The 41595-nt window shown below is 70.0% G+C and carries 37 protein-coding genes and 1 pseudogene (1 of these 38 running past the window's edge); 25 read left to right on the forward strand and 13 right to left on the reverse strand.

The window, feature by feature from the left end:
- The 3 genes from VGU65_RS00505 to hda form a co-directional block, all read left to right on the forward strand.
- Positions 1-534, forward strand: the 3' portion of a protein-coding gene (locus VGU65_RS00505; protein WP_327472195.1) for a DUF8605 domain-containing protein. The gene continues 450 nt to the left of window position 1, outside the view; the window shows 534 of its 984 coding nt (coding positions 451-984); its start codon lies beyond the left edge, outside the window; the stop codon is at positions 532-534.
- 67 nt (positions 535-601) lie between these two features.
- Positions 602-1786, forward strand: a complete 1185-nt coding sequence (locus VGU65_RS00510) for an AI-2E family transporter (protein WP_327472196.1) — start codon at positions 602-604, stop codon at positions 1784-1786.
- Positions 1783-2478, forward strand: coding sequence for a DnaA regulatory inactivator Hda (gene hda, locus VGU65_RS00515; protein ID WP_327472197.1), 696 nt, complete (start codon positions 1783-1785; stop codon positions 2476-2478). The genes VGU65_RS00510 and hda overlap by 4 nt, the downstream gene beginning before the upstream one ends.
- Positions 2479-2762: 284 nt before the next feature.
- Here the strand turns inward: hda and VGU65_RS00520 are convergent, their stop codons facing one another.
- Positions 2763-2960, reverse strand: a complete 198-nt coding sequence (locus tag VGU65_RS00520) for a hypothetical protein (protein ID WP_327472198.1) — start codon at positions 2958-2960, stop codon at positions 2763-2765.
- Positions 2961-3378: 418 nt separating this feature from the next.
- Entirely contained in the window at positions 3379-4182 is an 804-nt protein-coding gene (locus VGU65_RS00525; RefSeq protein ID WP_327472199.1) for an inositol monophosphatase family protein, read from the reverse strand.
- A 158-nt stretch (positions 4183-4340) separates the two neighbouring features.
- On the opposite strand from VGU65_RS00525, the gene VGU65_RS00530 reads away from it, so the two are divergent.
- Positions 4341-5102 (forward strand): RNA methyltransferase, encoded by a 762-nt coding sequence (locus VGU65_RS00530; protein ID WP_327472200.1) that lies wholly within the window; start codon positions 4341-4343, stop codon positions 5100-5102.
- Positions 5103-5131: 29 nt separating this feature from the next.
- Here the strand turns inward: VGU65_RS00530 and VGU65_RS00535 are convergent, their stop codons facing one another.
- Together VGU65_RS00535 and oxyR are read right to left on the reverse strand one after the other, a co-directional pair.
- On the reverse strand, positions 5132-5731 hold the full coding sequence (locus tag VGU65_RS00535; protein WP_327472201.1) for a hypothetical protein: 600 nt from the start codon (positions 5729-5731) through the stop codon (positions 5132-5134).
- Positions 5732-5754: 23 nt separating this feature from the next.
- Entirely contained in the window at positions 5755-6702 is a 948-nt protein-coding gene (oxyR, locus tag VGU65_RS00540; protein ID WP_327472202.1) for a DNA-binding transcriptional regulator OxyR, read from the reverse strand.
- A 282-nt stretch (positions 6703-6984) separates the two neighbouring features.
- On the opposite strand from oxyR, the gene VGU65_RS00545 reads away from it, so the two are divergent.
- Complete coding sequence (locus tag VGU65_RS00545) at positions 6985-9666, forward strand: M1 family metallopeptidase (RefSeq protein ID WP_327472203.1); 2682 nt, start codon at positions 6985-6987, stop codon at positions 9664-9666.
- 132 nt (positions 9667-9798) lie between these two features.
- Complete coding sequence (gene prmC, locus VGU65_RS00550; protein ID WP_327472204.1) at positions 9799-10623, forward strand: peptide chain release factor N(5)-glutamine methyltransferase; 825 nt, start codon at positions 9799-9801, stop codon at positions 10621-10623.
- 7 nt (positions 10624-10630) lie between these two features.
- Here prmC and dxs read toward each other — a convergent pair whose 3' ends face one another.
- Positions 10631-12523 carry a 1-deoxy-D-xylulose-5-phosphate synthase gene (gene dxs / locus VGU65_RS00555; RefSeq protein ID WP_327472205.1) on the reverse strand — a complete coding sequence of 631 codons (1893 nt, stop codon included), beginning with the start codon at positions 12521-12523 and terminating at the stop codon, positions 10631-10633.
- A gap of 128 nt (positions 12524-12651) precedes the next feature.
- On the opposite strand from dxs, the gene VGU65_RS00560 reads away from it, so the two are divergent.
- The gene (locus VGU65_RS00560; protein ID WP_327472206.1) at positions 12652-13164 is read left to right on the forward strand and encodes a low affinity iron permease family protein; all 513 of its coding nucleotides are present in this window, start codon (positions 12652-12654) and stop codon (positions 13162-13164) included.
- Here the strand turns inward: VGU65_RS00560 and VGU65_RS00565 are convergent.
- Positions 13161-13760, reverse strand: coding sequence for an HNH endonuclease (locus VGU65_RS00565; RefSeq protein WP_327472234.1), 600 nt, complete (start codon positions 13758-13760; stop codon positions 13161-13163). The two genes, VGU65_RS00560 and VGU65_RS00565, sit on opposite strands and share 4 nt — an antisense overlap.
- Before the next feature lie 251 nt (positions 13761-14011).
- Here VGU65_RS00565 and VGU65_RS00570 point away from each other — a divergent pair, with 251 nt between their 5' ends.
- From VGU65_RS00570 to VGU65_RS00595, 6 genes are all read left to right on the forward strand, one after another.
- A complete protein-coding gene (locus VGU65_RS00570) occupies positions 14012-14755 on the forward strand; it encodes a SapC family protein (RefSeq protein ID WP_327472207.1) in 744 nt (247 codons plus the stop codon).
- A gap of 70 nt (positions 14756-14825) precedes the next feature.
- Positions 14826-16331: a TolC family protein gene (locus VGU65_RS00575; protein ID WP_327472208.1), complete on the forward strand. Its 1506-nt coding sequence runs from the start codon at positions 14826-14828 to the stop codon at positions 16329-16331.
- Positions 16328-17242, forward strand: coding sequence for an efflux RND transporter periplasmic adaptor subunit (locus VGU65_RS00580; protein ID WP_327472209.1), 915 nt, complete (start codon positions 16328-16330; stop codon positions 17240-17242). The genes VGU65_RS00575 and VGU65_RS00580 overlap by 4 nt, the downstream gene beginning before the upstream one ends.
- A 3-nt stretch (positions 17243-17245) precedes the next feature.
- Positions 17246-20332 carry an efflux RND transporter permease subunit gene (locus tag VGU65_RS00585; protein WP_327472210.1) on the forward strand — a complete coding sequence of 1029 codons (3087 nt, stop codon included), beginning with the start codon at positions 17246-17248 and terminating at the stop codon, positions 20330-20332.
- 68 nt (positions 20333-20400) lie between these two features.
- Positions 20401-20748 (forward strand): GFA family protein, encoded by a 348-nt coding sequence (locus VGU65_RS00590; RefSeq protein WP_327472211.1) that lies wholly within the window; start codon positions 20401-20403, stop codon positions 20746-20748.
- A 130-nt stretch (positions 20749-20878) separates the two neighbouring features.
- Positions 20879-22489, forward strand: coding sequence for an ArnT family glycosyltransferase (locus VGU65_RS00595; protein ID WP_327472212.1), 1611 nt, complete (start codon positions 20879-20881; stop codon positions 22487-22489).
- A 12-nt stretch (positions 22490-22501) separates the two neighbouring features.
- On the opposite strand, the gene VGU65_RS00600 is transcribed toward VGU65_RS00595, so the two are convergent.
- A complete protein-coding gene (locus VGU65_RS00600) occupies positions 22502-22975 on the reverse strand; it encodes a GNAT family N-acetyltransferase (protein WP_327472213.1) in 474 nt (157 codons plus the stop codon).
- A 221-nt stretch (positions 22976-23196) separates the two neighbouring features.
- On the opposite strand from VGU65_RS00600, the pseudogene VGU65_RS15610 reads away from it, so the two are divergent.
- From VGU65_RS15610 to VGU65_RS00625, 6 genes and pseudogenes are all read left to right on the forward strand, one after another.
- Positions 23197-23436: pseudogene (locus VGU65_RS15610) on the forward strand (Rid family hydrolase); the annotation flags it as partial.
- A 289-nt stretch (positions 23437-23725) separates the two neighbouring features.
- Positions 23726-25294: a GMC oxidoreductase gene (locus tag VGU65_RS00605; RefSeq protein ID WP_327472214.1), complete on the forward strand. Its 1569-nt coding sequence runs from the start codon at positions 23726-23728 to the stop codon at positions 25292-25294.
- Between the two features lie 163 nt (positions 25295-25457).
- Positions 25458-25952: a DoxX family protein gene (locus VGU65_RS00610; protein ID WP_327472215.1), complete on the forward strand. Its 495-nt coding sequence runs from the start codon at positions 25458-25460 to the stop codon at positions 25950-25952.
- Positions 25949-26419, forward strand: coding sequence for a cupin domain-containing protein (locus VGU65_RS00615; protein ID WP_327472216.1), 471 nt, complete (start codon positions 25949-25951; stop codon positions 26417-26419). The genes VGU65_RS00610 and VGU65_RS00615 overlap by 4 nt, the downstream gene beginning before the upstream one ends.
- Entirely contained in the window at positions 26412-27317 is a 906-nt protein-coding gene (locus tag VGU65_RS00620) for an SMP-30/gluconolactonase/LRE family protein (protein WP_327472217.1), read from the forward strand. Before VGU65_RS00615 ends, VGU65_RS00620 begins: the two co-directional genes overlap by 8 nt.
- Positions 27314-28234, forward strand: coding sequence for a VOC family protein (locus tag VGU65_RS00625; RefSeq protein ID WP_327472218.1), 921 nt, complete (start codon positions 27314-27316; stop codon positions 28232-28234). The genes VGU65_RS00620 and VGU65_RS00625 overlap by 4 nt, the downstream gene beginning before the upstream one ends.
- A 108-nt stretch (positions 28235-28342) precedes the next feature.
- On the opposite strand, the gene VGU65_RS00630 is transcribed toward VGU65_RS00625, so the two are convergent.
- The 4 genes from VGU65_RS00630 to VGU65_RS00645 form a co-directional block, all read right to left on the reverse strand.
- The gene (locus VGU65_RS00630) at positions 28343-30298 is read right to left on the reverse strand and encodes a CocE/NonD family hydrolase (protein WP_327472219.1); all 1956 of its coding nucleotides are present in this window, start codon (positions 30296-30298) and stop codon (positions 28343-28345) included.
- 131 nt (positions 30299-30429) lie between these two features.
- Positions 30430-31815 (reverse strand): alpha,alpha-trehalose-phosphate synthase (UDP-forming), encoded by a 1386-nt coding sequence (gene otsA / locus VGU65_RS00635; protein WP_327472220.1) that lies wholly within the window; start codon positions 31813-31815, stop codon positions 30430-30432.
- Positions 31816-31881: 66 nt separating this feature from the next.
- Positions 31882-32733: a trehalose-phosphatase gene (otsB, locus tag VGU65_RS00640; RefSeq protein WP_327472221.1), complete on the reverse strand. Its 852-nt coding sequence runs from the start codon at positions 32731-32733 to the stop codon at positions 31882-31884.
- A gap of 59 nt (positions 32734-32792) precedes the next feature.
- Positions 32793-34115, reverse strand: coding sequence for a hemolysin family protein (locus tag VGU65_RS00645; RefSeq protein WP_327472222.1), 1323 nt, complete (start codon positions 34113-34115; stop codon positions 32793-32795).
- Between the two features lie 174 nt (positions 34116-34289).
- Between VGU65_RS00645 and VGU65_RS00650 the strand changes: the two genes are divergently transcribed.
- Both VGU65_RS00650 and VGU65_RS00655 read left to right on the forward strand, forming a co-directional pair.
- A complete protein-coding gene (locus VGU65_RS00650; RefSeq protein ID WP_327472223.1) occupies positions 34290-34919 on the forward strand; it encodes a DUF47 domain-containing protein in 630 nt (209 codons plus the stop codon).
- Between the two features lie 14 nt (positions 34920-34933).
- The gene (locus tag VGU65_RS00655) at positions 34934-36052 is read left to right on the forward strand and encodes an inorganic phosphate transporter (protein WP_327472224.1); all 1119 of its coding nucleotides are present in this window, start codon (positions 34934-34936) and stop codon (positions 36050-36052) included.
- Between the two features lie 35 nt (positions 36053-36087).
- On the opposite strand, the gene VGU65_RS00660 is transcribed toward VGU65_RS00655, so the two are convergent.
- Positions 36088-36492: a hypothetical protein gene (locus VGU65_RS00660; protein WP_327472225.1), complete on the reverse strand. Its 405-nt coding sequence runs from the start codon at positions 36490-36492 to the stop codon at positions 36088-36090.
- A gap of 66 nt (positions 36493-36558) precedes the next feature.
- Here VGU65_RS00660 and VGU65_RS00665 point away from each other — a divergent pair, with 66 nt between their 5' ends.
- From VGU65_RS00665 to VGU65_RS00680, 4 genes are all read left to right on the forward strand, one after another.
- The gene (locus VGU65_RS00665; protein WP_327472226.1) at positions 36559-36897 is read left to right on the forward strand and encodes an MGMT family protein; all 339 of its coding nucleotides are present in this window, start codon (positions 36559-36561) and stop codon (positions 36895-36897) included.
- A 109-nt stretch (positions 36898-37006) separates the two neighbouring features.
- Complete coding sequence (gene recQ, locus VGU65_RS00670; protein WP_327472227.1) at positions 37007-38836, forward strand: DNA helicase RecQ; 1830 nt, start codon at positions 37007-37009, stop codon at positions 38834-38836.
- 296 nt (positions 38837-39132) lie between these two features.
- Entirely contained in the window at positions 39133-39654 is a 522-nt protein-coding gene (locus tag VGU65_RS00675; RefSeq protein WP_327472228.1) for an FHA domain-containing protein, read from the forward strand.
- On the forward strand, positions 39639-41369 hold the full coding sequence (locus VGU65_RS00680; protein WP_327472229.1) for a protein kinase domain-containing protein: 1731 nt from the start codon (positions 39639-39641) through the stop codon (positions 41367-41369). Before VGU65_RS00675 ends, VGU65_RS00680 begins: the two co-directional genes overlap by 16 nt.
- Here the strand turns inward: VGU65_RS00680 and VGU65_RS00685 are convergent.
- On the reverse strand, positions 41366-41595 hold a 230-nt coding region (locus VGU65_RS00685), incomplete at its 5' end, for an integrase core domain-containing protein (protein ID WP_327472230.1). The genes VGU65_RS00680 and VGU65_RS00685 overlap by 4 nt on opposite strands.

The raw sequence follows: 41595 nt of genomic DNA on the forward strand, positions 1-41595 counted from the left end.
CACGGCTACACGCTGGCCTATCCGGACCCGGCCAGCCCGCCGGATGCCTCGGCGCTGGCCGGCGCCGATCCGGCCGCGCTGGCGCAGGTCGCCCAGCGCTACCGTACCGGCCTGATCCTGGTCGGCAAGCTCAAGGGCGGCAGCGCCAGCTGGACGCTGGTGTCCGGCGGCAAGCCGCAGCCCTGGAGCGACCAGGCGGTCAGCGAAGACGCGCTGCTCGCCGACGCCGGCAACACGCTGGCCGACCGCCTGGGCAAGCAGCTCAACGTGATCGGCGCCAGCATCAGCAACGGCAAGATCTGGGTCGGCAAGGTCGATTCGGCGCAGGCGTACGCCAGCCTGCTCGCCCTGCTGCGTGCCGACCCGACGGTGCGCGAGGTGAGCACGCTCGGCGCGGACAACGAGGGCTTCCTGTTCGCGGTCAAGTCGAGCGTGCCGACGGCCGCGCTGGCCAGCAGCCTGGCGGCCGGCGGCCGGGTACTCCAGGGTGCGCCGCATGCGGGGGCCGACGCCAGCCTGCAGTGGCTGCACTGAGCGTCTTCACGGCGGAGCGGGCCGTCCGGCCGACGATGACAGATCTCCTACTTTCCGAGGCCTGCGTGTGACCCACGACCTCTCCCGCCGCTGGCAACTGCTCGCGATCGTGCTGGTGATCGGCTTCCTGGTCTGGCTGCTGGCGCCGGTGCTGATGCCTTTCGCCATCGCCGGCATGCTGGCCTACCTCGGCGACCCGCTGGCCGACCGGCTGGAGCGCCGGGGCATGAACCGCACGCTGGCGGTCAGCATCGTGTTCTTCGTGCTGGTGCTGCTGCTGATCGGCGCGCTGCTGCTCCTGGTGCCGTTGATCTACCACCAGGTGGAGAACCTGATACGCAACTTGCCGCACTACGTGGACTGGGCGCAGAACGTCGCGCTGCCCTGGCTGCAGCACAAGCTCAACCTCGATCCGGATGCCTTCGACACCGGCCGCCTGATGGCCGCGATCCGCGCGCACATCGGCTCGATCGGCGCGGTGGCGACCTCGGTGCTGGGCACGGTCTCGCGGTCCAGCCTGGGCGCGGTGATGTGGCTGACCAACCTGGTGCTGATTCCGGTGGTGAGCTTCTACCTGCTGCGCGACTGGGATCACCTGATCGCCTACATCGACCGCGTGCTGCCACGCTCGGTGCAACCGACGGTGGTCCATCTGGCGCGCGAGTCCGACGCGGTGCTGGGCGCCTTCGTGCGCGGCCAGCTGCTGGTGATGCTGGGGCTGGGCATCTACTACGGCGGCAGCCTGACCCTGGTCGGTCTGTCGGTGGGCCCGCTGATCGGCATGGTCGCCGGACTGCTGAGCTTCGTGCCCTACCTGGGCTTCATGGTCGGTTTCGGCGCGGCGATCATCGCTGCGCTGGTGCAATACGGCGACTGGACGCATCCGCTGGTCGTGTGCGGCGTGTTCGTGGTCGGCCAACTGCTGGAGGGGTACGTGCTGGTGCCCAAGCTGGTGGGCGACAAGATTGGCCTGCACCCGGTGGCGGTGATCTTCGCCGTGCTCGCCGGCGGCTACCTGTTCGGCTTCCTGGGCGTGCTGCTGGCGTTGCCGGCGGCCTCGGTGATCATGGTGCTGTTGCGCTACCTGCTGGAACGTTACCGGCTGAGCGACTTGTACACCGAGGCCGGGCCGGACGACCCGGTGATCGCCGAGGTCAATGTCACCCTGGACACTCCGGCCGGCGAGGGCAAGGGGCAGGCGAGCACGAGCGTCGCCGCGCCCCCCCATCCGGACGGCGGCGCGTCGCCATGATCCCCCAGCTGCCGCTCGCACTGCGCTGGCCGCGCAGGCAGCGCTTCGAACACTTCCACGCCGGCGCCAATGCCGCCGCGCTGGCCGCGGTGCGCATGCTGGTCGAGGCGCCGGGCGCGCCATGGGTCTATCTGCACGGCCCCTCCGGCAGCGGCCGCAGCCACCTGCTGCTGGCCGCCTGCCAGGCGGCCAGCGCGGCCGGCCGGCGCGTGCAGTACCTGCCGCTGACCGGCATGCACGAGCACATCGGCGCGCTGCGCGGCGTGGGCAGCAGCGAGTTGTTGGCGATCGACGACCTGGGCATGCTGGCCGGAGAGCGCGCCGCCGAGCACGCCTTGTTCGACCTCTACAACCAGGTGCGCGCCGAAGGCGGCGCCATGTTGTTCGCCGCCGATGCGCCCCCGGCGCAGCTGGGGATCGGCCTGCCCGACCTGCGTTCGCGCCTGGGCGCGTGCACGCAATTCGCGCTCAGGCCGTTGGACGATGCCGAGCGACGGGCGGTGCTCAGGGAACAGGCTGCCGCGCGCGGCATCGGTCTGGACGACGCCGTGCTGGACTGGCTGTTCGCCCGCTACGCACGCGACCTGGCCGCCCTGCTGAACCTGCTGGACAAGCTGGACCAGGCCTCGCTGGCGGCCAAGCGGCGCATCACGGTGCCGTTCCTGCGCGAGTTCCTGCGCGAGATGGGTTGAGGCGCCCCAGGCTCGCTCAAACAGCGGTCGGGGCGCCGGCCTGCCTGTTTCTCTCTCTCAACCTGCTTGCCCTCGTCGATCAGCTCGCGCACGCGCTGCCACCCTCGTGGCCGAGCTCCGATAGCCTTCCGGACCAAGCTGTTCCTTGCGGATCTCGCCGCCCTTGTGGCCGCCCTTCTGGCCCGCTTCGCGCACGGTCATGTCGCCCTTGTGCTGCTGCCGCCGGCGTGCTTGCCGGGCTGGCTTTTCTGCTGGGTCATCGCGGATTCCTGTGTGCTGCGTCGTCAGTGGGGGCGCTGTTCGCTCTGGCTTGCCTCGACCTGGCGGCCGCGGTTGATCAGTTCGCGCACGCGCAGGCCGCCCTTGCGGCCGGCCTCGCGCACGCTGAGCTTGCCGCGGGCGCCATCGACGCCGCCGTTGGATGCGTGGCTTGCGTACTTACCGTTGTCGGATCGACTGCCTGGGGACTGTTGCCGGTTCATGGGATATGTCTCCGTGGATAAGTCCAGTCTTGTTTGAAAGCCCGCTGGCTACCCTCCCGGCGTCCAGCGGAAAACGGTGGGTGCGCGGCGTCCGCACCCGCTTCCGTCCATCGGCACGCAGGTGCTGCGATGGCGGCGAACGCTCCCTCGCTCGCCAGGACGGCGCGAAGCTTCGTGGCGTCCTTCGGACGGCAAGGGCGTTGCAATGCGGATGCCAGCGCGAGGTGCGCCATGCAGCGGAGCGCGGCATCGGCGGCGCTGGAAAAAACCGCTCCGGCTGGAAAGATCTACAGCAGCGTCCGCCTGGTGGTCAGGCAGGCAGGGGTTCGGGCAGCCGCGGGAACGGATACCGCCGTGCAAGGAACGCGCAAGAGAAAAGGGCGCCCGCGGGCGCCCTGGTCGATCAGGCGGCGTGGGCTCAGGCCTTGAGCAGGGCCGGCGTGGCCTGGGCGCCGATCGCGTCGGTCATCGCCTTGGCCACGTTGAGGTTGCCGGCGATGATGTTGCCGCTGGCGGGCAGGCCATCGCGCCCCGCGAAGTCGCCGTAGCGGCCACCCGCCTCGTGCACCAGCAGCGCGCCGGCGGCCATGTCCCAGGGCTTGAGGCCGATCTCGAAATAGCCGTCGTAGCGCGCGGCGGCGGTGTAGGCCAGGTCCAGCGCGGCGGAGCCGGAACGGCGGATGTCCTCGGCCTGGCCGAGGATCGCGCGGGTCATCGCCAGCTGCGCGTCCAGGTGCTCGCGCTGGCGGTAGGGGAAGCCGGTGGCGATCATCGCGCCGCCCAGGTTCTCCCGCCGCGACACGCGGATGCGCCGGTCGTTGAGATAGGCGCCGTCGCCCTTGCTGGCGGTGAACAGCTCGTCGCGCAGCGGATCGAACACCACGCCGTAGATCGGCACGCCCTTCTCGACCAGCGCGATCGAGACGGAGAAGTGCGGAATGCCGCGCAGGTAGTTGTGCGTGCCGTCCAGCGGGTCGATCACCCAGGTCAGCGGGTTCTTGCCGCTGGCGCCGCCTTCCTCGGCGAGGATGGCGTGCTCGGGATAGGCGCGGCGCAGCTCCTTGACGATCTCGGCCTCGGCCAGGCGATCGACCTCGGAGGCGAAGTCCATGCGGTGCTTCTCGACCACGTGCAGGCCGTCGATGCGGTTCATGTAGCGCAGGATCACGTTGCCTGCGGCGCGCGCGGCACGTGCCGCGATGGTGACGGCGGGTCTGGGCATGGCTTCGGCTTGGGATAAAGAGCGGATTGCGGCCGGCGATTCTAGCAGAGCGGGCCGGCGGACCTGTAGGAGCGCTCCCGCAGGCGGTTGCCACCCGGAGAGGCCCCCGTGGCGAACGGGGGTTATCCTTGCCGGTCCCGTTGCCCCGATTGCCGCCCATGACCAGCCCCGCCGACCTCGCCACGCTGTTCCGCTTCGTGCTCGTGCGTACCTCGCATCCCGGCAACATCGGCAGCGCGGCGCGAGCGATCCGCACGATGGGCTTCACCCGGCTGGAACTGGTGGCGCCGGCCGATTTCCCCAGCCGCGAGGCCGATGCGCTGGCGGCCAATGCGGTCAGCGTGCTGGCCGAAGCGAAGGTGCATGGCACGCTGGTGGATGGCCTGGCGGGCGTCACCTTCGCGCTGGGTCTGTCGGCGCGAAGGCGCGGCGTGAACCTGGAGGAACTGACCCCGCGCGAAGGCGCGGCGCAGGCGCTGGCCGCCGCCGCGCGCGGCGAGCAGGTGGCGCTGGTGTTCGGCAACGAGCGCACCGGGCTGGAGAACGAGGAGCTGGCGCGCTGCCATGCGATGGTGCGCATCCCCAGCGTGGAGGACTACAGCTCGCTCAACCTGGCCCAGGCGGTGCAGGTAATGGCCTACGAACAACGCCTGGCGATGCTGGGCGAGGCGCCCCTGCCGGCGCCGCCGGAGCACGACGAGCCGCCCGCCGACGCATCGCGCATGGAGCGCTTCTTCGAGCACCTGGCGCAGACGCTGGAAGAGATCGAGTTCCACAAGGGCCGCGAGCCGGCCACGATCATGCTGCGGCTGCGCCGGTTGTTCCAGCGCGCGCAGCCGGACGAGCGCGAGCTGCGCATCCTGCACGGCGTGCTCGCCGACGCACAGCGCATGGCGATGCTGGCGCACCGCGCGAAGTAAGGCCTGCCGCAAGCGTGGCCGGCAGCGGCTCAGGGCGCGACCGGCTGCAAGGCCTCCACGTACACCAGCTCGCAGGCGCCGTCGCCGGTGTCCTCGCGGCTGAGCGAGGTGCGCCAGCGCCAGCCGTCCGGACGGCTGGCATCGACCAGGAAACCTTCGATGTGCACCAGCTCGCCCTGGCGCACGCGCTCCATGGCGCGACGCACGCCCTCGTCGGCGGGGATCAGGTGCATGTTAGCGCTGGAGGTCTCGATCTCGCGGCGAGGAATCGGGAACTCGTCCACGTGCCAGTAGTAGAAGCGGCCGGATTGGCGGATGTCGATGCGCGAGAGCACCGCGCTGTCGGACATGCGGCCCCAGCCGAGCGCCAGATCCACCGGCGCGAGCGAGGCGCCGGCGTCGAAACGGTAGTCCTCGCGCGAGAGCACGCGCGCGGTGAGCGCGAAGTGGGCGCGCGTGCGCAAGGTGACGTCGCCGCGCTGGAGCGTCGCGCCTTGGTCCAGGTCCACTTGCTCTGGCGCATCCGCAGCAAGCACGCCGGCAGGCGGATGCAGCGGGCGATGGGCCCACCAGCCGAGCGCGCCCCAGACGAGCGCCCCCAATAGCGCGAACCACAGCAGCCGCCGCATCGTTTATCCCCTGTGGAAGTCGGTCAGGCGCGCTTGCGCCGCGCGGCGCCGGCGGGTTCGGGAAGGGCCGGTTTGAGCAGGTCAGCCGGCAGGCTGCGCACGACGTCGGCGAAGCGCTTGAGGAACGGCCCGAGCGATGAGCTCTTGCGCCACACCAGCGCGATGCGCCGGCTCGGCGCGTGGCCGGCGAACTCCAGCAGCTGCACGTTGCCGGTGCGCGCCACCGGCGGCTTGATCGCCAGGGTCGGCAACAGCGTGATACCCACGTTGGCGGCCACCATCTGGCGCAGGGTTTCCAGGCTGGTCGCGCGGAAGCCGACCTTTTCGCCGGCTCCGGCGAGCTGGCACAGCTCCAGCGCCTGGTCGCGCAGGCAATGGCCATCCTCCAGCAGCAGCAGGCTTTCGTCCGAAAGGTCGGCCAGCTTCAGCCGCGCCTTGCGCTGGGCCAGCGGATGGTCGCCGGGCACCGCCAGCACGAACGGCTCCTCGAACAGGAATTCCGCATGCAGGCTTTCCTCGTGCAGGGGCAGGGCGAGGAGCCCGGTGTCCAGCGAGCCCTCACGCAGCATGCGAATGACCTGCTCGGTCTTTTCCTCGATCAGTAGCAGCTCCAGCCGCGGAAAGCGCCGGCGTACCAGCGGCACCAGGTGCGGCAGCAGGTAGGGCCCGAGCGTGGGAAACACGCCCAGGCGCAGCTTGCCGGCCTCCGGGTCGCGCGTACGCTGGGCGATCGCGCGGATCTCGTCGACCTCGGCCAACACCGCGCGCGCGCGGCTGGCGATCTCGCGCCCGGTCTCGGTGAGCAGCACCTTGCGCGGCGTGCGCTCGACCAGCGCAACGCCCAGCTCGTCCTCCAGTTTCTTGATCTGCGTCGATAGCGTGGGTTGGCTGACGAAGCTCGCCTCGGCGGCGCGGCCGAAATGGCGGTGCTCGGCCAGCGAGACAAGATAGGTGAGATCGCGCAGGTTCATGGCCGAATTCGATAGGTGGTGTCTATGATTGTGACGGCGGCGATCGATTCGGACAATCCTCGGCCGAGCCCTATCGACGGATCTTTCTCTTCCGTGCTCATACCGACAAGGCGGACGACCTCCGTTCCTCCGAGCGCAGCCGCGAGGGAAAGACGGAGGCCTTGACGGCCCGAGACACGCTTCACGCCACCGCCAGCCCGGCCATGCCTTTTGGCACTGTGTCACAAGTCATGCCCGGCCTAGCTTCCAAGGTCCGCCTTCACCGTCCCCTGGGGAACCACCATGCGTCGATTCGTCCGCCCGCTCGTGCTCACCGCGCTCGCCACCTGCTGCGCCGCCGCCTTCGCCGCTACCAACGACCCGGTGCCGCGCGGCAAGCTGCCGCGCTGGGCCGTGCCGCAGTCCTACGCGGTGTCCTTCAAGGTCGACCCGCGCCAGCAGGATTTCTCCGGCACCACGGTGATCAAGGTGGACCTCAAGCAGGCCTCCGACCACATCTGGCTGCACGGGCATGACCTGAAGGTCGCGAAGGTCAGCGTGACCGACGCGGCCGGCAAGACGCACGCGGCCAAGTACGTCGAGGCGGCGCCCAAGGAGGGTGTGGTCCGCGTCGACTTCGCCGGCACCCTCAAGCCGCAGCAGCTGACCCTTTCCTTCGACTACACCGCGCCGCTCAACCAACAGCTGCAGGGCCTGTACAAGGTCAGCCATGAAGGCGTGCCCTACGCGATGACGCAGATGGAGCCGATCAGCGCACGCTACGCATTCCCCGGCTTCGACGAGCCGGACTTCAAGACGCCGTTCGACATCAGCCTGACCATACCCAACGACGAGAAGGGCGTGGCCAATACCAGGCAGATCAAGGACACGCCCGCCGGCAACGGCTGGAAGACGCTGACCTTCTCGCAGACCAAGCCGCTGCCGACTTACCTGGTCGCCTTCGGCGTCGGCCCGTGGGACATAGTGGCGGGCCCCGACATCTCGCCGGATGCCTATCGCGCCACGCCGCTCAAGCTGCGCGGCATCGCCGCCAAGGGCGAGGGCCACCGCATGCGGCACGTGCTGTCCGAAACGCCGAGCATCATCCACGCGCTGGAGGAGTACTACGGCTTCGGCTATCCGTGGGACAAGCTGGATCTGCTCGCCGCCCCGGACTTCGCCGCCGGCGCCATGGAGAACGCAGGGTTGGTGACCTTCCGCGACTGGCTGTTGCTGCTCGATCCCGATTCCCCGGCGCAGTACGTGCGCGGCTCGTTCAACGTCAACGCGCACGAGCTGGCCCACCAGTGGACCGGCGACACGGTCACCACCGACTGGTGGAACGACATCTGGCTCAACGAGGCCTTTGCCACCTGGATGCAGCAGAAGGTGACGATGAAGGTGCACCCGGACTACCGCGCTGACCTGGACCGCGTGCGTGGCGCGCAGGGCGCGATGGCCAACGACAGCCTGGTCACCGCGCGCAAGATCCGCCAGCCGATCACCGGCAACGGCGACATCGAGACCGCGTTCGACTCGATCACCTACCAGAAGGGCGCCAGCGTGCTCGGCATGTTCGAGGGCTACGTCGGCGAGAAGACCTTCCAGAAGGGCATGCGCCAGTACATCCAGGACCACAAGTTCGGCAACGCCACCGCGGACGACCTGGTCGACTCGATCGCCAAGGCGGCCGACAAGGGCGAGGACTTCAGGCAGGCGTTCAAGAGCTTCCTCAACCAGCCCGGCGTGCCCTACGTGCAGACGAAGCTGAGCCAGAAGGGCGGCCAGACCGTGCTGGAGCTCAGCCAGAGCCGCTACCTGCCGGTCGGCAGCAAGGGAGATGCGAAGCACGTGTGGGGCGTGCCGGTGTGCGTGCGCTACGGCACCGCCGACGGCAGCAAGGTCGCCTGCGAGCTGCTGCAGAAGGCGCAGGGCAGCATGGTGCTGCCGGGCGCGGCGGCGAACACCTGGGTGATGCCCAACGCCAACGCCAGCGGCTACTACCGCTTCGGCATGGGCAAGGGCGAGCTGGCGCGGGCGGGCGGACAGGTCGGCAAGCTGACCGACGCCGAGCAGCTGGCCTACGCCGACGCGGCCGACGCCAGCTTCCAGCACGGCGACCTCGACGCCGGCAGCCTGCTGGCCGCGCTCAAGCCGTTGACCGCTTCGCGCGTGCGCGAGGTGGCCACCGCACCGCTGGGCAGCTTCGGCTGGATCAACCGTTACCTCGCGCGCACCGATGCGCCGCGCGCCGCGCTGCGTGCGTGGGCTTCGTCGGCCTACCTGCCGCGGATGGAACTGCTCGGCTACCACCGCAAGCCGGGCGAGGCGGACGGCGACTCGCTGCTGCGCAGCACGCTGGCCGGGTTCCTCGCGCTCGACGTCAAGCTGCCGCAGGTGCGCACCGAACTGCTCAAGCAGGGTGACGCCGCGCTCAAGCGCAAGGCCGACGGTCGCCTCGACCTGGGCGCGGCCGATCCGGACCTGCTGGACACGGCGCTCGGCGTGGCCGTGCAGGAGCATGGCAAGAGCGCGGTCGGCGCGCTGATCGCCGAGCTTCCCAAGACCTCCGACCCGGCCCTGCGCAATGCCATCCTGGCCGGCCTGAGCGCGGTCGAGGATCCGGCGCTGTCCGAGCAGGTGCGCAACTTTGCGCTGGACAAGCAGGTCAAGGTCGGCGAAATGGCGGCGCTGCTGCGCGGCGGCCGCGACACGCGCGCCCAGCGTGATGCAATGTGGAACTGGGCCGTGGGTCACTACGACCAGATCGTCGCCCGCACCGGCAGCTTCGCCGGCGGCCGCCTGCCCGCGCTGATGGGCGGTGGCGGCTGCTCGCAGGAAGAGGCCGACCGCCTGCAGTCGTTCTTCAAGACGCGCGCCAAGGACGTCACCGGCGCCGAGCGCGGCCTGGCACAGACCACCGAGCGCACCCTGCTGTGTGCCGCCCTGGCGGAAAAGCAGGATCCGGAGGCAATCCTGCACTGAGGACGGCGCCCGCCGTCGCTCCGAACGCCGGGCGGCAACGCCCGGCGTTTTTCTTTGGTCGGACCGGATAAGAAGGGGGCGGCAGCGTGCGGCGTGGCTACACTGGCATCCCGCTTGCAAAACCCCTTTCCGATGACGAAAGTCCGCTCACTCCTGTCCGATGCCGCCATCCTTCTTGGCGATCGTGCCGAGGCCGAAATCCTGCTGGCCCACGTGCTAGCCAAGCCGCGCAGCTGGCTGATCGCGCATGCCGACGATCCGCTGGCCGACGCCGAGGTTTCGGCCTTCACCGCGTTGGTCGCGCGCCGCAAGGCAGGCGAGCCGGTGGCCTACCTCACTGGCCGCCGCGGTTTCTGGACGCTGGAACTGGAAGTGGATCCGGCCACCCTGATCCCGCGGCCGGAAACCGAATTGCTGGTGGAGCTGGCGTTGGCACGGCTGCCGCCGGGTGGATCGCCGCGGGTGCTCGACCTGGGCACCGGCAGTGGCGCCATCGCGCTGGCGATCGCTCGCGAGTGTCCGCATGGCCGCGTCACAGCGACCGACGCGAGCGCCGACGCGCTGGCCGTGGCGCAGCGCAATGCCGGGCGCAACCGCATCGTCAACACAGCCTTCGTCCATGGCGACTGGTTCGCGCCGCTGGCCGGCACGTGTTTCGAAGTGATCGTCGCCAACCCGCCGTATATCGCCGCGCACGATCCGCATCTGGCCCAGGGCGACCTGCGCTTCGAGCCGGCCGGCGCGCTGGCCTCCGGCCCGGACGGCCTGGACGACATCCGGCGCATCGTCGCAGGTGCCCAGGCGCATCTCGCGCCGGGTGGCTGGCTGATGTTCGAGCACGGCTGGGACCAGGGCGCGGCGGTGCGCGGACTGCTCGAGGCGGCCGGCTATCGCGAGGTGTTCACCACGCAGGACCTGGAAGGGCGCGACCGGGTGAGCGGCGGCCGCGCGGCCTGAACGGCCTTTAGCCCACGCTGGCCGCCACTGCGGCGAACAGCTGCGGGAAGCGCGCGCGGATCGCGTTGCGGATGCCGGGCAGGTCCAGGCCCGCCATCGAGAGCACTTCCTCGCGGCTACCGTGCTCCAGATAGACGTCCGGAAGGCCCAGATGCAGGATCGGCTTGACGAGGCCGTGCGCGGCCAGGCATTCGGCTACGCCGGAGCCGGCGCCGCCGGCCACCGCGTTGTCCTCCAGCGAGACGAAGGCATCGTGCGTCCTGGCCAGCTCCAGGATCATCGCCTCGTCCAGCGGTTTGACGAAGCGCATGTTGACCAGCGTGGCGTCCAGTTCCGCCGCCACCACCGAGGCGGGGGCCAGCATCGCGCCGAAGGAGAGGATCGCCAGGCCGTGCCCGCGCCGGCGCAGCTCGGCCTTGCCGATCGGCAGGGTGTCCAGCTCCTTGCGCACGGCTGCGCCCGGGCCGGTGCCGCGCGGGTAGCGGATGGCTGCGGGGCCTTCGTATTCGAAGCCGGTGCTCAGCATCGTCCGGCACTCGTTTTCGTCGGCCGGCGCCATGATCAGCATGTTCGGCAGGCAGCGCAGGAACGACAGGTCGAAGCTGCCCGAGTGAGTGGCGCCGTCCGGGCCGACCACGCCGGCGCGGTCGATGGCGAAGGTGACGTCCAGGTTCTGCAGCGCCACGTCGTGGATCGCCTGGTCGTAGGCGCGCTGCAGGAAGGTCGAGTAGATCGCAACCACCGGCTTGGCGCCTTCGCAGGCCATGCCGGCGGCCAGCGTCACCGCGTGCTGCTCGGCGATCGCCACGTCGAAATAGCGCTTGGGGTATTCCTTGGAGAAACGCACCAGGCCCGAGCCTTCGCGCATCGCCGGCGTGATGCCGAGCAGGCGCTCGTCGGCTGCGGCCATGTCGCAAAGCCAGTCGCCGAAGATGTCGGTGTAGGTCGGCTTGGCCGGTGCTCCCTTCTTCACCACGCCGGCGACCGGGTCGAACGGGCCGACGGCGTGATACTCGATCTGTTCCTGTTCGGCCGGAGCGTAGCCCTTGCCCTTGGTGGTGACCACGTGCAGGAGCTGCGGGCCGGGCAGATTCTTGACCGTGCGCAGAGCGCGCAGCAGGGCCGGGATGTCGTGGCCGTCGATCGGGCCGGTGTAGTGGAAGCCCAGTTCCTCGAACAGCGTCGAAGGCAGGAACATGCCCTTGGCGTGCTCCTCCCAGTTCTTGAAGAAGCGGCCGAACAGCGACTGCCGCGGAATCGCCTTCTTGGCCCGCTCGCGCACGGCGTTGAGGCGGCGGCTGGCCATCGCGCGGGCCATCATCTTGGTCATCGCGCCGACGTTCTCGCTGATCGACATGCCGTTGTCGTTGAGCACGACCAGCATGTTGGGCTCGACGTCGCCACCGTGGTTGAGCGCCTCGAAGGCCATGCCGGCGGTCATCGCGCCGTCGCCGATCACGGCGACGAACTTGCGGTCGTCGCCGCGCCGCTGCGCGGCAATGGCCATGCCCAGCGCGGCCGAGATCGAGGTGGAGGAGTGGCCCACGCCGAAAGTGTCGTATGCGCTCTCCTCGCGGCGCGGGAACGGCGCGAGGCCATCCTTTTTCTTGATCGTGGTGATGCGGTCGCGCCGCCCGGTGAGGATCTTGTGCGGGTAGCACTGGTGGCCCACGTCCCACACCAGGCGGTCGCGCGGCGTGTCGAACACGTGGTGCAGCGCCACGGTCAGTTCGACCACGCCCAGGCCCGCGCCGAAATGGCCGCCGGAGCTGGCGACCGATTCGATCAGGTACTGGCGCAGTTCGGCCGCCACGGCGGGCAGCTCGGCGTCGGGCACGCGGCGCAGGTCGTCCGGCGTCTCGATCCGGGCCAGGTGGGGGTAGCGGGAGAGGTCGATCATCGGCGTATTGTTGGTCCAGCGGCAGGACGGGGCAAGGGCGGCAACGTGAACGCCTGCCGCCAGTCTGCACGCCGGGCATACAAATTGCTGCGCAAGCTTGCCGCGACGTCTCCTTGAGGACGCGAGCCATGAGCAAGCTTTCCCAGGCTTTCCGCAGTTTCGCCGAGGCGACCGCGCGCTATTCGGGCAGGCCGGCGGCCTTCCTGACCGCCGCCTTCATCGTCGTCGTGTGGGCCGCCTCCGGGCCGATGTTCCACTTCGGTGATACCTGGCAGCTGGTGATCAACACGGGCACGACCATCATCACGTTCCTGATGGTGTTCCTGATCCAGAACAGCCAGAACCGCGACAGCGCCGCATTGCAGATCAAGCTGGATGAGCTGATCCGAGCGACCGAGGCGCGCAATTCCCTGATCGACCTGGACGGCCTGGACGAGGACGCGCTGGAGCGCATCCGCGAGAACTACCGCAAGCTGGCCCATCGCAAGGAGGAAGAGGCCCGGCGCAGCCACAACGCCAGCCGCCGCGCGCGGTTCGAGGAAGAGGCGGAGGAGGCCTGCGAGGAGGTCAGGGAGATCGACCGCGAGCTTGCCCAGGCCAGCGCCGACCACGCGAAGGCGCACGCCGGGCCGGGAAGCTAGGCGGCCATCGCTCCGCGCCGGTCGCGCGGCAGGTGGCTGACCAGGAACTCCATCTGGTCGACGAGGATGTTGCGGTTGGACAGGATCAGGTGCTCCACCCAGCTGGGCCGGTAGGGCACCGCCAGCAGCGGCATGTGCGCCTGCTGCGGCGTGCGATTGGCCTTCTTCAGGTTGCAGGCGAGGCAGGCGCTGACCACGTTTTCCCATTCGTCCTTGCCGCCGCGCGAGACCGGCTCGACGTGGTCGCGGGTCAGTTCGCCGCGGGCGAACTGGTTGCCGCAGTAAAGGCAAAGGTGGCGGTCGCGGGCGAACAAGGCGGTGTTGGTCAGCGCCGGTGCCGGGTCGATCGCGTGGTCGCGGCAGTGGCCGGTGCTGGCGACGATCGGGTGCAGGTCCAGCCGGCTGCGCTCCCCGCGGGCGCGGTTGTGGCCGCCATGGACGGTCAGGCAGGGATCGCCCAGGGTCCAGGCCACGGCCTCGCGGACGTAGAGGCAGACGGCGTCCTGCCAGCTGATCCAGTCGAGGATGCGGCCGGCGGCGTCCAGCGAAAGCACCCGGGTGGAGTTGAGATCCCGGCGCGGCACTTCCATCAGCATGCGGTTTCCTTCAGCCAGTTCGTAGGTTCGGGCGTAGGTCGATGCAACGATGCGCTCGCGATCCAGCATAGCCCAACTCGATGACAGCGCGCGCATAAGCATTTGACGCGCTTGACAGATCTGCCGCGCGGAGCTGGATTCGCCCACGCGACTGGCCGCTGATATAGTGGCAAGTTCGCGACCCGACGCCGGGTTTGGGAGGGGTGGCCATCGGTGGCGGCCCCGGCACGGCGGGGCAGAGGTAACAAGACGTGGCTGAAGTACTTTTCTACGAGCGCCCGGTGCCGCTCAACCGCACCCAGCACAAGGACCTGCGCCTGAAGGGCATCCCGAGCCTGAAGTTCGCGGCTGCCGCCCACTCGGTGCCGCTGACCGGCGCGGAGTTCCCGATTGCCGCGCGCGACCTGCCGATCCTGTTCGCCGGCCAGAGCGTCGAGGATGCCGGCCCGATGGCGCTCCTCGGCCTGCGCCAGAACGAGAACCTGCTGGTCGACGAGAACGGCCAGTGGGCGACCAACATCTACGTGCCGGCCTTCGTGCGCCGCTACCCCTTCATCCTGGCCGAAAAGCCGGCCGGGACCGAGGGCGACGACTTCACCGTGTTCCTCGACGAGGCCTATGAAGGCTTCGGCAGCGACGAGGGCGACCGCCTGTTCAAGGAAGACGGCAGCGACAGCGAGATGCTGACCAACGCAGTGGGTTTCCTGGGCGAGTTCCAGCAGCACGTGACGCGTACCCACTGGTTCATGGACCAGCTGCGCAAGCACCAGCTGCTGGAGCCGCGCAACATCCGCCTGGAGAAGGACGGCAAGTCGATCAACCTGAACGGCCTGTTCGTCGTCAACGAGGAAAAGCTGCGCCAGCTCGACGAGAAGACCGCCTACGAGTTCCTCCGCGAGGGCGTGCTGGGCTGGATCTATGCGCACCTGCTGTCGCTGCCCAACATCGACCGCCTGGCCCAGCGCCTGGACCTGCGCGAGAGCGCCGGAGGTTGATGCCCGTGCGCCGCCGCGCCAGCCGCGGCGGCCTTAGACGGCGCTAAGCACGGCTTGCGAGGATGGCGCCATGCGCCATCCTTTTTTTTGCCTGGCCGCGTGTACTGCCGCGGCCCTGCTCGGCGGCTGCGCCACCTACCGCCCCGCGCCCGTCGATCCGGCCGCGACCCGGGCGCAGTGGCAGGCACGCCGGCTGGACGACCCGTCCCTTGCGGCGCGCCTGCGCCCGTGGCTGCCTGCTCGCGACCACGGGCAGTGGCCGCCCTCGAGCTATGGCCGTGCCGAGCTGGTGCTGGCGGCGCTGGCGCTCAACCCGGACCTGGACGAGGCCCGCAGCCACCTGGCCGAGGCCAGCGCCGCGGTGCGCACCGCCGGCGCGCTGCGCAACCCGACCCTGAGCCTGGCACTGGAGCGCTATACCCAGGCCCAGGTCGGCAGTGCGCCCTGGCTGTGGGGACTTAGCACCGACTTCCTGCTCGACGGCGGCCTGCGCCGCCGCCTGCGCGTGCAGCTGGCCGACCAGGGCGTGCGCGGCGCGCGGCTGGATTACGCCGAGAGCCTGTGGAAGGTGCGCAGCACCGTGCGCGACGCGCTGGTGCAGCAGCGCATCGCGCAGCGCCAGCAGGCGCTTGCCGCCCGCACGGTGGCCGCGGCCGGGGCGCTGGAGCAGGCCGCCCGCCAGCGCGTGGCGCTGGGCGAGGACGAGCCGCAGGTCGCCCTGCAGGCTGCACAGACGCTGGCGCAGGCGCGCAGCGACCAGGCTGCAGCAGCGCAGCGCATGGCCGGCGCTCGATCGCAGCTGGCCCGTGCCATCGGTCTGCCTTCCAGCGCGCTGGAAGGCCTGGACCTGCGCTGGGACGGTTTCGACCAGCCGACCGCGCCCACGCCGGCGCAATTGGACACGCTCGCCGACCAGGCCCTGCTCGCGCGCGCCGACCTGGAGCGTGCGCTGGACGACTACGCCAGCCGCGAGACCGAGCTGCGCCAGCAGGTGCACGACCAGTACCCACAGCTGTCGCTGGGGCCGGGCTACACCTATGACCACGGCATGCGCAAGCTCACCTTCAACGCCAGCCTGAGCCTGCCTGTGTTCAACCAGAACCAGGGGCCGATCGCCGAGGCGCGAGCACGCCGTGAGACGGCCGCTGCGCACGTGCGAGCGGTGCAGGCCGACATCGCCGGCGCCATCGAGGCCGCGCGCGCCCGGCTGGCCGCCGCGCTGCCGGCGCTGGCCGCGGCGCGCGCCGGGCGCCAGGCCGCCGAGAGCGCGCGCGCGCAGGCCGAGCATGCCTTCGCGCTGGGCGCCATCGACCGCCCCGCGCTGCTCGCCGCCCGTCTGTCCGCGCTCGCCGCCGAGCAGACCGCGCTCGCTGCGCTCGATGCCGCCTGGCAGGCCGAGGCCGCGCTGGAGGATGCGTTGCGCACGCCGCTGGATGCCGAGGAAGCCGCATTGTGGCAGCCAATGGAAACCCGCGATCCGCTCGCGCCGGCGGCCAAGAGCGAGGGCCCGCGGCCCGGCCCGCAAGCCGCTGCGATGAAAGATGGGAAGGCCGTTCCCGCAGGAGAATCCCCATGAAGCCATCCCTGTCGCTCGCCGTCCTGGCGCTGTTCGCTTCGCTTACCGGCACCGTCGGCGCCACCGAGCTGGATGCCGCCGCGCAGTCGCGCCTGGGCCTGCGCCTGGCCACGCTGGCCGATGGCGAGATGCCGATGACCACGCGGGCCGTCGCCGACGTGCTCGATCCGGTGCCGCTGGCCAAGGCGGTCGACGATGTCGCCGCCGCGCAGGCCGCCGCCGACGCCTCGCGTGCCGAGGCCGCGCGCACGCGTGTGCTGCTCGCGTCGCAGGGCAACGCCTCGCGCAAGGCGCTGGAGGCGGCGCAGGCACAGGCGGTCGCCGACCAGGCGCGGCTGCGCGAGGCGCGCATCGCCTTACGCAGCGTCTGGGGCGACGACCTGGAGGAGATGGATGCGAAGCGCCGCGATCGGCTGATCGACGCACTGGTCGCCGGCCAGCAGGTGCTGCTCAAGGCCGAACCGCTCGGCCGCCCGGACGCACCCATGCTGGTGCGCGCGGCGACCTTGCAGATGCCGCACGGCGTGGACGCCCCCGCGCAGGTGCTCGGCAGGCTGCCGCGCAGCACATCGGGCCTGGCCGCCGGCTGGCTGCTGCAAGCGGACGCCGGTCAGCTGGTCCCGGGCATGGTGCTGACCGCGCAGTTGCAGTCCGACGGCCCGCCGGTACGCGGCGTGTTGTTGCCGCGCGCGGCGATCGTGCGCTGGAACGGGCAGGACTGGGCCTACGTCGCCACCGGTCGGGACCAGTTCGAGCGCCGCGCGGTGACACCGCGTGCGATGACGCCGGCCGGCTGGCTGGTCGGCGCGCCGTTCAAGCCGGGCGAGCGCGTGGTGGTGCAGGGCGCCGAGGCGCTGGTGGCGGTGGATGCCGCGCCGACGCCCGGCGAGGCCGCCTCGGACGGCGACTGACCGATGCTTGCCGCGATCATCCGCAGCGCGTTGCGCGCGTCCGGCTGGGTCGTCCTGCTGGCCGTACTGGTGCTGGCGCTGGGCGTGCAGCGCGTGTTCGACGCCAAGTACGACGTCTTTCCCGAGTTCGTGCCGGCGCAGGCCACCGTGCAGGTGGAGGCGCCCGGCTTCACCGCGCTGCAGGTGGAGCAGCGCGTCACCCAGACCATCGAGAACGCGGTCAACGGCACCACCGACGTGGACGTAGTGCGCTCGCAGTCGATCCAGGGCCTGGCGGTGATCGATGTGGTGTTCAAGGACGGCAGTGATCCGTTCCGCGATCGCCAGCTGCTGGCCGAGCGCGTCACCGAGGCGGCGGCCAACCTGCCGGCCGGCGTGCACGCGCCGTCCTTGAGCCCGATGACGTCTTCGACCATGGACCTGCTCAAGTTCGGCCTGATCAGCGACAAGCTCGATCCGCTCACGCTGCGCGGGCTGGCCGACTGGACGATCAAGCCGCGTCTGCTCGCCGTGCCCGGCGTGGCCGATGCGATCGTGTTCGGCGGCGGCGTTCGCGAGTGGGACGTGCGCGTGCACCCGGACCGGCTCGCCGCCTACGGGCTCACGCTGGAGGACGTGCGCCTGGCCGCCACCGCCGCCACCGGCGTGCGTGGCGCCGGCTACGTCGACACGCCCAGCCAGCGCGTGGTGCTGGAAGCCGACGGCGGCCTGACCGACCCGGCGCAACTGGGCCGCACGGTGTTGACCCGGCATGCCGGCCGCAACATCACCCTGGCCGACGTGGCGAGCGTGAGCGTGGCCGCCGCACCGGCCTTCGGCGACGCGCGCATCGACGCCCGCCCCGGCATTCTCGTTGCGATGACCAGCCAGTACGGAAGCAACACGCTGGAAGTCACCCGCGCGGTGGAGAAGGCGCTGGACGACCTGAAACCCATGCTCGCGGCGCAGGGCGTGACATTGGTGCCGGCGTTGCACCGGCCGGCCACCTTCGTGGAGGTGGCGCTGGCCAACATGCGCAACGCGCTCGCCTTCGGCGCCGTGCTGGTGCTGGTGGTGCTGGTGCTGTTCCTGAAGGACTGGCGCACGGCACTGATCTCCTTCGTGAGCATCCCGCTGTCGCTGGCGCTCGCCGTGCTGTCGCTGCGCTACCTCGGCTGGACCATCAACACCATGACGCTGGGCGGCCTGGCGGTGGCGCTGGGCGTGGTGGTGGACGATGCCATCATCGACGTGGAGAACATCGACCGCCGCCTGCGCGTGGCCGGGCGCGATGCGCCGCGCATCGAAACTATCCTGGCCGCCTCGGTCGAGGTGCGCCGGCCAGTGGTGCTGGCCACCGTGGTGGTCGGTTTCGTGTTCGTGCCGATCCTTCTTCTGCCGGGCCTGCAGGGTAGTTTCTTCGCGCCGCTGGCCGGCGCGTTCCTGCTGGCCACGTTCGCCTCGCTGCTGGTGGCGCTCACAGTGACGCCGGCACTGTGCCTGCTGCTGCTGCGCCCCGGGCGGCGGCACCGCGAGCCCCGCTGGCTCAAGCGCATGAAGCTGGCGCAGTACCGTCTGCTGGAACGCACCATGCCGCACGGCCGCGGCCTGCTGGTCGCGGTGCTGCTGATCGGCGTGCTGGCGGTGGCGGCGCTGCCGTTCTTCGGCGCCTCGCTGATGCCGGAGTTCCGCGAGGGCCACTTCGTACTGCAGGTGACCGGGCCTTCGGGCGCATCGCTCGAAGAGATGGATCGCATCGGCGAGGGCATCAGCCGCGGCGTGCTGGCGATCCCCGGCGTGGCCAGCGTGTCGCTGCAGATGGGCCGCGCCGAGGCGGTGCAGGACACCTGGCCGCCCAATCGCGGCGAACTGCACGTGGAGCTCAAGCCCGGCCTTGCGGCAAACGCGCAGATCCGCATCGAGACGGCGCTCCGGAAGCTGCTCGACGGCTATCCCGGGCTGACCTCCGAAGTGGTCACCTTTCTCGGCGACCGCATCAGCGAGTCGCTTTCGGGTGAGACCGCGCCGGTGACGCTCAGCCTGTACGGTCAGGATCTGGACCGGCTCGATGCACTCGCCACGCAGGCGCAGGCGATCCTGCGGAGCGTGCCTGGCGCCGGCAGCGTGCGGCTGGCCGAATCGCCCAGCGTGCCGACCATGCGCATCGCGCCCGATCCCGACCGGCTGTCCGCCCGCGGCATGCGCATGACCGACGTGCTGGACGCGGTCGCTGCCGCGCACCAGGGCGTCATCGTGGGCGAGGTGTACCGCGGCGTGCAGCCGGTGGAGATCCGCCTCACGCTGGACGACACTGCCTCGCACGACCCCGAGGCGGTGGGCAGCCTGCTGCTGCCGGCGGCGGACGGGCAGAGCGTGCCCCTGTCGGAGGTGGCCGCGGTCGACCTGGTCAAGGGCCGCGCCAGCGTCCAGCACGAAGGCGGCCGCCGCCGGCTGGTGGTGGCGATCACGCCCGGCACGGCCGATGTGGTCGGCTTCGTCGCCAAGGCGCGCGCGGCGCTCGACCGCCAGCTCAAGCTGCCGGCCGGCTACTACGTAGAGTTCGGCGGCGCCGCCGAGGGCGCGGTGCAGGCGCAGCACACCCTGCTGCTGCACAGCGGGCTGGCCGGTGCGGCGATCGTCGCGCTGCTGCTCTTGAGTTTTCCCGACCGGCGCAGCACGGCGCTGATCCTCGCCAACGTGCCCTTTGCGCTGGTCGGCGGCGTGATCGCAGCGGCGCTGACCGGCGGCGTGCTCTCCATCGGCGCGCTGGTCGGCTTCGTCACGCTGTTCGGCATCGCCGCGCGCAACACCATCCTGCTGCTGGCCCACTACGAGCACCTGATCGACACCGAAGGTGCGCACTGGAACCGCTTCACCGTGCTGCGCGGCGCGCGCGAACGGCTCACGCCGATCGTGATGACCGCGCTGGTGACCGCGCTCGGCCTGCTGCCGCTGGCGCTGGGCAGCGGCGAGCCCGGGCGCGAGGTCGAAGGGCCGATGGCGATCGTGATCCTCGGCGGCCTGCTCACCTCCACCATGCTCAACCTGCTGGTGATGCCCGCGCTGGCCGGGCGCTACCTGCGACCCGCGGCAAAGTCCGGCGCGGCCTAGCAGGCGCGCCGCCCATCCAGCACGCGTGCGTGCTCCAATGGGGCCTTCGCCACGACACGGAGTTCATCATGCGCTACCACGGCAGCTGTCATTGCGGACGCATCGCCTTCGACGTCGAAGGCGACCTTGACAAGGCCATCGAGTGCAACTGCTCGCATTGCAGCCGCAAGGGCTACCTCCTGTGGTTCGTGCCGCGCGGGCAGCTCACGCTGGCCACGCCCGAGCAGGACATGGCTACCTACACCTTCAACAAGCACGTCATCCAGCACCGCTTCTGCCCGACCTGCGGCTGTGCGCCGTTCGGCCTGGGCCAGGCGCCGGACGGCCAGGCGATGGCGGCCATCAACGTGCGATGCCTGGAGGGCGTGGCACTGGACGGGCTCGAGCGCGTGGCGGTGGACGGGCGCAGCTACTGACCGGTGGCGGGGCCTGGCGGCCCGCGCATGACGCCGCCGTCATCGGTCCGCGACGGCAGCCGCCCTAGCCTGCGGCCGGTAGCGGGGCCGATGGGCGGCCCGGCGGGGTGGCCAGGCACAGGACTTTCCCGTGGAGCGTCCAGTCGGCGGGTATGCGTTGCTGGGAGTCGCCGCGTGCGCGGCGCTGGTGCTGCCGGCGTTCTTCCTTCCGCCGGTGCCGATCGACGAGACGCGTTATCTGGCGGTGGCGTGGACCATGCACGCCGGCGGCCACTGGCTGGTGCCGTGGCTGGACGGTGCGCCTTACCCGGACAAGCCGCCGCTGCTGTTCTGGCTGATCAACCTGGCTTGGTGGGTGACTGGCGTGCATGCCTGGTCCGCGCGCCTGCTGGAGGTGTTGCTGGCGCTGGCCACGCTGCCGCCCTTGCGCCGCCTGGCCTTTGCGCTTTCGGCGGATGCGCGGGCGGCCGCGAAGGCGACGTGGCTGTGGCTGGGCTGCATCGCCTTCGCGGGTTTCGCCGGGGCCGTGATGTTCGACCTGCTGCTGACCCTCTGCGTGTTGTCCGCGTGGCTGGGCGGCGTGTGGCTGGCGCGCGGGCAGATGAGGTTAGGCACCGTGTGGCTGGCGTTGGGGTTGGGCCTGGGCATCTTGACCAAGGGTCCGGTCAGCCTGCTGGTCGGCGGGCTTCCGGCGCTGCTCGCCCCCTGGTGGCATCCGGCGGTACGTGGCCGGCCGGGGCGGCACTATCTCGCCCTCCTGCTGGCCTTGGCGGGAGCGGCCGTGCTGGCGCTGGCCTGGGCCTTGCCGGCCGCGCGGGCCGGCGGTCCGGCGTATGGCGATGCGATCTTTCTCAAGCAGACCGCCGGCCGGGTCGCCGAGAGCTTCGCACACGACCGGGGGCCGGCCTGGTACCTGCCGATCGTGCCGCTGCTGATGCTGCCGTGGACGCTCGGCCTTGGCCGCGGCGTGCCTGCCAGCGATCCGGCCGCGGCGCCCGGCCATCGCCTGCTCGACCGCTTTGCCCTGGCCGCCACGCTGCCCGCGTTCCTGGTGTTCTGTCTGATCAGCGGCAAGCAGCCGCACTACCTGCTGCCGCTGTTGCCGGCGCTGGCCCTGCCGGCCGGCGCGAGGCTGGCGGCAGGGCGCTGGCGGGTGGTCGGCTGGCGAGTGGGGCTGGTGCTGCTGGTCATTGCCGTGGGATTCGCCGTCGCGCTGGCGCGTCTGGCGCCGCAGGCACCGGTCATGGCCTACGCCTGCCTGGGCGGCGCGGCGTTGCCGGGCGTGGCTCTGGTCGCGCGCGGCCGGCGCCCGACCACGGTGGCGACCGCGGCGGTGGCGACGCTGGTACTGGTGGCGCTGGCGAAGGCGGCCTTCGTGCTGGGGCTGGGGCCGCGCTATGCGGTCCAGGCCGCCGCCGCCCGCATCGCCTCGGCCCAGCGCGCCGGCATCCCGCTGTTGCATGCCGGTCAGCAGCAGGGGCTGTACACCTTCGCCGGCCGTCTCACTGCGCCGATTGCTACCGCCCGCAGCCAGGCCCAGGTCGCGGCCTGGGCGACCGCACATCCCGGCGGCTGGGTGATCAGCAGCTACCGGCACTACGACTACGCGGCTACGCCGCTGTACCAGCAGCCCTTTCTTGGCCGGCGCCTGGCCATCTGGCGCGCCGCCGACATCGCTGCCCAGGCCGCCGCTAACGCCCGCACCCGCGCGCCCGAAGAGCCCGCCGACGCGGGTGACTAGGGCGCGCGCAAGCTAGCGTACCGGCTTGGCCAGCCGCAGCAGGTCGGTGGCGAAGCCGTCGGCCTCGTACAGCGCACGGGCGCGCTCGTTGCCGGGGAACACCGCCAGCGTGATCAGCGCGCAGCGGTGCTCGCGCGCCCACGCCTCTGCATGCGCCATCAGCGCCTTGCCCACGCCCTGGCCTTCGTGGGCCGGGGCCACGGCGATGTTGTTGATGTGGCAGTTGGTGCGGCCGGTAAAAAAGTCTTGTGTCTTCTGCAGTTCGATGAAGCCGACCACTTCGCCGTCCTCGTCCTCGGCCACGAACAGGAAGTCGTTGGCGGTGCCGTCCTCCAGGTGCCGCAGCAAGTCCTTGCGGATGCCGTCGATGCATTCGTGCCGCTTGCGCCAGGGCGGCAGCGGGAAATCCACGAAGCGCGGGATCAGTCCCAGGATGAAATCGTCGTCGTCCTCGGCCAGACGGATCAGGAAGTTCGTGTCGCTCATGCGGCAGTCATTCGATTGGCAACGATTGGAGCGGTTCTACACCGAGCAGGCGCGGCGGGGAAGCCCCGGCCGGTACGGAGCGCTTGCTAAAGCCCCTGCTTCCCCCTCGCAAGGAGAGCTCCGATGCGCCGTCCGATCCCGCCACGCCCTTCCGGTCCTCCATGCCGCTGCTGGCCTGCCTGGTGCTGGCATTGGCCGGCAAGGTGCGGGCGCAGGAGCCCATGCGGGCGATCGACCCGACCGCGCTGCCGCCGGCGCATGGCTATTCGCAGGTGATGGTCGCGCTGCCTGGACGGTGGGTGTCCGTCTCCGGCCAGGTGGCGATGGACCGCCGGGGCAGGATCGTCGATGCCGGCCACTTCCGCGCGCAATGCGTGCCGGTGTTCGAGAACCTGCGCCTCTCCGTGTGCAGCGGGGCCGACTTCAAGGACGTGCCGGGTACCGACATGAACGTCACCGACTTCGGCCAGTTCGATGGGCGCTCGCACTACCCGCCCACCGATGCGCCGGCGACCGGAACGCTGGGGAAGGTCGATGCGCTGTTTCGTCCCGAGCTGATGATCGAAGTGGCCGCCGAGCGGTCCTGGCAGGCCGCAAGCCGCAGCGCTGGTCCCGCCGCGCGGGGGCGTCAACGGCGGGACCACATCGTGGCGCGCATGCTGGCGTTTCCGGGTGCGCTCCGCGCCGGCGAAGCGCCGGCCTGCGTCCGCAACCCCAACGCGGCCGCCGCCGCGATCTGCAGGAGACGGCATGCCAGAGCACTACGACGTCATCGTGATTGGCACGGGGCCTGGGGGAGCATCGCTGGCACAGCGGCTGGCGCCGACCGGCAAGCGCATCCTGCTGCTGGAGCGCGGTGGCTACCTCAAGCGCGGGATCGAGAACTGGGACCCGAAAGCGGTGTTCGTCGACGGAGCCTATGTGGCCAAGGAGAGCTGGTACGACAAGGACGGCGCGCTGTTCCATCCGGGGCTGCATTACTACGTGGGCGGCAACTCGAAGATGTACGGCGCGGCGCTGTTCCGTCTGCGCGAACGCGATTTCCAGGAGCTGCGCCACGCCGACGGCGTCTCGCCGGCATGGCCGCTCTCCTATGCCGATTTCGAGCCTTACTACACGCAGGCCGAGCAGCTCTTCCACGTGCACGGCCAGCGCGGCGAGGACCCGACCGAGCCGCCCGCGGGCGCCCCCTACCCGCATCCGCCGGTGTCGCACGAACCGCGCCTGCAGGAGCTGCACGACAGTTTCGCGCGGCAGGGCGTGCATCCCTTCCACATGCCGCTGGGCATCCTCTTGGACGAGCGAAACGGCGTGGTGTCGCCGACCAGCGTGTGCATCCGCTGCGCCGCCTTCGACGGCTATCCATGCCTGTTGAACGGCAAGGCCGATGCGCAGGTGATCTGCGTCGATCCCACCCTGGCCGCGCACCCGAACGTGACCCTGCTGACCGGCGCCTACGTGCACACGCTGGACACCGACCCGGGCGGGCGCACCATCACCGCGGTGAACGTGCAGCGCGACCAGCAGCAGGAGGTGTACACGGCAGACATCGTGGTGGTCGCCTGCGGCGCACTGAGTTCGGCCCTGCTGTTGCTGCGCTCGGCCAACGACCGCCACCCCAACGGCCTGGCCAACGGTTCGGACCAGGTCGGGCGCAACTACATGCGACACAACCAGTCGGTGATGCTGGCGCTCTCGCGCGAGCGCAACGACACGGTGTTCGAGAAGACGCTCGCGGTCGCCGACTACTACTTCGGCGCCGACGACTGGGGCTATCCGATGGGCCTGATCCAGATGACCGGCAAGTCCCACCCGCAGACCATCCGCGGCGAGGCGCTGCCGGACTGGCTGCAGTGGCTGCCGGACCTTCCGTTCGAGCAGATGGCCCATCACGCGCTGGATTTCTGGCTTTCCAGCGAGGACCTGCCGCGGCCGGAGAACCGCGTGCGCCTGCGCCCGGACGGCCACGTGACGCTGGAGCAGCATGCCAACAACCTGGAGGCGCATGAGCGGCTCAAGCACAAGCTGAAGGGGCTCGTGCGCGGCGCCGGCAAGCATCCCCAGCTGCTCGAGCGCAAGTTCGAGCTGGGCAAGGAGATCCCCATCGGCGGCACTGCGCACCAGGCCGGCACGCTGCGCTTCGGCACCGACCCGGCGCATTCGGTGCTGGACCTCAACTGCAAGGCGCACGAGCTGGACAATCTCTATGTCACGGATGCGAGTTTCTTCCCCTCGATCGGTGCGGTGAACCCCACGCTGACGATCATCGCCAACGCCCTGCGCGTGGCCGATCACCTGAAGGAGCGGCTGGGCGCATGAACGGATTCCTCGTGGCGGCGGGAGCAGACGGGGAAAAAGGCGCGTTCCGCACCCCCGCCGCGCTGGCATTCCCGCAAAAGCGGGAATCCGCTGGGCGCTTTCGCGTAAATGACGCCAAAGGCAAACGGACGCACGATCTCCCTGCACGGACGAGGGCGGCGCCATGAACTGGATCGACCTGATCGGCCTGCCACTGCTGACGCGCGTATTCCTCGTCGTGCTGTTCCCCTTCAGCGCGATGGACAAGATCTTCAATTGGGAAGGCGCGCTCAAGCAGGCCAATTCGAGCTTCCTGCCCGGCGGCCCCGTGCTGCTGGTGCTGGGCATGGCGCTGGAGCTGCTCGGCCCGGCCTGCATCCTGACCGGCTGGCACGACCGGCTGGCCGCGTTCCTGCTCGGGCTCTACTGCGTGGTGACCGCGCTGCTCTACCACAACTTCTGGGCCTACCCGGACTTCTGGACCCGGGGCGACAGCGCGGCGCGCGCGCATTTCTGGGATTTTTTGAAGAACTTCTGCGTGGCCGGCGGGATGCTGCTGCTCACCTTCGGCACCCAGCTCGCGCCGGCGCGGGCGGTGGTGACGCATCCGCTGTCTTCCACGCCGGTGTACACGCCGGCCGGCACCGCATCGGCCCTGCCAGCCGCAGACGCGCCATGAACGCCGATGCATCCGCGTCGCCGCGCCTGACCTACTGGCGCATCTGGACCGACGAGCAGGGTACGAGCCACCAGTCGCGCTGCGTGGCGGACGACTTCGAGCGCCAGAGCATGGGCGGCGCCGCGCCGCAGTGGAACGCGCCGCAGGGCACGGGCCAGGCCAGCGTGGTGTTCGCCGTGCTGCCGGTGGGCTGGGTAGGCGAATGGCACGAGAATCCCAAGCCGCAGTGGATCGTGCCGCTGTCCGGCCGCTGGTTCGTCGAAAGCATGGACGGCCATCGCGTGGAGATGGGCGCGGGCGAGGTGTCCTTCGGCGGCGACCAGCACTGCGCGGCCGATGCGCAGGGGCGCAAGGGGCATCGCTCAGGCACGGTCGGCGAGCTGCCGGCGGTGCTGATGCTGGTGCAGCTGGACCGATCGACCGCACGCGGGCGTCCGGCCAACGCAGTGGACGAGCGCGATGGCTGATTTCGAGATCGTCGATCCCCGCTTCAGGGCGCTGGTACTTCCCAATGCGCCGCTGGAGACACTCGCCACCGGCTTTCGCTGGCTGGAGGGGCCGGTGTGGTTCGCCGATCGTGACGAGCTTCTGTTCAGTGACATCCCGAACAACCGCGTTTTGCGCTGGTGCGAAGGCGGCGGCGTGTCGGTCTTCCGCGAGCCCTCCGATTTCGAGAACGGCCACACGCGCGACCGCGAAGGGCGCCTGGTGTCCTGCTCGCACCACGGCCGCCGCGTCACGCGCTCGGAACTCGATGGCACCGTCACCGTGCTCGCCGAACGTCACGACGGCAAGCGCCTGAACTCGCCCAACGACGTGGTGGTTAAATCGGACGGCGGCGTGTGGTTCACCGATCCGCCCTACGGCATCCAGACCGACTACGAGGGCGGCAAGCAGCACGCCGAGCTGCCGGCGAACGTGTATTGCCTGGACCCGGCCAGCGGCCGCCTGCGCGTGGTCGCCGACGACTTCGAGGGACCCAACGGACTGTGCTTCTCGCCCGACGAAACGCGGCTGTACGTGGCCGAGACCGGGCTGCAGTTCGCCGCCGGACCGAGGCAGCAGATCCGCGTGTTCGAGGTCGAAAAGGGAAGTGACGGCGTGAACCGGCTGGCGAACGGCCGCTGCTTCCTCGGCCGGCATGCCGACGGCATGCGCTGCGACGAGCGGGGCAACCTGTGGATCGCCAGCGACGACGGCGTGCATTGCTTCGATCCGCAGGGCACGTTGCTGGGCCGGATCCGGGTGCCCAGCCCGGTCTCGAACCTGTGCTTCGGCGGCCGCAACCGCTGCCGGCTGTTCCTGTGCGCCTCGCAGACCCTGTTCGCGATCTACACCAACACGCGCGGCGCGCAGCGGCCATGAACGGGCGCGTGCTGCGACTGCGGCGGGTCAGCCGCAACGTCGGCGACCTCGCGCGCATGGTGGCGTTCTATCGCGAGGCGCTGGCGTTCTCGGTAGTGGAACAGGTGTGCATGGATGCGCCGGGCTGGGGCGAACTGATGGGTGTCCCCGGCGCGTGCGCCCGAGTGGCCCGCTTGCGCCTGGGCGCGCAGGAACTGGAACTGGTGGCATTCGACCCGCCCGGTGCGGCCTACCCCGCTCAGGCCGGCGCGTCGGACCTGTGCTTCCAGCACCTGGCGATCGTGGTGGCCGACATGCCGGCGGCCTACGCACGGTTGGGCCGCCATCCGTTCGCGCCGATCAGCCTCGGCGGCCCGCAGACGCTGCCGGCCAACACCGGCGGCGTCAGTGCGTTCAAGTTCCGCGATCCGGAGGGGCATCCGCTGGAACTGATCCATTTTCCCGCCGGCGTGGGCGCGCCCTGCTGGCAGGCGCCGGGTCTGTTCCTGGGTGTCGACCATTCGGCCATCGCGGTGGCCGATGCCGAGACGTCGGTGGACTTCTATGGCCGGATGGGCTGGCGCCCGACCACACGCACGCACAACCGGGGCCCCGAACAGGACCGGCTCGACGGCCTGCACGGGGCCGACGTCGACGTGGTGGGCCTGGAAGCGGCGCAGGGCGGACCGCCGCACCTGGAGTTGCTCGGCTACCGCATGCCGCCGGGAAACCGCTCGCACCCGCATGCTGCCGGCAACGACCGGGTCGTCGACCGGCTGGTGCTGGAGGTGGACGACCTGCAGGCACTGCTCGCCAGGCTTCCGGGCGGCGCAGGGAAGCCGGTCGTCGACCTCGACGGCCAGGCGATGGCGATGCTTAAGGACCCGAGCGGCCATCGCCTGCTGCTACAGCAGGAGCGCTCCATGGCGCCTGGGTAGAATGCGCTCCACTCCAAAGGGACCGGACGCATGGCGGACCTCGCGCGCGGTCCCCTGCGGTCCAGCCCTTGCCCCTTCCCCGGCTGTGCCGGGGAAGGGGCAGCACCGTCAGCGGGTGACGACCGGCAGCGCGATGAAGCTGGCCCGGCCTGGCGCGTGGTAGATGCGCTGCGTCGCCTTGACGTAATCGGCCGGTTGCGCCTTGAAGATGTTCGGCACGAACGTCTGCGGGTTGCGATCGTAGAGCGGGAACCAGCTCGACTGCACCTGCACCATCAGCCGGTGGCCGGGCAGGAACACGTGGTTGGCTGCGGGCAGGGCGAAACGGTAGTCCAGCGGCTGGTTCGCGGCCAGCGGCGCCGGCTTGTCGAAGCCCGTGCGGTAACGGCCACGGAAGATGTCCATCGCCACCGCGAGCTGGTAGCCGCCCATCTCTGGCTGTTCGGCGACCTGGTCGGGGTAGACGTCGATCAGCTTGACCACCCAGTCGCTGTCGGTGCCGCTGGTGGATGCGACCAGGTGCACCTCGGGCGCACCGGCGACGGTCAGCGGCGCGGTGAGCGGTTCGGAGACGTAGGTCAGCACGTCGGTGCGGCCGGAGGCTTCGCGCTGGTCGTCGACCAGCCACTGCGACCAGGTCAGGCCGTTGTCGTAGCCCATCGGCTGGCTGGGGCGGGCGCGGTAGGGCACCGGATGGGCCGGGTCGGAAACGTATTCGTCGTAGGCGTTGCCGCCGGCCGGCGCGTCGAAGCCCAGCTTCTGGCCGGGTTCAAGGTACAGCGCGCGGCTGCTGGCGGCGCACCCCTGCTCGCAGGAAAGCGGCCAGCGGTCCAGCCGCTGCCAGCGGTTGGTGCCGGTCTGGAAGGCGGTGACCGGGGCGAGGTCCGCCTTGGGCGCGCCGTCCTTGAGGTACTGCGCCAGGAACGGGCGCAGGATGTGCTCGCGGAAATACTTGGCGGTGTCGCTGCCGAAGCGGATCGCGCCGAGCGAACTGCCCTCGTCGATCTCCTGGCCGTGGTGCCAGGGGCCCATCACCAGCCTGACCATGTCGCTGCGGGTGTCCTTGGGCTTGATCGCGCGGTACACGGCGAGCGCACCGTAGATGTCTTCCTGGTCCCACAGGCTGTGCACCAGCATCACCGGCACCTTGAGCGGCTCTTTGGCGAGCAGCTTGTCGACCGCCTGGTCGGACCAGAACGCATCGTAGGCCGGGTGGGCCAGCAGCTTGTTCCAGAAGCCCAGCTGCTCCATGCCATAGGCCTGGCCCAGCGCGCCGGCCGAGCCGTAGTGCATGAAGAGGTCGTACTGGTCGTGGTAGCTGGTCCACCACTTGATCGAGTTGTCGCGGCTGGCCGTCTGCTCGTAGACGTAGCTCATGTTCTGCTGGCGGAATGCGCCGTGGTGGAACCAGTCGTCGCCCATCCAGCCGTCGACCATCGGGTTCATCGGCACCGAGACCTTGAGCGCGGGGTGGGGGTGGACCAGCGCCATCAACGGCTCGAAGCCGTCGTAGGAGATGCCCAGCGTGCCAACCTTGCCGTTGGACTCGGGAACGTTCTTCACCAGCCAGTCGATGGTGTCGTACGTGTCGGTGGCGTCGTCCACCGGCGTCGGGTTCTGCGGCCCGTGCAGCGGGCGGTTCATCACGTAGTCGCCCTCCGAGCCGTACTTGCCGCGCACGTCCTGCACCACGCGGATGTAGCCGTCCTCGACGACCACGTCGGTGGCGTTGTCGTAGCCCTGGAGCATGGGCGCCAGATGGCCGCTCATGGTGTGGCTGGTGAGCGCGTTGGCGTCGTAGGGTGTGCGGGTGAGCAGGATGCCGGCGTGTTTGGCCCCCTTGGGGACCAGGATGACCGTGTGCAGCTTCACGCCGTCGCGCATCGGGATCATCGCCTCGCGCCGCGTGTAGTCGAAGCTGTCCGTGGCGGGCGTGAAGTGCGCCGGCGTCTCGCTCGGATAGTTGGGGTATTTCGCCTGCGGCGCATCGGCGGCGGGCAGGGCGGCGCTGGTGGCGAGCAGCATGGCCAGCAGGCCGGGGTGGACGGCGAAGCGCAGTTTCATGACGGACTCCCCTGGGTGAACCGGGCTAGCGTAGCCGATCGCGGCAGGGCTGCTCGCGGGGGGCAGGGGTCAGGCATGGGCGGCTCCCGATGACTTTATCCCGGGCATGTCCGGGGGAGCGCTAGCGCCTTTCAGGCGGTCAGCGCGTTCAGGAACGCGTTGCGCCAGGCGGTCAGATCGTGGCGTTGCAGCACGTCCATCATGCTGCGCCAGCGCGCGATGCGTTCCCGCAGCGGCATGGCCAGCGCACGCTCCAGCGCATCGGCCACCTCGATGGTGTCGGCGGGGTTGACCAGCAAGGCCTCGGTCAACTCCTGCGCGGCGCCGGCGAAGCGCGAGAGCACCAGCACGCCCGGGTTCTTCGGATCCTGGCTGGCGACGTACTCCTTGGCCACCAGGTTCATGCCGTCGCGCAGCGGGGTGACCAGGCCCACCCGTGCCACGCGGTAGTAGCCGGCCAGCAGTGTGTGCGGGAAGGACTGGTTGACATAGCGGATCGGCACCCATTCGGGCGTGGCGAACTTGCCGTTGATGTGTCCGGCGCTGCGCTCCAGTTCGCGGCGGATCAGCCGGTACTCCGGCACCGCGCCGCGCGAGGGCGGTGCGATCTGAAGAAAGGTCACGCGGCTGTGCAGCGCGGGCGAACGCTCGAGCACGTCGGCGAAGGCCTCGAAGCGCTCGGCCAGTCCCTTGGAATAGTCCAGCCGGTCGACGCCGATGATCAGCGCGCGGCCGTCCAGGCTTTCGTAGAGCTGCTGCACGCCCGGCTCGCTCGCCGCGCGCCGCGCCGTCTCGGCCACCTCGGCGGTGTCGATGCTTATCGGGAACACGCCGGCGCGGAAAAGCCGCCCGTTGGCCGCGCGCAACCGGCCGCCGGGGCGCATGGCGCCACCGACCTCGTGCAGGAAGTAGTCCTCCAGCGCGCGCAGATCGCGCGCGGTGTGCAGGCCGACCAGGTCGTAGCTGGCCAGTGTCTCCAGCAGTTCGCGATGCTTGGGCAGGGCGATCAGCAGGGCGGCGGCCGGCAGGGGCGTATGCAGGAAAAAGCCGATGCGGTTGCGCACGCCGCGCTCGCGCAGCATCGCCGCCAGCGGGATCAGGTGGTAGTCGTGCACCCAGATGATGTCGTCCGGATCGAGCAGCTTGACCAGCTCGTCGGCATAGACTGCATTGACGCGCAGATAGCCTTCCAGATGGCTGCGCTGGTAGTCCACCAGGTCCGGCCGATAATGGAACAGCGGCCACAGCGTGCGGTTGGCGAAGCCGGCGTAGAAGTCGTCGTGGTCGGCCCGCGAGAGGTCGATGGTGACGTAGTCGATGGGGCCGTCGCTCAGCCGGTGCAGTTCCTCGGCGCTGCGCGCGGCGAGCTTGCCGCTCCAGCCGAACCACAGCCCGCCGCGTTCCTTGAGCGCCGCGCGCATGGCCGAGGCGAGCCCGCCGGTGGCGGTCTGCCTGGGCAGTGCCACGCGGTTGGAGACCACCACCAGCCGGCCAGGCTTCTTGCCGGTGCGGCTCATCGAACGGCTCCCGGGCGGCGGCACCGGACGAGCGTCGCCAGGGCGGTGGTGCCGGAAGCCGCTGGCTCAGGGCAGGCGGACGGCGGGTTGCCCTCCATCAGGGTCGGCATCGGTCGAAACTCCATCGGGTTCTGCAGGTTCGTCGGGCGCGTCCCGCACCCGCTCCAGCCAAGCCTGGACGGCCCCCGGGCTAGGCAACGTGAACCGCGCCTGGCTGGGCTCGCGCTGGCCGACGCGCACGCTGATGCCGCCAGCGCGGTTGACGGCCGCGAAGGCGTGCTCGTCGGTCAGGTCGTCGCCCAGGTAGACCGGCGTGCGGCCGGCAAAGGGCCGGTGCTGCATCAGTTCCTCCACCGCGCCGCCCTTGTCTACGCCGGACGGCTTGAACTCCATTACCAGGTCGCCCGGCTGCAGCTCGTAGCCGGGCAGCTCGGCGGCCAACGCCCGGGCCGCTTCGCGCAACGCCGGCAGCTGCGCCGGCGCGCGCCGGCAGTGCAGCGCCATGGCGTGGTGCTTGTCCTCCAGTTGCACGCCCTCCAGGCGCGCGGCCAGGGCTTCCACGGCGGCACGCATGCGTACCTGGTCGTAGGGATCCACGGCCAGCTCGCGATAGCGGCCGTGGGCTTGGCGCAATTGGTAGCCGTGCAGGCCGGCCATGGCCCATGGCGGCGTGCCGAACAGCCGGTCCAGGTCGGCCACGCCGCGCCCGCTGACCAGCGCCATCGCGCCGCCGAGGCGCTCGTGCAGGGCATGCAGCAGGCCACGCAGCGCGGAGGACACGACGACTGCCGCAGGGTCGTCGGCGAACTCGAGCAGGCAGCCGTCGACGTCGAGGAACAAGGCCCAGCGCTGGTCGGGACCGGGCAACGGTGGCGCCGGCAGTGACGCGGCCACGGTGGCGGGCTTGGCTGGAGGCATCGATCCGAGCCTAGCAAACGGGACGTGAAGAGCCGAACGATGGAGGGGCCGAGGGCCGCCTACTGCGCGTCGTCCGCCGTCTCGATGCGCGGTGCCGGCGTCACCAGCAGCTTGTCGATCCGCGCGCCGTCCAGGTCCAGCACCTCGAAGCGGATGCCGCGCCAGGCGAACACCTCGCCGGTGTGCGGGATGTGGCCCAGTGCGGTCATCACCATGCCGGCGGCGGTGCGGTATTCGTGCTCCTCTTCGCCGGGCAGGCGGTCCACGTGCAGCAGTTCGCGCAGGTCCTCGGTGGAAAGCGAACCGTCGACCAGCCAGCTGCCGTCCTCGCGCGGCACGATGGGCGGGTGCTCCTCGCTGCCGCCGTGGCCGAGCTGGCTGGCGCCGACCACCGCCGCGAGCAGGTCGTTGAGCGTGACCAGCCCCTCGATGTCGCCGTACTCGTCGACGACCAGCGCCACCGGCGTCTCGGCGTCGCGGAATTCCTCCAGCAGGTCCATCGCCCGCGCGGTGGCCGGCACGAACAGCGGCTTGGCCAGCTGACGGAACAGTTCCGGCGTTTCGCCGGCGATGCGGCCGATCAGACTCTTGACTTCGAGCACGCCGACCACCTCGCTCTCGTCGTCGCGGTAGACCGGGTAGCGCGAATAGGGCGTCTCGCGCATCACCGCGATGTTCTCCTCGCGCGAGGCGGCCTGGTCCAGCCAGGCGATGCGCATGCGCGGAGTCATCACGCTGTCGACGGTGCGGTCGCCCAGGCGCAGCACGCGGTTGACCATGTTGTGCTCGTCCGCGTCGAGCACGCCCTGCTCGGCGCTTTCGGCCACCAGCAGGCGGATCTCCTCCTCGGTGACGGCGCCGCGGCCCTGGTCGTTCGCCCGCAGCAGCTTGAGCAGCAGGCCGCTGGAGCGGTTCAGCAGCCACACGAACGGCCCGGTGATGCGCGAGAGCACCAGCATCGGCACGGCGACGCCCACCGAGAGCTTCTCGGGCGAGGAAAGCGCCAGCCGCTTGGGCACCAGTTCGCCGATCACGATCTGGATGTAGGAGATCACCACGAAGCCGAGCACGATGCCGACGCCATGGGCGTACGGCGCAAGCCAGCTCAGCTGGCCACCCTGCAGCATCTGGGCAAACCGGTCGCCCAGCCGGTCGCCGGCCAGCGCACCGGTAATCAGCATCACAAGCGTGATGCCGACCTGCACCGTGGAGAGGAAGTGTTCGGGCGCCTCGGCATGGCGCAGCGCGACGCGGGCGCGGCGGCTGCCCTGCGCCATCTGCTTGAGGCGGCTCTTGCGCGAGGCGACCAGCGCCATCTCCGAAAGCGCGAAGAAGCCGTTGCAGACCGACAGCAGGATGACGAGCGCGATGTCGGTCAGCATCGCGGCGGGGTACTTCGGGGTCGCATGGGAGCGCAGTGTACGGGATGCCCGCACGTGCCGCAGCGGTACGTGCAGGGCCGGTGAAGGCGGCGCGGCCCCACCTGCCGTGCGGCCGATCGGGCAGCTCTTGTAATATCGGCGGCTGTTTGACCTCCCCTCATTCCAGGCACGCGCATGTTTTCACTGCAGACCATTTTCGGTAAGGGCGACAAGTTCTATGGCCTGCTCGAGCAGAGCGCCGAGGCTGCCCATGAGAGCGCCAAGGCGCTGCATCAGATGTTGGCGAACAAGGCGCGCGCGCCGGTCATGGCCGACTTCACAGGTGCCCGCGCACGCGAGAAGGCGCTGGCCGCGCAGATCAGCGAGGAGCTGGTGAACACCTTCGTTACCGCGCTGGATCGCGAGGACATCGAAGCGCTCAATTCCGCGCTGTACAAGATCCCCAAGACGGTGGAGAAATTCGCCGAACGCTACTCGGTCGTGGCCGAGCGGGTGGCGGACGTCGACTTCGCCCAGCGCGCCTGCGTGCTGGAGGAATCGGTCAGCGTGGTGGTGGAGATGATCGGCGAGCTGCGCCGCGGCCTGCGCATCGACCCGGTCAAGAAGCTGCAGGACCGCCTGCAGGCACTCGAATCGGAAGGCGACCGCATGCTGCTGGCGCCCTACCGCACGTTGTACGTGGAAGGCCAGGACGCCATGAAGGCGATGCTCGCCAAGGACCTGTTCGAACTGATCGAGAAGGCGATCGACAAGTGCCGCGATGTCGGTAACATCGTCTACTCGATCGTCCTCAAGAACTCCTAAAGGACGGCCAGCGCATGAGCATCGGCCTGGTCTTCGCGGTGGTGGCGATCGCACTCGCCTTCACCTACATCAACGGCTTCCACGACACCGCCAACTCCATCGCGACGGTGGTGGCGACCAAGGTGCTCAGCCCTGGCCAGGCGGTGCTGCTGGCGGCGGTGACCAACCTGGTTGGCGCGCTGTGGGGCACCGCGGTGGCCAAGACCATCGCCGCCGGGCTGATCGACACCCATGTGGTCGATGCCGGCCCGCAGTTGCTGATCTGCGCGCTGCTGGCGGCCACCGTGTGGAACCTGATCACCTGGTGGTGGGGCCTGCCGTCCAGTTCCAGCCATGCGCTGGTCGGCGCGCTGGTCGGCGCGGCGATCGCCGCGGCCGGCGGCAATTTCGGCTCCGTGATCTGGGCGCAGGGCAGTTGGTGGTCCGGTAAGGGCGTGATCCCCAAGGTGGTGGTGCCGATGGTGGTTTCGCCGCTGATGGGTTTCATCATCGGTTTTGTCCTGATGGGCGCGCTCTACGGGCTGTTCGCCTGGCTGGCCAACCGCAAGGGCTGGCTGCAGCGGCTCGGGCGTACGCCGTTCGTCAACGCCTTCTTCGGCAAGGCGCAGATCGTCTCGGCCAGCGCGATGGGCCTGGCGCACGGCATGAACGACGCGCAGAAGAGCATGGGCATCATCGCGCTGGCGCTGGCCGGCGGCACCGCGGCCGGGCAGTTCGAGCACCTGCCGCGCTGGCTGGGCTTCCTGCGCATCGCCGGCTCGCCGCAGGGCGGCTTCGACGTGCCGGCCTGGGTGGCGGTGGTGTGCGCGCTGACCATGGCGGCCGGCACCGCCGGCGGCGGCTGGCGCATCATCAAGACGCTGGGCCACAAGATGGTCAAGCTGCACCCGATCAACGGCTTCGCGGCCGAGGGCAGCTCGGCGGCAGTGATCCTTACCGCGTCGGCGTTCGGCATCCCGGTGTCGACCACGCACAACGTGTCGGCGTCGATCATGGGCGTGGGCGCGGCCAAGCGCTTCAACGCGATCCGCTGGTCGGTGGTCGAGCGGATGGTGTGGGCGTGGATCCTGACCCTGCCGATCACCGCGCTGCTGGCCTACGGCTTCGTGCGCCTGGCGCGCGCGTTCGGTTGAGACCAGGCGGCCGCATGGCGCGGCCGCAGGCTGGCCTACAGGCTGTCGCCCTCGTTGGCGATGACCTGCTCCAGCTGGTCGCCGAGCAGGCCCAGTTCGGCGATCAGGCGCTCCAGCTCGGTGCCGTCGAGAAACTCATAAGGGCGGTTCTCGCACAGGTGCAGGTAGGGCGAACCATCGAGGTCGGCCACCGCCAGGAAGCCCGTGCGCTGCTCCCAGTTGAAGCGCAGGCAGCGGCGCGGGTCGATGCCGGCCAGCGGCCCGATCGGCGTGGACAGTCGCAGGTAGCGCCGGCCGCTCTCGTCTTCCAGTTCCGCCAGGTAGATGCCCTGGTGGCGGCCCAGCGGGAGTGCCAAGTCGAAACTGATGAGATACGGATCGTTCTGCCGCAGGGCGTACTGGCTGCCGACATGGGAACGCACGGCTTCGAAATGACGCATGGGGCGAGGCTCCTGAAGGCGGGGTCGATGGTAACCTGCCGCCCCATCGTGCCCAAGTGACGGCCCATGCAGGAAAGCCATGCCCGCGTCTACGCCGCCATCGCCGCCATACCGCGCGGCCGCGTGGCCAGCTACGGTGCGATCGCGGCGCGTGCCGGCCTGCCGGGGCGCGCGCGGCTGGTCGGCAAGCTGCTCGGCCAGACGCCGCCGGACATGGCGCTGCCCTGGCACCGCGTGCTGCGCGCCAGCGGGCAGGTCGCGCTGCCGCCGGGCAGCCGTGGTTTCCGCGAGCAATGCCGCCTGCTGCGCGCCGAGGGCATCGAAGTGAAGAACGGCTGCGTACCGCTGTCGCGCTTTGGCCTGGATGCCGACCTGGATCGCGCGCTATGGGGTTTGCCCGCTTAGCCGCAGCGGTCTTGCTGTCGCATCCCTACGCCTTCGGTCCGCAGCAGCTTACGGTTGGCCGCGCCTGACGCCGACGGTGATGGCAGGGTGCTTTGGTAGCATGCGCACGATGTCTTCCCGCGCCCTCGAACTTCTCCACAGCGTCTTCGGCTATCCCAGTTTCCGCGGCCAGCAACAGGCGATCGTGCATGCGGTCGCCGAAGGTGGCGACGCGCTGGTGCTCATGCCCACCGGCGGCGGCAAGTCGTTGTGCTACCAGATCCCAGCGCTGCTGCGCGCGGGCACCGCGATCGTCGTCTCGCCGCTGATCGCCCTGATGCAGGACCAGGTCGACGCCTTGCGGGAGGCCGGGGTTGCGGCGGCCTACCTCAACTCCAGCCTGGCGGCGGAGGACCAGCGCGAGGTCGAGCGGCGGCTGCTCGCCGGAGGCCTGAAGCTGCTCTACGTGGCTCCCGAACGCCTGCTCACGCCACGCTTCCTGGGTTTGCTCGAGCAGGTCGAGCTGGCCTTGTTCGCGATCGACGAGGCGCACTGCGTTTCGCAGTGGGGCCACGATTTCCGTCCGGAATATCGCGAACTGGCCGTGCTGCCGCAGCGCTTCGCGCAGATCCCCCGTATCGCGCTTACCGCCACCGCCGACCCGCGCACGCGCGAGGAGATCGTCGAGCGCCTCGGCTTGCGCGATGCGCGCCAGTTCGTCTCCAGTTTCGACCGGCCGAACATTCGCTACCGCGTCGCGCTCAAGCACAACCCGCGCACGCAGCTGATGCAGTTCCTCGACGGCCATCGCGGCGAGGCAGGCATCGTCTATGCGCTGAGCCGCAAGAAGGTCGAGGACACGGCGGTCTGGCTTGCCGAAGCCGGCATCGAGGCCTTGCCTTACCACGCTGGCCTCGATGCACGCGTGCGCACGGCCAACCAGAAGCAGTTCCTGCGCGAGGATGGTGTGGTGATGGTGGCCACCGTCGCCTTTGGCATGGGCATCGACAAGCCCGACGTGCGCTTCGTGGCGCATCTGGACCTGCCCCGCTCGATGGAAGGCTATTACCAGGAAACCGGCCGCGCCGGCCGCGATGGATTGCCGGCGGAGGCGTTGATGCTCTACGGCCTGTCCGACGTGGTGACGATGAGCCAGATGATCGCCCAGTCCGATTCGGCGGACGAACGAAAGCGCATCGAGCGGCAGAAGCTCGAAGGCCTGCTGGCCTTCGCCGAGGCCACGCGTTGCCGGCGCGAGCTGCTGCTGGGTGCGTTCGGCGAGGACTACCACGGCCCCTGCGGCCACTGCGACAACTGCATCGAGCCGCCCAGGACCTGGGACGCCACTGTGCCCGCGCAGAAGGCGCTCTCGGCGGTCTACCGCAGTGGCCAGTGCTTCGGCGCCGGCCACGTGATCGACATCCTGCGCGGCATCGAGGGCGATCGCATGCGGCAACTGGGCCACGACCGGCTGACCACTTTCGGCATCGGCGCGGACACGGACGAGAAAGGGTGGCGCTCGGTATTCCGCCAGCTGCTCGCTGCCGGCCTGCTGGAGGCCGACGCCGAGGGATACGGCACGCTGCGCTTGACTCCCGCCAGCCGGGCGGTGCTCACCGGCGGCCAGCGCGTGCTGCTGCGTGAGGACGCACGGCCCGTGCGCAGTGCGCGCCGCCGCCGCGACAGCCAGCTCAACGCGCTTGAGAAGGGCAGCCTCGCCAATCTCGGCATCGAGGCCTACGAACAGCCGCTATGGGATGCCTTGCGGGCGCTGCGGACGCGGCTGGCCAAGCAGCAGGGCGTTCCGCCCTATGTGGTCTTCCACGACGCCACCCTGCTGGCCATGTTGCGCGCCATGCCGGCCAACGAGGGCGAGTTGGCGGAGGTCAGCGGCGTGGGCGAGGCAAAGCTCAAACGCTATGGGCGCGATTTTCTGGCGGTGATCAACGCGGTCGACTAGGCGCCCGGTGGAGGCGCCATCGTGGCCTATGCGCCTGGTGCATCCACGCGAAATTCACGGCCGAGTCCGAACCTCTCCCGCGAAGGCAGGGGAGGGGGCCTGCCGGTGAAGCCGCTGCCGGAGAGGATGTCCGGATGGGCGTTCGCGCGGAGCGGCCGTCCGCCACCCGCGGCAACTTCCCGGCGGATTGGGTGAACGCAGTCACAGTCCGATGCGGCCACCCACGGCCAGGCTTCCCCATGCCTTGATGACTGACGCTTGGTTATAGTGCGCGGACTTTCCACCGAGGTTCTCTGATGGACGGCCACGGCCAGCCCAATGCAATTCCCCGCTCCAGGCGCTCCTCCGGTCCGCAGGGGACCCGGCTGTTCTCCGCCGAGGAACTGCGCCAGTTCGCCCGTGAGGCGGCGCCTGTCGTGCTGGGCCGGGCCAGCGCCACCTCGCCCGTGCTGGAAGGAGCCAACGGCGATTTCCTGGGGCGGCGCATTTCGCTGCGGCCGGGTCGTCAGACGATCGGTCGGCGCGGCGACAACGACGTGGTGCTTGAGGACCTGAGCGTCTCGGCCTCGCACGCCTGGATCATGAACCAGCGCAACGAGTACGTGATCATGAACACCCTGTCGACCAACGGAACGTTCGTGAACGGCAAGCGCGTCCACGAGGCCACGTTGCGGCATGGCGACCGTGTGCGCTTCGGCCAAGTGGAGTTCACCTTCCTCACCCGTGAACGTGGCGCCGGGGGCGGCGCGTGGCGCTGGATCGGGCTGGGGGTCGCGGCGCTGGTGGTCCTGGGGCTGGCGGCATGGTGGCTGGCCTGATCCCGGTTGCGAACGAGCGGGGCATCCCGCCGGCGGTGGGGCGCTACCGCATCGAGGGCATGCTCGGTGCCGGGGCGATGGCCGTGGTCTACGCGGGCTTCGACCCGGAGATCGAACGCAAGGTAGCGATCAAGTGCCTGCGCAGCGCGGTCGCTGCCGACCCGGCGTACCGGGCGCGCTTCCTCACCGAAGCGCGCGCGGTCGGCCACCTGACCCATCCGCACATCGTCACGCTGTTCGACGTGGGCGAGATGGACGATGGGCGACCCTACATCGCCATGGAGCGGCTCTCCGGAGATACGGTGACCAGCCGCGTGGCACGCGAGGGCTTCCCTGCGCTGCCGGTGATCATCAGCCTGTGCGAGCAAGTCGCCAGCGCGCTGGACTACGCCCATGCACAGGGCGTGGTCCACCAGGACATCAAGCCGGAAAACATCATGCTCTCCGACGGCTGGCAGCACGCCAAGGTGAGCGACTTCGGCATCGCCGAGCGGCGCGACCCGCGTTCGCCCGGCGCACCGCGGCGCGAAGTCGGCGGCACGCCGGCCTACATGGCCCCGGAGCATCTGCACGGCGAGCGCACCGACGCGCGCAGCGACCTGTTCTCGCTCGGCGTGATGCTGTACTGGCTGCTGAGCGGCAAGCTGCCGTGGAATGAAACAGGCGACGTCAAGCGCCTGCTGGCCGAGCGTCAGCGATTGCCGCAGCCGGCGCTGCAACCGCGTGATCCATTCACCCCCACGATCCTGCTCGACATCGTGCAGACCTTGCTCGCGCCGGCGCCGCAGGATCGCTACCAGCGGGGCGCCGAGTTGATCGACGACCTGCGCCTGGCCTTGCGCGAGTACGAGCGCCTGCACGAAAAACCCCTCGCCACGCGGCTGATCTCGCTGCGGCTGCGCTGGGCCGGCATCCTGGCGGCGGTGCTCAGCCTCACCCTGCTGATCGGCCTGGCCGCGATCTACGCGCGGCAGAACGCCGCCGTGACCGGTCTGGCGCAGGACTTCGGGCGATCGCTCGGTCGCATGGTGGCCAGCGAGGCGGCGGAGAACCTGCTGCTGGACGATCGCGCAGCCACGCGCGCGCTGGTGCAGGACATCTCGCGCAACCGCCAGATCTATTACCTCGCCGTCGCCAACCGCTACGGCGAAGTCATCGCAAGCACCCGCGCCGACGAGCAGGGGCGCCCACTGCCCGCACGCACCAGTGACGGCTTCCTGCCGGGCGCGGGCGACATCGCCAGTTATCGCGTGCGCATCCCCGATGGCAACGACCCTGGCGATATGCTGGTGTTCGACGTGCCGGTCCGCTACCAGTCAGCCCAGGTCGGGCAGTTGCGCCTGGGGATCAGCGATGCGCCATTGCGCGCCGCGCAGAAGACCACGCTCAAGGCGATCGCCGCCGTGCTGCTGGTGACCCTGCTGGCCGTGACCGGCGCCGCCTGGTGGCTGTTTCGCCGCCTGCTCGGCCTGCTGGACGTGCTGGGCGAGGCCATGCTGCGGGTCGGCCGCGGGGATTTCAGCCATCGCATCCGGTTGGTGCGGCATGACGAACTGGGCCGCCTGTTCACCGCCTTCAACCTGATGTGCAACGCGTTGCAGGCGCGCGAACGCCGGCCGCGGCGGCCCAGTGCCACCGCCACCGCGCCGCTGGAACTGCCTACCCGCATCCTGCCTGCGTCGGAGCGTCCCAAGGACGAGGCGGCACGCGACTAGCTGTGTAAACCCACCAGGTTGTTCATGGTGATGCGGGTGATTGGGGCCCGGTAATCCAGGCTGGCGTGTGGCCGATGCCAGTTGAACTGGTGTAGCCAGGTCAGCCAATGGGCGGCGCGCTGGGCAGAGTGCTCGTAGCTGCGGGCGTAGGCCCACTCGCGCAGGGCCGTCTGGATGAAGCGCTCGGCCTTGCCATTGGTCCGGGGCGTGTAGGGCCGGGTGCGCA

The sequence above is a fragment of the Frateuria sp. genome (assembly GCF_035943815.1).
Taxonomy (GTDB): domain Bacteria; phylum Pseudomonadota; class Gammaproteobacteria; order Xanthomonadales; family Rhodanobacteraceae; genus Frateuria_A.

Excerpts from the sequence above, each read along its gene's own strand:
- hda (WP_327472197.1), top strand. The coding sequence starts at position 1,783 with ATGATCCCCCAGCTGCCGCTCGCACTGCGCTGGCCGCGCAGGCAGCGC.
- VGU65_RS00520 (WP_327472198.1), bottom strand. The coding sequence starts at position 2,960 with ATGAACCGGCAACAGTCCCCAGGCAGTCGATCCGACAACGGTAAGTAC.
- VGU65_RS00525 (WP_327472199.1), bottom strand. The coding sequence starts at position 4,182 with ATGCCCAGACCCGCCGTCACCATCGCGGCACGTGCCGCGCGCGCCGCA.
- VGU65_RS00530 (WP_327472200.1), top strand. The coding sequence starts at position 4,341 with ATGACCAGCCCCGCCGACCTCGCCACGCTGTTCCGCTTCGTGCTCGTG.
- VGU65_RS00535 (WP_327472201.1), bottom strand. The coding sequence starts at position 5,731 with ATGCGGCGGCTGCTGTGGTTCGCGCTATTGGGGGCGCTCGTCTGGGGC.
- oxyR (WP_327472202.1), bottom strand. The coding sequence starts at position 6,702 with ATGAACCTGCGCGATCTCACCTATCTTGTCTCGCTGGCCGAGCACCGC.
- VGU65_RS00545 (WP_327472203.1), top strand. The coding sequence starts at position 6,985 with ATGCGTCGATTCGTCCGCCCGCTCGTGCTCACCGCGCTCGCCACCTGC.
- prmC (WP_327472204.1), top strand. The coding sequence starts at position 9,799 with ATGACGAAAGTCCGCTCACTCCTGTCCGATGCCGCCATCCTTCTTGGC.
- dxs (WP_327472205.1), bottom strand. The coding sequence starts at position 12,523 with ATGATCGACCTCTCCCGCTACCCCCACCTGGCCCGGATCGAGACGCCG.
- VGU65_RS00560 (WP_327472206.1), top strand. The coding sequence starts at position 12,652 with ATGAGCAAGCTTTCCCAGGCTTTCCGCAGTTTCGCCGAGGCGACCGCG.
- VGU65_RS00565 (WP_327472234.1), bottom strand. The coding sequence starts at position 13,760 with ATGCTGATGGAAGTGCCGCGCCGGGATCTCAACTCCACCCGGGTGCTT.
- VGU65_RS00575 (WP_327472208.1), top strand. The coding sequence starts at position 14,826 with ATGCGCCATCCTTTTTTTTGCCTGGCCGCGTGTACTGCCGCGGCCCTG.
- VGU65_RS00580 (WP_327472209.1), top strand. The coding sequence starts at position 16,328 with ATGAAGCCATCCCTGTCGCTCGCCGTCCTGGCGCTGTTCGCTTCGCTT.
- VGU65_RS00585 (WP_327472210.1), top strand. The coding sequence starts at position 17,246 with ATGCTTGCCGCGATCATCCGCAGCGCGTTGCGCGCGTCCGGCTGGGTC.
- VGU65_RS00590 (WP_327472211.1), top strand. The coding sequence starts at position 20,401 with ATGCGCTACCACGGCAGCTGTCATTGCGGACGCATCGCCTTCGACGTC.
- VGU65_RS00600 (WP_327472213.1), bottom strand. The coding sequence starts at position 22,975 with ATGAGCGACACGAACTTCCTGATCCGTCTGGCCGAGGACGACGACGAT.
- VGU65_RS00605 (WP_327472214.1), top strand. The coding sequence starts at position 23,726 with ATGCCAGAGCACTACGACGTCATCGTGATTGGCACGGGGCCTGGGGGA.
- VGU65_RS00610 (WP_327472215.1), top strand. The coding sequence starts at position 25,458 with ATGAACTGGATCGACCTGATCGGCCTGCCACTGCTGACGCGCGTATTC.
- VGU65_RS00615 (WP_327472216.1), top strand. The coding sequence starts at position 25,949 with ATGAACGCCGATGCATCCGCGTCGCCGCGCCTGACCTACTGGCGCATC.
- VGU65_RS00620 (WP_327472217.1), top strand. The coding sequence starts at position 26,412 with ATGGCTGATTTCGAGATCGTCGATCCCCGCTTCAGGGCGCTGGTACTT.
- VGU65_RS00625 (WP_327472218.1), top strand. The coding sequence starts at position 27,314 with ATGAACGGGCGCGTGCTGCGACTGCGGCGGGTCAGCCGCAACGTCGGC.
- VGU65_RS00630 (WP_327472219.1), bottom strand. The coding sequence starts at position 30,298 with ATGAAACTGCGCTTCGCCGTCCACCCCGGCCTGCTGGCCATGCTGCTC.
- otsA (WP_327472220.1), bottom strand. The coding sequence starts at position 31,815 with ATGAGCCGCACCGGCAAGAAGCCTGGCCGGCTGGTGGTGGTCTCCAAC.
- otsB (WP_327472221.1), bottom strand. The coding sequence starts at position 32,733 with ATGCCTCCAGCCAAGCCCGCCACCGTGGCCGCGTCACTGCCGGCGCCA.
- VGU65_RS00645 (WP_327472222.1), bottom strand. The coding sequence starts at position 34,115 with ATGCTGACCGACATCGCGCTCGTCATCCTGCTGTCGGTCTGCAACGGC.
- VGU65_RS00650 (WP_327472223.1), top strand. The coding sequence starts at position 34,290 with ATGTTTTCACTGCAGACCATTTTCGGTAAGGGCGACAAGTTCTATGGC.
- VGU65_RS00655 (WP_327472224.1), top strand. The coding sequence starts at position 34,934 with ATGAGCATCGGCCTGGTCTTCGCGGTGGTGGCGATCGCACTCGCCTTC.
- VGU65_RS00660 (WP_327472225.1), bottom strand. The coding sequence starts at position 36,492 with ATGCGTCATTTCGAAGCCGTGCGTTCCCATGTCGGCAGCCAGTACGCC.
- VGU65_RS00665 (WP_327472226.1), top strand. The coding sequence starts at position 36,559 with ATGCAGGAAAGCCATGCCCGCGTCTACGCCGCCATCGCCGCCATACCG.
- recQ (WP_327472227.1), top strand. The coding sequence starts at position 37,007 with ATGTCTTCCCGCGCCCTCGAACTTCTCCACAGCGTCTTCGGCTATCCC.
- VGU65_RS00675 (WP_327472228.1), top strand. The coding sequence starts at position 39,133 with ATGGACGGCCACGGCCAGCCCAATGCAATTCCCCGCTCCAGGCGCTCC.
- VGU65_RS00680 (WP_327472229.1), top strand. The coding sequence starts at position 39,639 with ATGGTGGCTGGCCTGATCCCGGTTGCGAACGAGCGGGGCATCCCGCCG.